General features: G+C 41.2%; 47 protein-coding genes and 1 tRNA gene (1 of these 48 only partly in view). 20 read left to right on the forward strand and 28 right to left on the reverse strand.

The annotated features are described in order from the left end of the window. Nucleotides 1–207: 207 nt before the first annotated feature. The 5 genes from trmH to gmk form a co-directional block, all read right to left on the reverse strand. Nucleotides 208–894 carry a tRNA (guanosine(18)-2'-O)-methyltransferase TrmH gene (trmH, locus tag KO530_RS14725; RefSeq protein ID WP_216049401.1) on the reverse strand — a complete coding sequence of 229 codons (687 nt, stop codon included), beginning with the start codon at nt 892–894 and terminating at the stop codon, nt 208–210. 47 nt (nt 895–941) lie between these two features. Further along, nucleotides 942–1,328: a RidA family protein gene (locus tag KO530_RS14730; protein ID WP_216049215.1), complete on the reverse strand. Its 387-nt coding sequence runs from the start codon at nt 1,326–1,328 to the stop codon at nt 942–944. An 11-nt stretch (nt 1,329–1,339) separates the two neighbouring features. Next, entirely contained in the window at nt 1,340–3,457 is a 2,118-nt protein-coding gene (gene spoT / locus KO530_RS14735) for a bifunctional GTP diphosphokinase/guanosine-3',5'-bis pyrophosphate 3'-pyrophosphohydrolase (protein WP_216049216.1), read from the reverse strand. 108 nt (nt 3,458–3,565) lie between these two features. After that, a complete protein-coding gene (gene rpoZ, locus KO530_RS14740) occupies nt 3,566–3,835 on the reverse strand; it encodes a DNA-directed RNA polymerase subunit omega (protein ID WP_216049217.1) in 270 nt (89 codons plus the stop codon). A gap of 106 nt (nt 3,836–3,941) precedes the next feature. After that, a complete protein-coding gene (gene gmk / locus KO530_RS14745) occupies nt 3,942–4,586 on the reverse strand; it encodes a guanylate kinase (protein ID WP_216049218.1) in 645 nt (214 codons plus the stop codon). An 80-nt stretch (nt 4,587–4,666) separates the two neighbouring features. Between gmk and cyaY the strand changes: the two genes are divergently transcribed. From cyaY to KO530_RS14795, 10 genes are all read left to right on the forward strand, one after another. Next, entirely contained in the window at nt 4,667–4,981 is a 315-nt protein-coding gene (cyaY, locus tag KO530_RS14750; RefSeq protein ID WP_216049219.1) for an iron donor protein CyaY, read from the forward strand. Nucleotides 4,982–5,004: 23 nt separating this feature from the next. Then, nucleotides 5,005–5,676, forward strand: a complete 672-nt coding sequence (locus tag KO530_RS14755) for an alpha/beta hydrolase (protein ID WP_216049220.1) — start codon at nt 5,005–5,007, stop codon at nt 5,674–5,676. Between the two features lie 425 nt (nt 5,677–6,101). Beyond that, nucleotides 6,102–7,583, forward strand: a complete 1,482-nt coding sequence (locus KO530_RS14760) for an SLC13 family permease (protein WP_216049221.1) — start codon at nt 6,102–6,104, stop codon at nt 7,581–7,583. Between the two features lie 329 nt (nt 7,584–7,912). Continuing rightward, on the forward strand, nt 7,913–8,359 hold the full coding sequence (locus tag KO530_RS14765) for a YHS domain-containing (seleno)protein (protein WP_216049222.1): 447 nt from the start codon (nt 7,913–7,915) through the stop codon (nt 8,357–8,359). A gap of 117 nt (nt 8,360–8,476) precedes the next feature. Beyond that, nucleotides 8,477–9,403: a hydroxymethylbilane synthase gene (hemC, locus tag KO530_RS14770; RefSeq protein WP_216049223.1), complete on the forward strand. Its 927-nt coding sequence runs from the start codon at nt 8,477–8,479 to the stop codon at nt 9,401–9,403. A gap of 5 nt (nt 9,404–9,408) precedes the next feature. Then, nucleotides 9,409–10,143, forward strand: coding sequence for a uroporphyrinogen-III synthase (locus KO530_RS14775; RefSeq protein ID WP_216049224.1), 735 nt, complete (start codon nt 9,409–9,411; stop codon nt 10,141–10,143). Further along, nucleotides 10,144–11,337 (forward strand): uroporphyrinogen-III C-methyltransferase, encoded by a 1,194-nt coding sequence (locus tag KO530_RS14780; protein ID WP_216049225.1) that lies wholly within the window; start codon nt 10,144–10,146, stop codon nt 11,335–11,337. After that, on the forward strand, nt 11,334–12,506 hold the full coding sequence (locus KO530_RS14785; RefSeq protein WP_216049226.1) for a heme biosynthesis protein HemY: 1,173 nt from the start codon (nt 11,334–11,336) through the stop codon (nt 12,504–12,506). The genes KO530_RS14780 and KO530_RS14785 overlap by 4 nt, the downstream gene beginning before the upstream one ends. 228 nt (nt 12,507–12,734) lie before the next feature. Beyond that, a complete protein-coding gene (locus tag KO530_RS14790) occupies nt 12,735–13,319 on the forward strand; it encodes a TetR/AcrR family transcriptional regulator (RefSeq protein WP_216049227.1) in 585 nt (194 codons plus the stop codon). A 260-nt stretch (nt 13,320–13,579) separates the two neighbouring features. Beyond that, a tRNA-Arg gene (locus KO530_RS14795) sits at nt 13,580–13,656 on the forward strand. Between the two features lie 600 nt (nt 13,657–14,256). Here KO530_RS14795 and KO530_RS14800 read toward each other — a convergent pair. The 4 genes from KO530_RS14800 to KO530_RS14815 form a co-directional block, all read right to left on the reverse strand. Continuing rightward, nucleotides 14,257–15,012: a nidogen-like domain-containing protein gene (locus KO530_RS14800; RefSeq protein WP_216049228.1), complete on the reverse strand. Its 756-nt coding sequence runs from the start codon at nt 15,010–15,012 to the stop codon at nt 14,257–14,259. Between the two features lie 303 nt (nt 15,013–15,315). Beyond that, complete coding sequence (gene catA, locus KO530_RS14805; protein ID WP_216049229.1) at nt 15,316–16,251, reverse strand: catechol 1,2-dioxygenase; 936 nt, start codon at nt 16,249–16,251, stop codon at nt 15,316–15,318. Between the two features lie 31 nt (nt 16,252–16,282). After that, nucleotides 16,283–16,561 carry a muconolactone Delta-isomerase gene (gene catC / locus KO530_RS14810; RefSeq protein ID WP_216049230.1) on the reverse strand — a complete coding sequence of 93 codons (279 nt, stop codon included), beginning with the start codon at nt 16,559–16,561 and terminating at the stop codon, nt 16,283–16,285. Nucleotides 16,562–16,576: 15 nt separating this feature from the next. Next, nucleotides 16,577–17,692, reverse strand: a complete 1,116-nt coding sequence (locus tag KO530_RS14815) for a muconate/chloromuconate family cycloisomerase (RefSeq protein WP_216049231.1) — start codon at nt 17,690–17,692, stop codon at nt 16,577–16,579. A gap of 99 nt (nt 17,693–17,791) precedes the next feature. On the opposite strand from KO530_RS14815, the gene KO530_RS14820 reads away from it, so the two are divergent. Then, on the forward strand, nt 17,792–18,694 hold the full coding sequence (locus tag KO530_RS14820; protein WP_252729292.1) for a LysR family transcriptional regulator: 903 nt from the start codon (nt 17,792–17,794) through the stop codon (nt 18,692–18,694). A gap of 40 nt (nt 18,695–18,734) precedes the next feature. Here KO530_RS14820 and KO530_RS14825 read toward each other — a convergent pair whose 3' ends face one another. Then, nucleotides 18,735–19,514 carry an IclR family transcriptional regulator domain-containing protein gene (locus KO530_RS14825; protein WP_216049232.1) on the reverse strand — a complete coding sequence of 260 codons (780 nt, stop codon included), beginning with the start codon at nt 19,512–19,514 and terminating at the stop codon, nt 18,735–18,737. Nucleotides 19,515–19,724: 210 nt separating this feature from the next. On the opposite strand from KO530_RS14825, the gene KO530_RS14830 reads away from it, so the two are divergent. Genes KO530_RS14830 through KO530_RS14845 form a run of 4 tightly spaced genes read left to right on the forward strand, consistent with a single transcriptional unit; the run spans nt 19,725 to nt 23,346 of the window. Beyond that, nucleotides 19,725–20,540, forward strand: coding sequence for a CoA transferase subunit A (locus KO530_RS14830; RefSeq protein ID WP_216049233.1), 816 nt, complete (start codon nt 19,725–19,727; stop codon nt 20,538–20,540). Between the two features lies 1 nt (nt 20,541). Beyond that, nucleotides 20,542–21,360: a CoA-transferase subunit beta gene (locus KO530_RS14835; protein WP_216049234.1), complete on the forward strand. Its 819-nt coding sequence runs from the start codon at nt 20,542–20,544 to the stop codon at nt 21,358–21,360. Next, nucleotides 21,357–22,562, forward strand: a complete 1,206-nt coding sequence (pcaF, locus tag KO530_RS14840) for a 3-oxoadipyl-CoA thiolase (RefSeq protein WP_216049403.1) — start codon at nt 21,357–21,359, stop codon at nt 22,560–22,562. The genes KO530_RS14835 and pcaF overlap by 4 nt, the downstream gene beginning before the upstream one ends. A 7-nt stretch (nt 22,563–22,569) precedes the next feature. Further along, nucleotides 22,570–23,346, forward strand: a complete 777-nt coding sequence (locus tag KO530_RS14845; protein ID WP_216049235.1) for an alpha/beta fold hydrolase — start codon at nt 22,570–22,572, stop codon at nt 23,344–23,346. 28 nt (nt 23,347–23,374) lie between these two features. On the opposite strand, the gene KO530_RS14850 is transcribed toward KO530_RS14845, so the two are convergent. Further along, a complete protein-coding gene (locus tag KO530_RS14850; RefSeq protein WP_216049236.1) occupies nt 23,375–24,928 on the reverse strand; it encodes an amidase in 1,554 nt (517 codons plus the stop codon). Nucleotides 24,929–25,165: 237 nt separating this feature from the next. Between KO530_RS14850 and KO530_RS22250 the strand changes: the two genes are divergently transcribed. Together KO530_RS22250 and KO530_RS14860 are read left to right on the forward strand one after the other, a co-directional pair. After that, entirely contained in the window at nt 25,166–25,315 is a 150-nt protein-coding gene (locus KO530_RS22250; protein ID WP_354667880.1) for a multiheme c-type cytochrome, read from the forward strand. Between the two features lie 147 nt (nt 25,316–25,462). Further along, entirely contained in the window at nt 25,463–25,834 is a 372-nt protein-coding gene (locus KO530_RS14860) for a hypothetical protein (RefSeq protein WP_216049238.1), read from the forward strand. A gap of 266 nt (nt 25,835–26,100) precedes the next feature. Here the strand turns inward: KO530_RS14860 and KO530_RS14865 are convergent, their stop codons facing one another. Together KO530_RS14865 and KO530_RS14870 are read right to left on the reverse strand one after the other, a co-directional pair. Beyond that, nucleotides 26,101–27,531 carry an aldehyde dehydrogenase family protein gene (locus KO530_RS14865; RefSeq protein ID WP_252729294.1) on the reverse strand — a complete coding sequence of 477 codons (1,431 nt, stop codon included), beginning with the start codon at nt 27,529–27,531 and terminating at the stop codon, nt 26,101–26,103. A 53-nt stretch (nt 27,532–27,584) separates the two neighbouring features. Continuing rightward, a complete protein-coding gene (locus KO530_RS14870; protein WP_216049239.1) occupies nt 27,585–29,033 on the reverse strand; it encodes a sulfatase in 1,449 nt (482 codons plus the stop codon). A 368-nt stretch (nt 29,034–29,401) separates the two neighbouring features. On the opposite strand from KO530_RS14870, the gene KO530_RS14875 reads away from it, so the two are divergent. Further along, entirely contained in the window at nt 29,402–30,376 is a 975-nt protein-coding gene (locus KO530_RS14875; RefSeq protein WP_216049240.1) for a family 16 glycosylhydrolase, read from the forward strand. Nucleotides 30,377–30,385: 9 nt separating this feature from the next. Here the strand turns inward: KO530_RS14875 and KO530_RS14880 are convergent, their stop codons facing one another. The 7 genes from KO530_RS14880 to KO530_RS14910 form a co-directional block, all read right to left on the reverse strand. Then, nucleotides 30,386–32,263, reverse strand: coding sequence for an FG-GAP repeat domain-containing protein (locus KO530_RS14880; RefSeq protein ID WP_216049241.1), 1,878 nt, complete (start codon nt 32,261–32,263; stop codon nt 30,386–30,388). Nucleotides 32,264–32,556: 293 nt separating this feature from the next. After that, entirely contained in the window at nt 32,557–34,320 is a 1,764-nt protein-coding gene (locus KO530_RS14885; protein ID WP_216049242.1) for an Ig-like domain-containing protein, read from the reverse strand. Between the two features lie 77 nt (nt 34,321–34,397). After that, nucleotides 34,398–38,096: a TonB-dependent receptor gene (locus KO530_RS14890; RefSeq protein WP_216049243.1), complete on the reverse strand. Its 3,699-nt coding sequence runs from the start codon at nt 38,094–38,096 to the stop codon at nt 34,398–34,400. 68 nt (nt 38,097–38,164) lie between these two features. Continuing rightward, the gene (locus tag KO530_RS14895) at nt 38,165–39,328 is read right to left on the reverse strand and encodes a mandelate racemase/muconate lactonizing enzyme family protein (protein WP_216049405.1); all 1,164 of its coding nucleotides are present in this window, start codon (nt 39,326–39,328) and stop codon (nt 38,165–38,167) included. Nucleotides 39,329–39,627: 299 nt separating this feature from the next. Next, on the reverse strand, nt 39,628–41,538 hold the full coding sequence (locus tag KO530_RS14900; RefSeq protein WP_216049244.1) for a CRTAC1 family protein: 1,911 nt from the start codon (nt 41,536–41,538) through the stop codon (nt 39,628–39,630). A gap of 110 nt (nt 41,539–41,648) precedes the next feature. Further along, entirely contained in the window at nt 41,649–43,097 is a 1,449-nt protein-coding gene (locus tag KO530_RS14905) for a sulfatase family protein (RefSeq protein WP_216049245.1), read from the reverse strand. A gap of 27 nt (nt 43,098–43,124) precedes the next feature. Further along, nucleotides 43,125–44,651, reverse strand: a complete 1,527-nt coding sequence (locus tag KO530_RS14910) for a sulfatase-like hydrolase/transferase (RefSeq protein WP_216049246.1) — start codon at nt 44,649–44,651, stop codon at nt 43,125–43,127. A 268-nt stretch (nt 44,652–44,919) separates the two neighbouring features. On the opposite strand from KO530_RS14910, the gene KO530_RS14915 reads away from it, so the two are divergent. Continuing rightward, nucleotides 44,920–47,343 carry a glycoside hydrolase family 42 gene (locus KO530_RS14915; RefSeq protein WP_216049247.1) on the forward strand — a complete coding sequence of 808 codons (2,424 nt, stop codon included), beginning with the start codon at nt 44,920–44,922 and terminating at the stop codon, nt 47,341–47,343. An 84-nt stretch (nt 47,344–47,427) separates the two neighbouring features. Here KO530_RS14915 and KO530_RS14920 read toward each other — a convergent pair whose 3' ends face one another. The 5 genes from KO530_RS14920 to KO530_RS14940 form a co-directional block, all read right to left on the reverse strand. After that, entirely contained in the window at nt 47,428–48,429 is a 1,002-nt protein-coding gene (locus KO530_RS14920) for a family 16 glycosylhydrolase (RefSeq protein WP_216049248.1), read from the reverse strand. 374 nt (nt 48,430–48,803) lie between these two features. Next, nucleotides 48,804–49,559: a FadR/GntR family transcriptional regulator gene (locus KO530_RS14925; RefSeq protein WP_216049249.1), complete on the reverse strand. Its 756-nt coding sequence runs from the start codon at nt 49,557–49,559 to the stop codon at nt 48,804–48,806. A gap of 111 nt (nt 49,560–49,670) precedes the next feature. After that, nucleotides 49,671–50,312, reverse strand: a complete 642-nt coding sequence (locus KO530_RS14930) for a 2-dehydro-3-deoxy-6-phosphogalactonate aldolase (RefSeq protein WP_216049250.1) — start codon at nt 50,310–50,312, stop codon at nt 49,671–49,673. A gap of 12 nt (nt 50,313–50,324) precedes the next feature. Beyond that, nucleotides 50,325–51,224: a 2-dehydro-3-deoxygalactonokinase gene (locus KO530_RS14935; RefSeq protein ID WP_216049251.1), complete on the reverse strand. Its 900-nt coding sequence runs from the start codon at nt 51,222–51,224 to the stop codon at nt 50,325–50,327. Nucleotides 51,225–51,234: 10 nt separating this feature from the next. Beyond that, on the reverse strand, nt 51,235–52,803 hold the full coding sequence (locus KO530_RS14940; protein ID WP_216049252.1) for an MFS transporter: 1,569 nt from the start codon (nt 52,801–52,803) through the stop codon (nt 51,235–51,237). A 151-nt stretch (nt 52,804–52,954) separates the two neighbouring features. On the opposite strand from KO530_RS14940, the gene KO530_RS14945 reads away from it, so the two are divergent. Continuing rightward, nucleotides 52,955–54,943 carry a glycoside hydrolase family 127 protein gene (locus tag KO530_RS14945; RefSeq protein WP_216049253.1) on the forward strand — a complete coding sequence of 663 codons (1,989 nt, stop codon included), beginning with the start codon at nt 52,955–52,957 and terminating at the stop codon, nt 54,941–54,943. 112 nt (nt 54,944–55,055) lie between these two features. Here KO530_RS14945 and galK read toward each other — a convergent pair whose 3' ends face one another. The 3 genes from galK to galE all read right to left on the reverse strand — a co-directional run. Further along, a complete protein-coding gene (gene galK / locus KO530_RS14950; RefSeq protein WP_216049254.1) occupies nt 55,056–56,216 on the reverse strand; it encodes a galactokinase in 1,161 nt (386 codons plus the stop codon). After that, complete coding sequence (locus KO530_RS14955; RefSeq protein WP_216049406.1) at nt 56,203–57,258, reverse strand: UDP-glucose--hexose-1-phosphate uridylyltransferase; 1,056 nt, start codon at nt 57,256–57,258, stop codon at nt 56,203–56,205. The genes galK and KO530_RS14955 overlap by 14 nt, the downstream gene beginning before the upstream one ends. 183 nt (nt 57,259–57,441) lie before the next feature. Further along, on the reverse strand, nt 57,442–57,671 hold the end of the coding sequence (galE, locus tag KO530_RS14960) for a UDP-glucose 4-epimerase GalE (protein WP_216049255.1). It continues 781 nt past the right edge of the window; only the last 230 of its 1,011 coding nucleotides appear in the window; its start codon lies beyond the right edge, outside the window; it ends in the stop codon at nt 57,442–57,444.

Here is a 57,671-nt window from a genome sequence, read left to right on the forward strand (position 1 = left end):
CCGCAGCATGGTCTTCAGGCTATGGAATATCATAGGATAGCGCGGGGTTAAAGCAACCGCCTACAACAGAAATCCCGTAGCATGGCCTTTAGGCCATGAAATATCATAGGATAGCGCGGGGCTAAAACAACCGCCTACAACAGAAACCCGTAGCATGGCCTTCAGGCCATGAAATATCATAGGATAGCGCGGGGCTAAAGCACCCGCCTACAGCTTTCGGAATTGCAATGCTTGCCACCAATCATCGTCGGCGACAATACTTCCTTGTTCATCAATATGTGGGTATGGCAGGTCTTTTTCGTCGCATAATTTACGAAAGTCAGGATAACCCCGTTCGAATAACATTTTTTGGCAGTCTGATTCATCAAGGTGCTGCGTATCATACATACCGGCAATTTGTCGTTGCCGCTGCGCCTCATATAAAACCAGTGCAGCTGCTACACTGACGTTGAGGGATTGCACCATTCCGACCATAGGAATGACAATCTCTTGATCGGCTAAATCGATAGCTTGTTGCGTAGCACCGTGCTTTTCTTGGCCTAAAATTATCGCTGTTGGCTTGGTATAATCGACATCGCGAAAATCTACGGCCTGATCAGACAAATGGGTAACCAACACCTGCATTTTTTGTTCTTGCAAATGAGAAACTGCATCACCAATGCTATTGTGGTTTTCCATGTACACCCAATTTTGGCTGCCCATTGCGGTGCCACCACGTAATTCTTTTGTTTCATCATCCCAAACGGCATGCACTTTATGAATGCCTACCGCATCACAACTTCTAATCACTGCGGAAACATTATGGGGCTTATGAACTTGCTCCAAACATACGGTTAAGCTAGTTTGTCGCTTGCTTAAGACATCACGAATTTTTTGATAACGTTCTGGTGACACTGACACTAAAAAACCTCTAACTGAAAGCCAAACTTTCTAAAGCAATATCACTCAGGCAATTCCATAATGCCGTCGATTTCAATTTGTGAACCTTTTGGTAGTTCTTTTACACCTATAGCGGCACGAGCAGGATATGGCTTTTTAAAATACTGGCTCATCACCTCATTTACGGTGGCAAAATTAGATAAATCGGTTAGAAATATATTCACTTTAACCAAATCATTAGTAGTACCACCAGCGGCTTCACACACTGCAGTTACATTTTCAAATACCTGAATAGCTTGTGTTTTAAAATCGTCAGAAACCATTTCCATGGTCTCTGGAACCAAAGGAATTTGGCCAGATAAATACACAGTTGTGCCAGACTTTACAGCTTGACTATAAGTCCCAATAGCTTGAGGGGCCCGGTCAGTATGAATTACGGACTTTGACATAATTATTTACCTTAGTTGTGTCGAATTTGACTATGACGTGAGACTTTTTGCACTTCCGGCATGGAGCGAATTTTGCGCATGACCTTAGCCAGATGTACACGATTTTTTGTGGTTAACTCAATATCAATGTAATAAACATTGCTTTCTTTTTCTTCTGTTTGTAAACCAATAATATTTGAATCACACGAAGCAACGGCATTGGTTAGCGTAGCCAATGTGCCTTGATGATTAATTAGTTCTATTCTTACCGACGCTTTGAATTCACCTTGAGCTTCGCTATCCCAATGCATTGGTAAAACACGTTGAGGCTCTTCTTTACTTAGCTTACGAATGTTACTGCAACCTACCTGATGGATAACCATGCCCCGACCAGGACTAAGAATCGCGATAATTTCATCATCGGGAATCGGGTAACAACATTTGGGGTAGGTCACTAACAAGCCTTCAGTGCCTTTAATCGCCACATTACGGCCTTTATCTGGCAGCTCTTCAGACTCGCCCAACAGTCGTCGAGCGACAATGGCACTGAGTTCATTACCTAAACCAATATCTGAAAGCAATTCGTCAAAAGAATCATGTTTGGTTTCAGCCACAACACGATCTCTATCTTCTTGCGGAATATCGTCTAATCTTCTCGCCCCTAAAGCATGTCTAAGTAAACGATTACCCATACTGATGGCTTCTTTGGACTGCTGGCGCTTAAGGTAGTGGCGTATATTAGAACGGGCTCTGGCACTGACCACGAAATTGAGCCAGTTGGCGTTAGGTTTTGCTCTTGGAGAGGTAATTATTTCCACCGATTGACCATTTTGCAGTGGCTTATTAAGTGAGTAGTTACGTCGTTCTACTCGCACACCCACACAAGAGTTACCTACATCAGTATGCACTGCGTAAGCAAAGTCGACGGGCGTGGCACCCATGGGTAATTCTATAATTCGGCCGTCTGGTGTAAACACGTATATTTCATCAGGAAACAAATCGGTTTTAACGTTTTCTATAAATTCAAATGATGAACTTGCACTTTGTTGCAGTTCTAATAAGGATTGCATCCACTTGCGTGCTCGAACTTGCGCCGTAGTGCCTTGCTGCGTTTCACCATCATCTTTGTAAATCCAATGTGCGGCGACGCCTTTGTCAGCCATCTGATCCATTTCAGCAGTTCGAATCTGAATTTCAACAGGAATACCATGAGGTCCAATCAAAGAAGTGTGTAATGACTGATAACCATTGGTGCGTGGAATGGCCACGTAATCTTTAAAACGACCTTCAATAGGCTTATACAAACCATGCATAGCCCCTAACCCGCGATAGCAATTATCGACAGAGGAGACTATCACCCGAAACGCATATATATCCATGACTTCGTTGAACAACAATTCTTTGTTCTTCATTTTCCGATAAATCGAATACAAATGTTTTTCGCGGCCAATGACTTGCGCATCAAGGCCATGGGCTTTTAAACGAGTTTCCACTTCATTGCGGGTATTTTCAATGATTTCTTTGCGGTTACCGCGAGCTTGTTTAACGGCCGCCGAAAGAGCTCGATGACGCATCGGGTACATGGCTTGAAAACCTAAGTCTTCTAGCTCATTTTTAATATCGTGGATACCGAGTCGGTGAGCAATAGGCGCATAAATTTCGAGGGTTTCTCTGGCAATTCTGCGACGCTTATCTGGTCTTAGCGAACCTAAAGTGCGCATATTGTGGGTTCGGTCTGCGAGTTTAATCAGAATGACCCGGATATCTTGCACCATCGCCATCATCATTTTACGGAAATTTTCGGCTTGGGCTTCTTGTTTGGTACTAAACTGGATTTTATCCAGCTTAGACACCCCTTCCACTAAATCGCCAACAGTTTCACCAAATGCTTCAACCAGATCTTCTTTGGAATAATGGGTGTCTTCTATCACATCGTGTAATAACGCAGACTTGATGGTTTCTTCATCAAGGTTCATGTCGGCAAGTATGCCTGCAACGGCAACTGGATGGGTAATGTAAGGATCACCGCTGGAACGCATTTGTCCATCATGTGCATCTTGGGCTAAAACGAAGGCAGCCTCAATCCCCTTGACCGCGTCTAGAGGTAGGTAATCACTTAATTTGTTTTTAAGGCCTTCGAATAAATACACTTAACACATGCTTTTAGTTGACTTAGGAGTTAAGAATACGGAGATTTTGTAAGCTTGTCAGCCTATAAGTTTGTCCTGAACTCATATGAGTTCAGGATTGGCTTATTTTTACTCAGACAGGATGTTAGCAACTGACGAGAATTCAGCTTGATCGTGCTCTTGTTGGTCACGAATTGCTTCAGCTGCAATTGTTGAAGCATCAACAAAACCTTCTTCAATTTCACGAAGAGCGATTACTGTGGGCTTATCATTTCCCATAGGAACATGAGCGTCTTTGCCTTCAATAGCAATCTGACGTGCGCGCTTAGCAGCAACTAATACTAAATCGAAACGATTGCCAATTTTGTCTACGGCATCTTCTACTGTTACACGAGCCATATATTTCTCCGAGGTGGTCGATATGTCTAAAGGTGTTCAAAAAAAGGTCGAGTAGTTTACGTTTTTATTGGTCTAAAGGAAAGATCTTTCACGATCATTAGACTGTTTATTTTCCGAGTAAATCAGCAAATAAGCCAGCATGCCGAATTACTTGCTTCTCTTTTCGTAGTCTGCGAGCACTTACTATCGCATCTAACTCATTTAAAGCTGATTCGAAATGATCGTTGACGACAATAAAATCAAATTCATGATAATGGGAAATTTCTGACTCCGCTTCTTGCATTCGCTGCTCGATCACCTCTTGAGAGTCTTGATTGCGTTGTGTAAGACGACGGAAAAGTTCTTCTCGAGACGGTGGCGCGACAAAAACCGTCGCAGTGTCAGGAATTTGCGCTTTGACCTGACGCGCTCCTTGCCAGTCAATATCTAAGAAAATATCGGTACCTTCTTTGAGGGTTTTTTCTATTACCACTCGCGACGTACCGTAATAATTTCCAAATACTTCAGCCCATTCGAAAAAAACCTGCTGTTTGATCAAATCCTCGAACTCCTCTCTTGAGACGAAGTGATAGTGTTGACCATCGACTTCTCCGGGTCTAGGAGCGCGGGTTGTATGCGAAACTGAAACCTGCAGTTTATTGCTATGCATATTCGACTCACTATGCCTTTCTATTAGCGCATTAATGAGACTAGATTTACCTGCTCCTGAAGGAGCGGCCAAAATAAATAAGTTACCGGGTGCTTTTGCCATAAAATTTAATAAAATAACTGTCGCGAATTTTTAGCAATGTTAACATATTCTGACTTATTACCTAACTAGCGAATCACAAAATGAATGACAGCCAGTATCACCAACTTGTAGATGACATGTTTATCCAACTGGAAGAAGCGTTAGATGCCTGCGAAGTGGATATCGACTACGAATCAGCAGAAGGAATTTTAACCCTAGAGTTTCAAAATAAAACCAAGATTATTTTGAACAAACAAGCACCTTTGCACCAACTTTGGGTGGCGACCAAATTCAATGGTCATCATTTCAATTATCAAGATGAAGTATGGATAGATGAGCGCACCGGTGTTGAATTTTGGTCATTTATTGATGAAGCTGCCAGTAAACAAGCAGAGCAAAGCGTAAAATTGTCATAATTTAAATCAAAGGAAGTAGCTAAATGACTGAGCAGATATTGCCCTACGTAGAAGTAAATCCCAAAAAGCCATACGATGCCGTTGTAATTTGGATGCATGGTCTAGGGGATTCTGGTAATGGATTCGCGCCAATCGTGCCCGAATTAAAGTTACCGGAAAGTATGGCGGTACGGTTTGTGTTCCCTCACGCGCCTGTAAGACCAGTAACCATCAATAATGGTATGCCGATGCGTGCTTGGTACGATATTAAAACCATGGATTTTAATAATCGCGCAGATGTGGACGGAGTGTTGGACTCAGCAGCTAAAGTCAGTGATTTAATTGAAGCCGAAAAAGCCAAAGGAATATCAGCTGATCGCATTGTGTTGGCCGGTTTTTCACAAGGCGGAGTTATCGCGCTTCACCTAGGCACTCGATACCCAGAAAAGCTAGCTGGCATTATGGCGCTTTCAACTTATATGTCTGAACCAGATAAGTTTGCCAGTGAAGTTCATCAAGCCAATAAAAACACACCTATTCTATGTGCCCATGGCCAGCAAGATGAAGTAGTACCAATGTTTTTAGGACATGCTGCGTTTAAAGTGCTCGAAGATATTGGTTACCCTGTGAAATGGAAAGAATATCCAATGCAACATAATGTTTGCCCCCAAGAAATTAAGGATGTTTCAGAGTGGTTGCAGGAGCGTTTAGGTTAACTAGCAAATACTTAACCTAAGCAACTCAGACTTGCCAACGTTACGCTAACGCGGTATATCTTATTAAAAGAGCGGTAATTTAAGCAAAGTAATAGCAATTTCAACCGTCATCATAAATCGCCATGTGGATGAATTTGATTTCGTTCACCTTGGGTGGTGACATGCTTTATAAAATACCAGCCTTAACCTCATTTATCTAAATACATAAAAATACCAATATGCAGACACTCGGCTGTGTCTTGGTATTCGTAATTTACTGCCCCACAAGTCTTATCAATGACTAGATTGGTTGGGTTCAATTGCAATGCAATACGCAGAATAATTACAAACGTGGCTTTTACACAGATTTTAGAACAATACTTTAAATTTGTCCTATAGCTGGAATTGTTTTCCAGTTTCGACCTTTTCGATGTTAAGGCAGTATTATGAGTGATAGTTTACCGGAAATAACTGATCCGCAACGTGGTCGATATCAAAATATTGGGTTATTTGCTGGGCCTGCCCTATTCGTTTTAATGATGCTTCTAGGAGCAAATCAAACAACAATGGATCCTACCGCTTGGCGCGTCGCGGCTGTAGGTATGTGGATGGCACTATGGTGGGCAACAGAATCCGCGCCCGTCCCTGTCACCGCATTTTTACCCATAGTTACCTTTCCCTTTCTAGAAATAACAACTCTAGCAGACGCCACATCCCATTATGCTAACCCAATTATTTATTTGTTTATGGGAGCCTTTATCCTAGCATTGGCGGTTGAACGCTGGAATTTACATAAACGAATAGCCCTAGTCATTTTGTCTTATACCGGCACCGATGGTCGAAATCTGGTTGGTAGTTTTATGGTAGTCGCGGCATTGCTTTCAATGTGGATGACAAATACTTCCACTACTATGATGTTAATGCCCATCGCCTTATCGGTTACGCATATAATTTCTGAGCAAAATGCGCACCTCAACAAACGGCAAATTAAGTCTTTTCAAGTAGCAATGTTACTGGGTTTATCCTACGCCGCTACAATCGGTGGATTAGCCACACTAGTTGGTACTCCGCCTAATGCATTGTTAGCTGCATTTTTAAATGAAAACTATGATATCAAACTCACTTTCGCTAGCTGGATGGCACTTGGCATACCTGTAATGTTGCTAATGTTGCCGCTGGCTTGGTGGTCTCTAACACGCTGGACTTTTAAGATCGATATTCCAGCAAATCCAGTAGTCCATGAGCACTTAACCGAGTTACGCCAAGCATTAGGGCCAATGAGTCGTGCCGAAAAGCGAGTAGCAATAGTATTTGCTCTAGTTGTCACATTTTGGATTGTTAGACGCCCTATCTCGTTACTTCTTGGTATCGACTTTTTAACTGATACAGGAATAGTAATGACCGCGGCGTTACTATTGTTCTTACTTCCAAGTGGTAACAAAGCTCAACCGCAAATAATGACTTGGGACGATGTAAGTCGGCTACCCTGGGGAGTGTTGATTTTATTTGGTGGCGGATTAAGTTTAGCCGCAGCAGTTTCTTCATCTGGGCTGGCAGCATGGTTGGGAAGTAGCTTAATGCCTTTAGGCACATTTGGTGTATTTGTGTTGGTGATCGCAGCTACCGCATTGGTTATTTTCCTAACAGAACTAACCAGTAATGTTGCAACAGCGGCAACCTTCTTACCAGTAGTAGCGGCCGTTGCATTAGAGCTTGGTGTATCTCCGTTAGTGTTGTGTATTCCTATTACCTTAGCTGCAAGCTGTGCCTTTATGTTACCTGTTGCAACACCTCCAAATGCGATAGTTTTCGCCTCAGGTTTGCTCAATATTCCACAGATGATAAAAGCGGGTTTTGTACTAAATATTGTGGGTTTAATTCTTATTAGTGCTGTTTCATTGTGGCTAGCGCCATTAATATTTTTATAAATAACAGCATGAACTTTTATAAGAGCCGCGTCTCAAGGCCATGATTATTTAGATAATGAGATTAAACAGCACAAGCGACGGTTTTAAATAAGGCGTCTATGGCACATTTTATAAACTCTTATTGAGTATTCTAAATTAGCTATCCGTAAAAAAGTAAGTGTTCACACTGCCTTTACCCTATATTAAATAGGTTTTAGTGAACATCCCATGTAAAATACGTAAGCGTTGCGATTCCCGTAATTCTACCGTGATAAAATTGTGATGAAATTTTAAGTCTGAATAGCCGGTTTTGTAAGTAACTATAATTTACTTACCAAATCGGATTCCTCATGAACGCTTTAAAAGTACTAATATTTGCCTTAACCAGTTTGTTTTTCACTGCGGCTCACGCTTCAGATCCCATTGAGACAGGCTTTTTTAATAATCACGCTATTTATGGTTACGATACAGTGGCCTACTTCACCGAAAACAAACCTGTAAAAGGTAACAAACAGATTAGTTATGATTGGCGTGGCGCGCAGTGGCATTTTTCATCGGAAGAACATAAAGCCATGTTTGTCGCAAATCCCGAGAAATATGCCCCCCAGTACGGTGGATATTGCGCTTACGCAATGGCTGATGGCAACTTAGTTGGTATAGATGAAGAGGCATTTACAATTGTAAATAACAAACTCTATCTAAATTATAGTATCGGCGTGATGGAAAAGTGGCTCGAAAACCGTGATGAATATATTCGAAAAGCTGACGAGCAATACCCATTAGTGGTTAACTTTTAAACTTTTTTCATTGCTATTGATGCAGATCAGCTTGGTTGTTAGGTTTTTTACAACTCTGCTGTACCAATCCGGTCAGCAAAACCTTAAAATGGTGTTAAAAGGTTAATCGGATTGTTTATGACTCGCTCAGTAATTAAAATTGCTACCCGTAAAAGTGCCCTTGCTCTTTGGCAGGCAGAATTTGTCAAAGCAGAATTAGAAAAGGCGCACCCTCACATTGCAATTGAACTAGTCCCTATGACTACAAAGGGCGATGTGATTTTAGATACACCACTTGCAAAGGTAGGTGGTAAAGGATTGTTCATCAAGGAATTGGAAGTGGCTATGCAAAAAGGCGAAGCCGATATTGCAGTGCATTCCATGAAAGATGTTCCTGTCGAATTCCCCGATGGTTTTGGTTTACACGCTATTTGCCAACGGGAAAATCCATTAGATGCGTTTGTATCCAACAAATACGAAGATATTGTTTCCCTACCCAAAGGCGCGATTGTTGGCACTTCAAGCTTACGTCGGCAAGTCCAGCTCAAAGCGTATCGCCCAGATGTGCAGATAAAAGATCTGCGCGGCAACGTGAATACCCGCTTAGCGAAGCTAGATGAAGGCCAATACGATGCAATTATTTTAGCATCAGCGGGGTTAATTCGTTTAAATATGGCTGACCGCATACGACAAGAAATTAGTAGCAGGGTCTCTTTACCAGCTGTTGGTCAAGGTGCTGTAGGGATTGAATGTCGTACTGAAGACGCAGAATTAGTGGCATTATTACAACCCTTGAATCACCCTGATACTGCGACCCGTGTGGTGGCAGAACGGGCGCTTAACGCTAAACTGCAAGGTGGCTGTCAGGTCCCCATCGGCAGTTTCTGCGAAATCATAGATAATCAACTACACTTGCGTGGTTTGGTAGGCTCTATTTCTGGAAAACAGATTATTATGGCTGAGCAGTACGGCGATATTGCAGAACCCGAACAACTTGGTAATGCAGTAGCTGAGAAATTGTTAGAGCTAGGCGCACAAGAATATTTAGCAGAAGCATACGTGTAACATAAATGTCTATTTTATTGCTGCGGCCAAAAGAAAAATTTGAAAAAAGTACCCGTTACTTGCAACAACAAGGTATTAGAACCGTTGGTGTAGGACTGATAGAAATAGACATCAATCAGGATAATCTACAGCAATTTGCGCAAACTATTTTAGCCATGGATGCACAGCAAATTAGCCGTAGTAAGTGCATATTTGTCAGCACGCACGCTGCCGAAATCGTTATTGAAGGTGTCAAAGGTTGGCCCTCTGAACTCGCTGTTTTTGCGGTAGGTCCAAGCACTGGTGAGCGTTTAACACAGTTAACCGAGCAAGTAATTGTGCCTGACATGGCCTGTTCAGAAGGCTTATTGTCGCTCCCACAATTGCAAAATTTATCGAGCCACAAAGTATTTCTGCTAAAAGGTGTTGGCGGCCGCAAAATGTTACCCTCAGAACTGCAACAACGAGGGGCTGAGGTGGAACATATCAACCTCTATAATCGTTTGCCATGTGTAAATTATTCGCAAACAGAAGCTTGGCAGCAGCAAGACATTCAATGTATTGTGGCTACAAGTGGCGAAATTATCCAAGCAGCATGGGACAAATTTGACCAAAATTGGTTAAAATCTACACCTTGGATTATGGTTAGTCAGCGTCTTGCCGATTATGCAACTAAACTAGGTATACAACAGGTATATCTCAGTGCTGGTGCAAGTGACGAGCAATTAAAAGACGCAATCAATCAATTTTTGGAGCGCTAAATGACGGAAAAAGACAAAATCACCGCCCTCGAAGAGGAAATGAAAGCCTTGGAAATCGAGAATGCGTCCTACGTCGAAGTAAAGGAACAGCCGAAGCCCAAAGCTAAAGTTGAAACAAAAAGCGAAAAACCGCCATTTACGCCCAAATCTAAGAACACTCCAGGCAAAGATGCGCCAGCTAAAGGTAAATCGAAAACTGGATTTTTATGGTTTGTCACATTAATTAATTTGCTTTGCCTCTTAGCTATTGCAGCTGCCGGTTATTGGTTTTGGCAACAATGGAATAGTACGGTAAATAATGAAAATGCAACTTTGACGGCGCAAAGTGAAACTATTTCAGAGCAAGGTCGAACAATTGACCAATTAGCTCGTCAGTTAGGTACTCAACAAACAGAGTTTGAAGAGTCCATCGCCAAGCAAAACGAATTAACTAACCAAGCATTGACCCAAGCGCAAGCCAATAGTAAAAATCTTGCAGACGTATCAGGTCGTCGTCCGGCCGATTGGTTATTAGCAGAAGCAGATTATTTGGTCCGCATGGCCGGTCGAAAACTTTGGTTGGAAAATGATGTCCGCACTGCCGTGGCTATGCTGCAAGCAGCAGATAGCCGATTACAAGATTTAGCGGATCCGTCTTTACTACCAGTAAGACAATTTATTGCCAGCGATATTCAAAACCTTCAACAGATCAATCAGGTTTCATTAACCTCTATCGCTTTGTCTTTATCAGGCATGGTGCAACAAGTTAATAACCTCCCCTTGTCGTTACCAGAAGTAGAAGTGAAGGGTTTTGAGCCAGAAGAACTCACGGGAATGGCAAGAGTTTGGGCCTATATTGAGAGCAACTTTAAATATCAAGCCAATGAAGGACCAGTTGAACCCTTATTATCACAACAACAACAGTGGCTAGCCAAAGAGCAGTTACGTTTTGCATTAATGCAAGCGCAAACGGCAATAATGAAAGAGCAAGACACTCTGTTTAAACAAAGTTTACAACGGGCGATAGGATTAATTGTTCAGCATTATGATCTTGAAACCACTGAAGTGGCAGGCATGTTAGACGCGTTACGTAATCTCGAAGAAACGGACGTCGCGCGTAAATATCCTCAGCAACTTGATGCCGCAAAACCATTGCAAGATATCCTAGAAAACCGAATGAGCAACGCATTCTCAAACGGGAAGTTTGAACTATGAAAAAAATCATTCTGCTGTTAATTATCATCGGCCTCATTATCGTAGGTTTGTACGCAGGCCCAGGTCTAATTAATTACCAAGGGTATTTTCTAATCGCCCTTGAAAGTGGTACTTATCAGGTTTCCATTTTCGGCTTTGTGGTTTTAGTTGTTAGCTTGTTTTTTGTGACTTGGTTATCCATCATTCTGATTAAAAAGCTCATCGATATCTTAGCAGGCTCACAAGACTGGTTGTTCGGATTTAGCAGCAGACGTAAACAAAAAGCTTTCACCAACGGCTTAATTTCACTTGCAGAAGGAAACTTTTTAGAAGCCAAAAAATCCCTAAACAAAATACGTAACGAAGATTTTGACGGCATTAACTTATTAGCTTTGGCCGAAGTGGAAGCGCAGCTTAATAACAAAGTTGATGCTCGAGAGTTATGGTATGAAGCAGCAGAAAAAGACAAAACTGCTTTAGCCGCAAATCTATGCCTTATCCGTGATTTGGTCTTAGAAAATCAGGGTGAGCAAGCACTTACACACATCAATGAAGCCTCAGAAAAGATCCAACGAGATCCAAATATCATTAAATTGTGGGCCAGAGCACTAGAGCAAACTGGGAAATTTACGGTGTTAAAAGAGCACGTTAAAAAGTGGAAAAAACCACTTGGAGAGGAATACGATTACTGGTTATTAAAAGCATCAAAAGGTGAATATGCAGAAATTGCCAGCAAAGAAGGTGCGTTAAAATTGAAGGAAAAATGGCAATCTTTACCTAGAGGCGTTCGCAAAGAATCCGGTCAGGTTGCAGCTTATTCTCAACAATTGATCGATCAAGAGATGTATGAAGAAGCACAAACAATTTTAGTGAATAGCCAGAAAAGTGGTCCAATACCGGTACTGTATAATCTCTATCGACAGCTCAAAAATACCCAAACAAATGGTGCAATTAAACAGCTAGAAGGGTGGCTTAAAAAGGACGATTCCAATGTTGATATACTCTCAACTCTAGGACAACTTGCGTATAATTCTGGCGATTATATGCTTGCCGAAAAGGCACTTTCAAAAGCAATTAAAATTGCACACGAACGTCGAGACGTGCTTCTTTTAGCGCAAATTAAGGAAGCTCAAAAAGATAACATTCATGCGTTAGAACTCTATAAACAAACTGTTTTTAACCCAGAATAACGCTGGTAGCTTTTCCTTCATAATGTTTATATATCGATCACTACAATAATTAACAATCCTCTTTGATTCAATTATTGTAGTGATTAATACATTATTTACTTTCCTGCAATTCATTTACTTCATGCAAGCCTAATTAAATTTAATTAAAATACACTTATGAGCCTTGTAAAATCGGTTTTTGTAGCGTTTAATACAATTATTAAAACTATCAATGGTCAGGATTTTGTAGTGAATGATACAAATAGCTCCACAGTACGAGGAAGACCAAGAAAACTAGACCGAAAAGAAGGCCTAAAAAAAGCGTTAGCATTATTCCAAGATCACGGTTTTGAGAATGTTTCAGTGGCTGAATTAGGTGCCACGCTGAATGCCACCGCCACATCAATTTATGCCACCTATGGAAATAAAGAAGATCTTTTTTTAGCAGCGCTAGGGTTTTATAAAGACCAATTTTGGGAACGACTAGAGAAGATGCTAGCCGACTCTCAAAATCCCAGCGAGATGTTTAGAAATAGCCTAGAGATGAGCCTCGAATTTTTCCTAAATGAGAATCGCAGAAGCGGTTGTTTAATTTTGCAAGGACACCTTTTTTGCCGCAACAAATCCATACTGAATGAGATATCTAAACTGCAAAAGGAATTGCAAACAAGCTTACAAAATCGTTTGCAAAAATTAGGGTCAGAAAATCCAGAGGAGTTGGCCGATGTTTTAATAACACTTATGGGCGGCATTGCCCTGTCGGTAAAATCTGAATCTGACGAAGACAAACTTTATACCACCCTAGAATTTTTCTGTACTGCTTTTGAGTGTTAAGAATCTCTAAATTGAAATACCCATTTCAGAAATGACAACGAGGCACACTGGCTAATTTCGTCTTGTTTTACCAACCTATTTAAGCAAGACGAAACAAATCCCCCTTCCACCTTTGTAAGTAAGTGTTCACTACAAAAAATTCAGACCAAAAAAACACCATATCGCACAAATCCAATGAAAAACATTCAGCATCCATCGGATAATTAAAAATAACAGTGGAAAATTCCTAGGTTTTCATTAAGATCATGCCTGCTTCCAGCGCACCCGTAGCTCAGCTGGATAGAGCGCTGCCCTCCGGAGGCAGAGGTCGTGAGTTCGAATCTCGCTGGGTGCGCCATTTCACACTGTTGTAGCGGTCAATTCAATCCCAATAAGCACCCGGCAGATTTGAACTCATTGTTCGACTAATTTGTCGGGAATAAAGTGCTAACTCTTCGAAACACAATACCGAACGTAGTGAGAACTGATTTTTGAGATAACGTTAGCCCAAGGTGAGTTTGGCTGACTGACAATCTAGGAACATCCATTTCACTATTTAACCAATAATGCCAAAGCAAATTGCTTTTATGACCAGTTTTAGTCCAGTGGTTGCTTTCCGAATCATCCTCATCAAACAATACGGCCTTATTTAGAAAATATTGATAACGGCAATTTTCCGAATAGTTAAATCAATCAATAGAACCTTCATGGTCAATTAGTTCTTTTGTTTCGTCAAAAATATCTGTCACAAGCTCCAATTTCTTGATGCATTGACTTACAGCTTTTTGAGGGTGTGATTAGGAAATTAAAGCGGTGTAATGGTCTAATTATTCAAAACACTTTGTTGGAGGGATAATATCAAAACCAACGAGCTAAAGATGAAGAAGTACCCAGCAAAATTACACACTTGTAGATGGAAAATAGGGCTTTGACATGTTGCCATCGCCCCTTTAAAAAGTTACTTTTTGTTGCTTCTCAATCTCGCTAAACCAAGCAGGCCAAGACTCAATACTATAAGTGTTGATGGTTCAGAAACTGCGACACGTTGATCCCAAGACCATTCACTTCTTGTGTAGTCGTTGCCATCCCATGTATAACCGATTGAAAACTCACTGCGAGGAAAATCCCAAGTATCCATTGTTTGATAGTCAAAATTACTACCTGAACCATCAGAGATACCCACAACACCTTCGTCTGGATGTTCATCTGGATCTACACCATCCAACGATAAAAAATTGAGTTGAATATCACCACTTTCGGTAATAATAGCTTGAAATGTGTTTAACAAGTCCTCGTCTTCATAATCTGGAATCTCAAACCAAGTGAAAATGTAGGCATTCTGACCATCAAAAACACTTGTGTTTTGAAAAATGCGAGCATCGTCATTTTCGCTTGGATCTAAATCACTCCAAAATGCCGCAATTGACACTCCATAATCATCCTCAAATTCATCACCAACATCATAGTCATCTGTGGTTTCAGTGAAATTTATAGAGCCGTTGGTATTAACGGAAACGCTGTTGTATGAGGCACCGTAGACACTCATTGTAGGACTCAAAGCTACCTCTTGATATAGATCATCTTCATCAGTTAAGTCAGTTAATTCTGTACCAAAGTCGTTATACCAATTTGGGATAAGACTGGCCTGTGCGTTTAAACTGAGTCCTAGAACTAGAGTGCTGAATAATGCTGTAAACGTTTTATTTGGTCGCATAATTTTTCCTTAAATGTGCTGTGGTTAAAGGCTTAAGCAACACATAGGCCAAATATTAACATCTTGTTTTTGCTTCAATTTTGATAAGCAGTAAATTTAATTGGTAAAAAATACTGACAACACAAGAGGTTAAAAATCACAAAATTGGGGAACCCTGAGAAGCCAATAGGAAAACGGACGAATCATGACTGGCAAAATATCACGTACAAAAAAAGAGCCTAATTTAGGCTCAACGTCGTTTACTTCCCGAGATTTTAATAATCTTCTTTTTGTAAACTGTAGGGAGGTTAGCAAAGAACAAGCTTACGCTTGTTCTAAAGATACTCTGGCACGGGGATGTGCTTGTTGGATGGTTTCTTCGTCGGTTTTGACTAAGGTTACGTCAAACTCAACATCCAAATATTCCCCTTTAAAACCATGCTCACTGATTAACTTGGCGTCGTTAACTGGGTTGGCATCTACAACCAGCTCCTCACGGGTGGCAAAGGCAAAGTCATCAAATGTGTATTCGTCACCGGCTAAATTAATTTGCGAGGTTAGGTGTTTAAAGTTGGGTTTTGAAACGAAGTAATGTATGTGGGCAGGTCGGTTGCCATGACGCCCCAAGTTTTCCAGGACTTTCATGGTTGAACCCCCTGGAGGACAGCCATAGCCGCTAGGCACTATTGAGCGAACTACGTATTGGCCGTTTTCGTCGGTACGAATTCTGCGACGTAAATTAAATTCACTTTGGCTTGGATCAAAATATGAATAAGCGCCCTTCGTATCTGCATGCCAGATATCGACGATTGCATCGGCGATTGGGTTTCCTTCTTCATCGGTAACACGACCATGTAGCAACATTTCTTGGCCTGGTGTTTTACCATCATCCATTTTTTCGCCTTGTTGGATAATAGGTGCACCTTCTACGTAAAGTGGCCCTTCGATTGTGCGAGGAGTACCACCAGCGATGCCTGCTAACTCATCTTTTGCATCTTCGCGAATATCTAAATAGTGGTCGAATCCAAGACCTGGCGCTAACAATACCGCTTCTTTGTTTGTACCTAACTCATTTAAGTAATTAGCGCCTTGCCAAAACTCTTCTGGAGTAATGTCCAAGTCTTCTATCATTTGATAAATGTCTGATAAAAACCTATGCATTATGGTTTTAAAACGCGGGTTTCCGCCTTCTTTATCTAGTCCAGCCGCTTTTTTTAGTAGGGTTTGTACTGCTTCTGTTTGCATTGTTTTAACGCTCATAAAAATCTCCAAGTACGCTAATTGATTATGATTAATGAATGGAAGAAGGGTGATCACACAAAGGAGTCACGGTCATTTCCATATAGGGATATAAAGGAAGCCCCATCAAAATCTCATGGAGATGCGCATTATCTTTTACTTCAAAAATACTCACATTGGCATATTGCCCTACAACGCGCCAAAGGTGCTTCCAAATACCTTGCTGCTGAAGCTGCTCGGCATATTTCTTTTCTGTTGCTTTTATTTCGTCAAATTGCTCTTTAGGCATATCTTTTGGTGGAATTACGGTCATATTTACTTGAAATAACATATTTTTATCCTCGCGTTACTTACGCATGTAGTGAGTAAATTTATCTTCATCAATCTCAAGTCCCAATCCTGGAAGCGTAGGAATTTCAACACCGAAATCACGATACTGAAGTGGTTTTTTGATAAAATCGTCTTTTAAAAGCAAAGGGCCAAACATTTCTGTGCCAAATTGCATATTAGGGATGGTCGACCATGCGTGTAAGGCGGCGGCTGTGCCTATTGAGCCTTCCAACAGGGTTCCACCGTAAACATCGATTCCAGCAGCGGTACACAAAGTAGCAACATCGAGTGCGCCTTTAAGCCCGCCTGCTTTTGCAATTTTGAGTGCCACTGAGCCAGCAAAGCCCTGCTTGGCAAGAATGTAGGCGTCTTGTTTGTCTGCAATAGATTCATCGGCCAGAATGGGAATATTAAATTTTTCGGATAATCGCACTAAAGTGGCAAAATCTTTAGCCGGTGTCGGTTGCTCAACTAAATCAATGCCTGCATCTTGTAGCGCTGCCATACCTTTTACCGCGGTCACTTCGTTCCACGCCTGATTCACGTCCACGCGAATACTGATGTTACTGCCAAGAGCTTTTTTCACGGCTATGACGTGCTCAATATCTGCTTCGAGTGCTCTAGCACCAATTTTCATCTTAAAGTGGCAATGTCTTTTTTGCGCAATCATTGCTTTGGCTTCTTCGATATCTTTTTCAGTATTTCCAGAGGCCAATACCCAAAGACAGTCCACTTTATCGTGACAAGCACCACCTAATAAATCAGAAACAGGAACACCTAACTGCTTGCCTTTCAAATCCAACAAAGCGGTCTCTACTGCTGATTTAGCAATGTAATTTCCGCGGATAGATTGATTCAGCATTTGCATCAGCACATTGATATTGCTTGCTGGCTGATTGATAATGAGTGGCGAAAAATATTTGTCGATATTCGTTTGAATACTTTCGGGGCTTTCAGGTCCATAAGCTAAACCACCAATAGTAGTACCTTCACCTATACCTTCTAAACCGTTATTATCACGGATGCGTACAATCACCATTGATTGTACTGACATCGAGGTCATCGACAGTTTGTGTGGTCTAATTGTCGGAATATCGACAATAAAAGTATTGATACTTGCAATCTTGCTCATGTTAATCGTCTGTTACCATGTAGTTAAAGTTTATTTAATTTAAATGCTATTTTGAGTGCTTACCAATATTGAATTGGTTGCGAGTAATACCTTGGAGGTATGATGGAACTAAGGCATCTACGCTATTTCTGTGCGGTAGCTGAGGAGTTAAACTTAACCAACGCGGCTAAAAAACTCTTCATCGCTCAGCCACCTTTAACTAGACAAATCAAGCAGTTAGAGGAAGAGATCGGTGTCACTCTGTTTAACCGCCATCCACGTGGATTAACTTTGACGCCGGCCGGCCAATACTTTTGGCAACATGCTAAACAAATCCTATCTAAGGTATCGGTAACCATAGAAGATACACGTCGAGTGGCCGAAAGTGGCAAAATTGTTTTTGGTATTGGATTTGTACCATCGGTTTTTTATGGTCAATTTCCGACCATGGTTAGAAGGTTAAGGCAGAACAACACAGCTGAAATTATATTGTACGAATTAAAAACCCGTGACCAATTAGACGCACTCAAAACCGGCAAAATTGATATCGGTTTAGGACGCATCTATATAAACGATCCAGAAATTGAACAGACAACCTTGTTACAAGAGCCGATGTTAGTGGCACTGCATAAAGAACACCCATTGGCATCAAAAACCATCACCATGGCTGAATTAGCAAAGTTACCTATGATCCTATATCCAGCTGGTCAAAGCCCGACATTTGCCGACATTTGTATTGATTTATTCTCTCGTAACGGATTAAACGTACGTATTGCACAACAGGTAAATGATATTCAAACGGCGTTGGCATTGGTGGCCTCAGAGATGGGCTTTGCGCTTGTGCCTGAACAAGTTAAACGCATGACGAGAGATGATGTAGTGCTGGTGCAACTAGAAGATAAATCCATAACTAGCCCTGTCATTTGCAGCCGACGAAAAGAGCCCTATAGCGAAATAATGCAAGCTGCAACACAAATACTGGATGAGTTAGTTGAGAATCAAAAAAACGGTCGGTATTCGTAAGCAGTATTAGATTTAGGCCATAATAAACAATTCAAACCAGCTATTTAGCATGCGCAGAAATCTGTTTAGCGGCATCTTTTAACACCAGTGAATATTCGTTAATAAGCTTTTCGATACTGACTCGCAGAGAATTGGTGCTTATATTGGCCGCCCCAAGTAGTTTTCCATGATAATCAAACACGGGAATGGCGAGGGATCGTAGACCTAATTCCAATTCTTGGTCAACCACACAAAACCCGTTCTGTTTGACCTCTTTCAGCATGTTCAAAAAGTCTTTTTTATCCACAATACTGGTTTCTGTATGCTGATAAAGTTCGGCCGTCTGCAGCCACGCTTTCTGTTGGGTTTCAGACAATTGAGCAAGCAACACTCTGCCCATCGACGTATAAGCTGCCGGTAATCTAGTACCTGGGGTTAAATTAATCGCCATTAATCGGTGGGCAGCCGACGACCTTACCAAATATATGATTTCTTGGTTGTCGAGTATCGACAAAGAACAAGACTCGCCCAGCTCAGTTGTGACTGATTGCAAGTAATGTTGCACGACATCGAGATGGTCATTGGTGGCATTAAATGCGTAACCAAGGCGCAATACTTTGGGTGTCAGCATAAACTGACGCCCATCTTTGGCGATGTATCCTAACGCATGTAGAGTTAATAGAAGCCTACGAGCTTTCGCCCTGTCCATACCTGTGATTTGAGCGACTTCAGACAAGGTCATTTTTTTATGCTGCACATCAAAGGCGCTTAACACTTCAAGTCCTGAGGCTAATGCGCCCACATAATCTCGGTTATCTACAGATATTTTTTCTTCATTCATTAGCGATGCTTCATTCGCGTTATACGCGCTTTAATTTATTTTTTAGAGCTTATTACATTCTATCTAATCCAAACCATTAAAACCCGTTTTATCATTATGACAACTTGTTTTTAATACCCAGATCCACAGGTAGAACTTGACGGTATAGTGAGCATACATTATATTGTTCGCATATTGAATTTTAATTCGTATTACGAACAAGAGGCAAAAGTGGCTATTTTCAATTCACTCCAACAAGCAATATCCGAATCGGTTAAAGATGGTGATACCCTTGCGTTAGAAGGCTTTACTCACCTTATTCCCTTTTCCGCAGGACATGAGATTATTCGCCAGAAAAAACGTGATTTAACCCTTATAAGAATGACGCCTGATTTGATCTATGACCAATTGGTGGGAGCGGGATGCGCCAAAAAACTGATTTTTTCGTGGGGTGGTAATCCAGGAGTAGGTTCTTTACACCGTGTTCGTGATGCATTTCAAAATAATTATCCCAATGCTTTAGAATCTGTTGAGCATAGCCACGCAGCGATGGCCAACGCCTATGAAGCCGGTGCCGCTGGATTGCCAATGGCGGTGTTTCGGGGTTACATAGGCAGTGAACTCACCGATGTGAATGACGCTATTTCCTCAGTTACCTGCCCTTTCACCGGCGAAAAACTAGCTTGTGTTCCCGCCATAAAACCTGACGTCGGTATTATTCATGCTCAAAAAGCAGATCGCCAAGGTAATGTACTAATAGAAGGTATTGTTGGTGTGCAAAAAGAAGTCGTATTGAGTTCAAAAATAAGCATTGTCACCGTTGAAGAAATAGTTGATGACCTTAATGCTGGACCAAACTCCTGTGTGTTGCCAGGCTGGACCGTTGACCAAATTGCAGTTGCTCCTAAAGGCGCTCACCCTTCCTATGCCCATGGTTACTATCAACGGGATAATCAATATTATCTAGACTGGGATGCGATCAGCAGAGACAGAGAGCGTTTCAATCAATGGTTAGAAGACGAAATTCTGCAAACGGGAGCAAACTAAGATGACAGCCAATTATACCCCAGCTGAAATGATGACAGTGACCGCAGCTCGCGCGCTGTCGAATAATATGACCTGTTTTGTGGGTATCGGTTTACCCAGCGAAGCGGCGAACGTAGCCCGCATGACCCACGCACCCGACATCACCCTAATTTATGAATCAGGTACAATTCAAACCAAACCTGAAATTTTACCTCTATCTATTGGTGATGGTGAATTATGCGAGTCAGCACTTACTACGGTTTCTGTACCCGAAATGTTTAGATACTGGTTACAAGGTGGGCACATTGATGTTGGTTTTCTAGGGACAGCGCAAATAGATAAATACGCAAACCTAAACACCACCGTTATTGCAGCAAAGGATGATTCGTCTGTAAAAGAAGGCAAAGCAAGTTACGCTAACCCTAAGGTTCGTTTACCCGGTGGCGGCGGCGCACCCGAGATTTCCACCAACGCCAAAGAAGTGTTTATCACAGTGAAACACTCTACGCGTACTTTTGTGGAGCAAGTTGATTTTGTGACCACCGTGGGCTTTGGCCGCGATGGTAAAGTTCGCGATCAACATCCGCAAATAGGTCGAGGCCCGACTGTTGTTATTACCGATTTATGTATTCTTAAACCTGATCCTGACAGCAAAGAATTGGTGGTTGTCAGCTTGCATCCTGGTGTCACCAAAGAACAAGTAATAGCGGCCACAGGTTGGCCTATCAAGTTTTCAGAATCCGTCACCACCACACCCACTCCCAATGCACAAGAGTTGGATGTTTTGCGTACATTAAAAGAAAAAACAGCGCGCGCTCATAGTGCTCAAGGAGCAGTATAATGTCGGCTTTTATCTGTTCTCCTAAACGCTCTGCCATCGGCCGTTACGGCGGTGCGCTGGCAAACGTCAGACCTGACGATATGCTAGCTCAAGTGATTAAAGCGGTTATCGCTGATACCCCTAAATTAGATACAACACGCATCGATGATGCTATTTTTGGTTGTGCAAACCAAGCCGGTGAAGACAACCGTAACGTTGCTCGTATGTCTACCCTACTGGCTGGTTTGCCCGTTGACGTGCCTGCTGCAACCATTAACCGCCTATGTGGTTCGGGTATGGATGCCATTGGCACCGCGTTCAGAGCAATTGCATGTTCTGAAGCAGACGTCTATCTTGCTGGCGGTGTTGAGTCCATGTCTCGTGCCCCATTTGTTATGGGAAAGGCGGGGAATGCATTCGATCGCGCCCAGAAGCTTGAAGATACCACCATGGGTTGGCGCTTTGTGAATCCTCAGCTTAACCGCTTATATGGCACTGAAACTATGCCACAGACAGCCGAAAATGTGGCTGAACGCTATAAAATTTCACGGGAAGATCAAGACATATTCGCCTATGAGTCACAACAAAAAGCTAACCGGGCACAGCTTGAAGGCCGTTTTGCCAAAGAAATCACGCCGATTATCTACCAACCTAGACGTGGTGACGCCGTTGAGATACTTAATGATGAACATTTACGCCCACAAACTACATTAGCCGATTTAGCAAAATTAAAAACGCCGTTTCGGGAAAATGGTAGCGTCACCGCGGGCAACGCTTCTGGTATAAATGACGGAGCTGCAGCAATGCTTGTTGCCAGTGAACATGCGGTTAACAGCTATGGCTTACAACCTATTGCTCGCGTAATCGGTATGGCAACCGCGGGTGTTGATCCGGCATTTATGGGAATGGGGCCGGTCAATGCGGTCAAGAAATTACTGGCTAAAACCAAAGTCAAACTTCAAGATATTGCGGTCATTGAATTAAATGAAGCCTTTGCGGCCCAAGGGTTAGCATGCATTCGCGAGCTCGGTTTACAAGATAACGATGAGCGTATTAACCCCAATGGAGGTGCTATTGCCCTAGGACATCCATTGGGCATGTCGGGAGCGCGCTTAGTGCAAACAGCAGCTATGCAACTACAACAAACTCAGCAACGATATGCTCTGTGCACAATGTGTATTGGTGTAGGCCAAGGCATTGCAATGTTAATTGAGAGAGCTTAGGTAAATTATGAATAATATCGAACCAATGACACACTTTGAAGTAGCAGGTGATCCCGCAAACCCAGCAATGGTTTTAGGCCACCCTCTGGGCATGAATTTATATGCGTGGGATGACGTTGCCCAAGCAATGGCGAAAGATTTTTATGTTCTCAGATGGGATTTACCCGGCCATGGAAAGAGTCAGCCTGTGGCTGAAAGTGCCGCTCACCTAGGCGAGCTCGACCTAGTTAATCAACTCCTTAAAGTCTGTGACGATCTCAATATTGATACCTTCCATTATGTAGGAACATCCATTGGCGGAACCATCGGTCAACAACTTGCGATACATCATCCAAGTCGTTTGCTCAGCCTCACGCTTACCAACACAGGCGCCAAAATTGGTAGCGCTGAAGGTTGGGCAGAGCGCAAAGATAATGTTGCAAACATTGGCTTAGAAAAGATGAGTGAAGACATAGTCGCGCGCTGGTTTAGTCCAAAGTCCACTGAACGTGATCCAAGCCTAAAAGTAAAATGGCAACAAAGTTTAGCTGCCACTGATGATCGCTCATATGGCCTATTGTGCGAATGGTTAGGCGAACGCGACCAAACTACTTTACTCCATTCTATTGATATACCGCTTACCTTCATCGCTGGTAAAGACGACGTTGCCACCCCCCCTGAATTGGTTCGAGAATTGGCTAAATTAATGGGCGAAAACGACATTATCGAACTTGAAAATGTCGGCCATGTACCATCAGTTGAAGCCTCGGAACAAACCAAAACCGTTTTGGGTAAACTGATTTAACTTACCTGCAGTTCCATACGAAGGCAGCCTAGCTTAAGCTAGGCCGTATAGATAAATAGTCAGTTTTAGCTTCGTATGCAGCAGCGAAATCAAGCAGTTTGGCGTCTTCTCCCATGGGCGCCATCACTTGTATTCCCATGGCTCGACCTTTGGCGTCAAACCCAACCGGGAGGTTTATCACTGGGCAGCCAGTTAGTGTTCCGCCCACTACAACCTCCATCCAATGGTGATAACTTTCCATTGATTTCTGGTTGATCTTCTTCGGCCAGTGCAAATCAGCATCAAAAGCGAACACTTGGGCCGATGGCAAGGCTAAAAAGTCATATTTGGAAAATAGTGTAGATAGTGAATTGTACCAATCTGTGCGAGCTATACCTGCTTTATAAACTTCCAAGCCAGTTATGTCTAAACCACCTTCAATCTCCCAGACGGCTTCGGGCTTCATTAAAGCTCGAAATTTAGGATTGTCATAGAGTCCTTTAGCACCGCCAGCAATAGTCCAATGACGCAATGTTAACCAAGTTTGCCATAGACGATTAAAATCATAATTAGGAATACAATCCTCAACCACCAGGCCTTCACCATTAAGGCCGGATAATGCCGATGTGCACATATCAAGAATACCAGGCTCCATCTCTAAATGCCCATTGTAATCGCCCATCCATCCAACCTTAAATTCAGACAAATTGGCAGGACGACTGGATGCTAATGAATCACGCAAACTAAGGGGAACGCGGGCATCATAACCAGCCATTGTTTCGAGTAATAACCTAGTATCTTCAACATTTCGACCCATTGACCCTTCATAGCCGAGCTGTTGGTAGAATCCATTCTTATCTTTATAGGGAACACGCCCCTGACTTGGCCTGAAGCCGATAACATTATTGTATGCAGCAGGATTTCTTAAAGACCCCATCATATCGCTGCCATCTGCAACGGGAAGTAACTGCAAAGCCAAAGCACTTGCTGCTCCGCCGCTGCTGCCACCCGCACACAGTGCTGGGTTATACGCATTACGCGTTACGCCAAATACACTGTTGTAGGATTGAGAGCCGAGGCCAAATTCAGGCACATTGGTTTTGCCAATGAAAATAGCGCCTTGTTTGCGTAACCTTTCAACAAAAATGGTGTCCGCTTTTGCCAGATTGCTTTTGAGGATCGGCGAGCCACTGGTAGTGACTATTCCACTTACATCAGAGAGATCTTTAACTGCATGCGGCATGCCATGCATCCAACCATGATATTCACCCTTTGCTAGTGCGGCGTCTGCAGTTTTAGCCTGAGCAAGAAGCTCATCGCTATTTCGTAGACTCACTATGGCGTTGTAAATCGGATTATACTTCTCGATTCTAGCCAAATAAGCCTGCATAACTTCAACGCAACTAACTTGTCGACTTTTAATAGCTTTCGAAAGGACACTGGCCGAGAGTTCGGTTATCGATGTGCTATGCTTTAACTTTGTCTTAGCGAATGCCCCCGCACCTAAACTTGTGGTAATAAGCGCTGCACCTAATTTACCTGACGTTGCCATAAACGCGCGGCGTGAGGAATTTATAGTCTTATTCGTTGTTAGTTCACTCATACTTTCCCACTTAAGTTTCCGGTTATACATCGCACTTTCAAACTCGTTGAAAGCACTGAATACTATGACTCAAATTATTAATCCTATTCCGACGCAATAATGACGGTAGATTCCGACTTGTTAGGTTTACCAATACGCAATTCCAAAATACTATAATTTAAAAAACAAATATATAAGCTATAAATCAGCTATTTATGCTCTCAAGGTGAATTCTTTAATTTAAAATAAGATGTGTAAATAACAGCTAAAGGCGATTGTGTCTCTTGCCATCAACAAGCAGTGTCAGATTGGAATCAATCAGACCATGCAAAGGCGATGGCCATCGCCAACAAACATAGTGTGTTGGGTGACTTTTCCGGCGTTGAGGCAGAGCATTATTCACATTGAATCCCTGACATTTTCAGTATTAATTGTTTTTTAACCCACGCATCATTTATATATCAGCACCATTTTGCAGTTAGTCCGGCGCAATTTTCTGCGTTACTCAGTGCAAAGGTTTTGCTAATAATAGTCACTAACATTAGTAACCGCCGTTTGTTAAATCATTTTCCCGCATTGCAAATTTTGCGTTGGGGCCTGACGTTACAAGGGGTAACCTTAGTCGTACTTCTCCTACTAACTAGTCTGCAGCCCCCACTTTGGATGTTTGCTACATCAATGATAGTAGCGATTGGCTCATTGGGAGTAATTTCCTCTAATATTCAAAGTTGTTATATGGATTATTTCAAACAAAACAGTGGGACTGCGGCGGCGTTGTTTGGTGCAACTCAATTTACCATCGCAGGGGTAGTGTCGGGGATTTCGACACTGTTACCTGAAAGCCTATTTTATATCGTACTTGTTCAGGCACTGTGTTCAGTTATATACCTAAGGGTAATTTGGCGTAAACAGAACATTGACAAATAATAGGAAAGTTAAAATAACGTTTAGATAAAATGCTAAACCGTCAAGAAAGTAAAGGTGTCCTTAACTAGGCGGTCTTAAAAAGGAAGTATTTAGGTGTATTTGATCATAGCGTAAACGTCGATACACCACGGCCAATTGATGCGAATTAAAGGCCAGCGCTGCGATTGTGGTTATTCCAATAGAAGTGTTGTCAACGTTAACACTGCTAGAGCTTCCTCGAGGAACAGCTCCAGCAGTGTCAAAAATTGAGAAAGAAAATATCAGCGTTAGTGTTTTAAAGCAGAGATGCGTTTAGTGGCAAAATAATCATCCAATGCCAATTCGGAGCAGTCTACCCCTACTCCAGATTGATTTAATCCACAATGCGGTAAATTTATAGCATAATTGACACTGTTAATGTGTACCTCACCGAATCTAAGTTGTCGTGCTATTTTATTAGCGACATCATAGTTTTCAGTGAAAATATACGAAGACAAACCGGCATCCGTATCATTCGCTTGGGTGATAACTTCAGACAATTCATCAAAAGCGATAATACTAGCAACAGGCCCAAAAATTTCATTTCTACAAATATCCATATTATTAGTGACTCCTGTTAATAGAGTTGGCGCATAAAATGATCCCTCTAAGAGTCCTTCGGGTCGTCCGCCGCCGGTTACGACTGTCGCTCCTTGATGGACTGCTTTTTTCACTAACCCATCGATTCTTGACCACGCACCTGTATCCATAACAGGCCCCATATCTATATCCTCTTCACGGTCAAAACCCACATTTTTCGCCTCAAATTTAGACTTCAGCGCTTCCACGAATTGGTCATGGACATCTTTATGAACAAAGATACGATTAGGGGCGACACAAATCTGGCCAGCGTTTTCTGTTTTTAACGTTGCAACAATATCTGCTGCCAGTTCAATATCAGCATCCTGCATAACGAGAACGGGTGCATTGCCCCCCAACTCCATTGAATATTTTTTAATAGATGTAGAGCCTTTGGCAATAACATGCTTTCCAACTTCGGTTGAACCAATTAGCGTGATTAACGCGGGTATCGTCGACGTTGAAATAGCATCACCAATTTCAATATCATCACCACATACAATACTTACTGCACCTGCAGGTAGGTTGATTGACGCACACAACTCACCAATCAAACAGGCTGACAGTGGCGTTTTGATTGAAGGTTTAATGACAATTGGACATCCCGCAGCCATTGCTGGACCCAATTTATAGGCTAAATTTAACAATGGAAAGTTCCACGCTAGAAAAGCCGCGACCACACCAATTGGCTCATCCATAATTGTATGTGTAGTTTTGCCATCTTTAGCCAGAATTTGCTTGTGCTTTCTATTACTAATCAGGTCTGCGTAGTAATCTAGACTATCGATTAGCATTTGATAGTCGCCTTGAGTGCTACTCCAACTTTTCCCCATTTCCAAATGCACACACATGCGTAATTCATGTTCATTGTTAATAATGGCTTGTTTTAGTTTCATCATCCACTCAACCCGCTCAGCAACAGCGGTACTAGACCAATTTACAAAGCATTTTTGAGCTTCGATTAGCGCATTATTGGCCTCGTTAGCTGTGGCGGCATGTATCACCCCCGTTTTCAACCCCGTCGCAGGGTTAATCACTTCATGTAAGACTGGACCTTTTACTATTTTGCCCGCGATATATTGAGATTTATCGAGCATCATTTATATTCACTCCGAAATTAATTTTAAGTCGCACGATTTAGGTAAATTCACATCTATTTTTTATCGATATCACCATGTTGCAGACGATATTTATCCATCCGGTCAATGTCGTATTTCTCGTACTCCCTTTTTAACATCCACAGGGGCCTTTCAAGCTCTAACTCCCACGCAAAAAGTTGTTTGAAAAGATGTTTGACCAACTTCGGCTTTTCAGCTGCAATATTGTTCAGTTCAGATATATCACTTTTTAAATCGTATAGTTCTGCAGGCCTATCAGGAAAACGAATTAGCTTATAATCATTATGACGAATAGCGGCTCTTGACTCTTTTTTCCAATACAATGTTTCGTGGGGTTTGCTTTCCTTCATCCCCATAAGAAATGGCATAAGATTGACCCCATCAACTGGTTTTTTATATTGCTCTCCACCCGCTACTTCATAAAATGTTGGTAGCAAGTCAAGGGTACTAATTGGTTTATCATACGTTTTACCTTGGGGTAACTTGCCAGGCCATTTCATTAAGAAAGGAACCCGAATTCCACCTTCAAGATGATTAGATTTTGTCCCGCTTAGAGGCCAATTTGAAGAAGCGTTTTTATCCGTGGGACCGCCATTATCGTTTGTGTAGACGATAATTGTATTGTCTGCCAAACCAAGTTCTTCAAGTTTATCTAATACCTTACCGCTAGCCCGATCTAGCGATAAAGTCATCGCCGCAACTTGTTTTCTGACGCCCGATAGCTGAGGAAATTTTTCTAAATCCTCTGGTAATGCTTCAATTGGCGTATGTACCGCATTGAATGAGAGAAACACAAAGAACGGCTTTTCTTTATTATCATTAATAAATTGATTGGCTTGTTCTGCAAGCACATCTGTTAGGTAACCATTGTGCTCTATAAAATTTCCCAGACCTTGCTCTAACTTTTTATCGAAGAATGTTTGTACCTGTTGACGTGCCGATGCATCAGGCGGATATGCAAAATAGCTTCTATCTCCGCCGCGAAATCCATAGAAAGTATCGAAGCCACGATTCATTGGATGCATCTGATCAGTTCCACCCAAATGCCATTTACCGAAAAATGCAGTAGCATAACCTTGAGATTTCATGTACTCGCCCATCGTAGTTTCTGATAGTGGCAAGCCCATATCTTCGCCATCGAGCGCTGAAACTTCGCTCATGTAACCGGGAACGTTATTTTCTTCATAGCCAAAACGTTGTTGATAGCGCCCGGTCATTAATCCAGCTCTTGAAGGACCGCAAGTGGAAGCAGAGACATATGCCTGGGTAAACTTCACACCTTGAGTCGCGAGTTTATCTAGATTTGGCGTAATCATGGTATCGCTACCTTGAAAACCAAAATCTGCAAAGCCGGCATCATCAGAGAACAAGAAAACAATATTTGGTTTTTTTACGTGCACAGGTTGCTCGCTGGCAATAGCACTGCTCAATAAAAAACCTGATATTGCGAAGATTAATGTAGTTTTTATTAACATTTTTTTCATAGTTTATAACCTTTTCCTGTTCCCAAAATATAATGCGCTATCAAACGTTCGTTTATTTTGGTCTGCTTAACTACTGTTGCTTGCAGATATAAAAGGGCTGGTCTGCACGCGCTATCTAGAGGCTATTCCCTTTACTCACAATCTCTACAAATGAAACTAAAAGGCCGAATAAATACCCACAAACCTTTAATATTATGTATTTAAACATATGATGTTTTGATTTACAATATGGCAACATAATAATAAATTTAAATCTACCTAAATTCAGCTAAGTGTAATAAACGCCGCATGTTACTAATTGGTAGTGAAAAACGAGAACAACCCTTACCAGCAGCAATCGATGTTGGTGTTAATTAATGGAGCCATTTATGGTCAACGTAATTTATAAAATACGAACTGGCATTTTCGTCGCATTATTACCCTGTGCTTTGTCTGCTAACTTGGCTAAAGCCGACGAATTTAGACCGTTGAATGCGACTGAAGATGAAAAGTGGATACTTGATGAACTGCGATCAGACGAGTTCAATAACAACAAACTAGACTACACAAAATGGATCGAAGATCCTAAGCATGTGCAAACATGGACCTGGAACAACTCTGAAAATGCCGAATTAAGCCAAGGCTCGTTAAAAATTAAAATGGTTTATGATAAACATAAAAGAACCATTAGTAATGCATGCTCGCAAGGTAAAAGCATAGCGAACAGTACTTTATATTTTAAATCTGCCATGCTGCAGTCAAAAGCATCTGGAATTTTAGGCTACTATGAAGCACGCATAAAAGGTGTATCAACATTTCCTGGGTTTTCGCCTGCATTTTGGATGTATAGTAATTTTGATGACTCTGTACTTGAAGCGGGTAGCGTGCGTTACAGTGAAATAGATGTTGTTGAAATGCAGCAACGCCAATCGTTCACTCCAGGTAATGAAAAAATTACCGATCACAATCTACATGCTGCAATAACTAAAGAGAACGCAAAAGCCAATCCTTCCGGTCGAGAATGGCGCCGTCCAGGTAAATATCATGAGCAAGAGAATGTGCATGTTTTGCAGCAAGATCCAGGGAAAACCTACCATGTATACGGCGCAAAAGTGACCACAGAGTTGATAATTTGGTACGTAGACAATATTGAAGTTGGTAGATCAAAAAACATGTTTTGGAAGCAACGTCCTATGCAAGTTGCATTATCGTTAGGGCTAAGAAAGCCCTTTACTGAATTCAAATGTAATGGATTTGTCCCCTTAGATCCGACTCAACATATTCAAGACTTCGACGGCGAGGAGTTTAACCAAGATCCACCTACTATGACCGTAGATTACGTTCGTACGTGGATCAAAGGCTAAATTAAGAAATCAATTGACAAAGTTCCCTACCTTATACAGTGATTCATCTCTTAGCTTGATTGATTGCTGTTCTCCATTACTCCAAAGCACCTTTACTGCGCCTTCATCGGCGCAGTCGCCCAGCCCAAATTGTATATTGGTGACGTAATTTAACGAATATGCAGCTCCTGTAGATCCGACTGTTTTCAATTGAGTTCCATTACATGAATTTAGTTGAATCCGAGCACCTAATGGACTGGCCTGATTAGCAGGCGATTTTCCAACTTGAATTGTGACAAAAGAGGTTTGCTTCGATTGATTTTCAAATAAATGCCATTTTCCTCTTTCATTTCCAATCAAAATATCTCGTTGACCATCACGATTATAATCAAAAATATCGACGGCCATTCCGATAGCACCTAACTCTGTGGTCACAACTCCATGGTCAGTTACTTCCTCGAAGCGCCCATCGCCCATATTGAAATACAATATGGCAGAATTTTGATTTACTAAGTCGCCTCGTTTAACAACCACTAAATCTTCATAGCCATCATTGTTTAAATCACCCACGGCTACTCCCATACTATGTTCGAGCAACATTAGGTTGGCGTTTTTAGTACCATCAGTGAAAGCTCCCTTATTATTAATCAGCAAAAGATTGGTTAATCCATTGTCAGGAGGAGCAATAGGTTGAGATTCAACACCGTGCACAATTCCTGTGAAGGGTGAGAAGATATCACCCGCAATGCGCCAATTTTGATTACCGACGTAACCAATGTATGTGCCTTTTTTATCGCGCGTTTGTGGAAATCCTAACGCGTCGCTATTCACTAACCGAATATCACGACCTGAATGTGTTTCTCCTGGAAACACATAATCGTAGCCAGATTCACCAATATAGATATTTTTGTTGGGCCATTGTGACTGGATATTTTCTAGTGAAAGAATATCGCCAACACCTTCAAGCAAAAAGTCAAACTTTCCTCTTTTGGTATAAAATCCGAAGGTTTTTGTGGGCTCATTATAAAACGTTTGACCAGCTTCAAATTCCTTGCCTCGAGTTAGGAATAAATCGAAATCTCCATCATTATCAAAGTCTATTTCTACTGCCCCAGTGACATCACGAATATTAGGGGGCAATATTTGTTCACTGGCAAACTCAAACATGAAATTGGGTCCGCCTCGATATAACTTTGCTGAACCCTGACCATACATAAAAATATCTACATAGCCGTCGTTGTTGGTATCGGTCAACAATAGTTTTTGGCCATTTTGAATAGAGGCTGGTAAGGTATTTTTTAAGAGAAGCGTTTTACCTTGATCATTTTCATACAGATAGTTTTCACTTGCACCTTGCTTTTCTTGTGATGGGAAAGCGAAGTTAATTAAATCAGAATCGCCATCTTTATCGAGATCAACAAACTTAACGGTTCTACCACGCATCATTGCCAATGGTTCATCAAAATCAGCAAGCTGGACAATGTTGCGCTGTTTGTCGATTTGAAAGATGACTGAATTACGCGCATTTGAACCTGACCCACCTCCTCTAGCCAAAATAACTTCTAATTTTCCGTCAGTATTAAAGTCAGCCACTGATATACCATGCATATCCCCCATAATTAAATCGAAAGGCTCGTCAAACTCTCCCTGATTATTCCAAATAATTTTGACACTAAATCCATGATCGTTTAGGAGCAAATCAGGATATCCGTCTTGATCTAAATCAGCAATGGTTGGTGCATCCCACTTTCTGAGGTTTTTCTGATTACTTAGAAAAGTGTCATCCTGAGCAAACAACTGGTGAGAATTGACCACCTCTTGTGATCTTTGCAACTCAGTTAAACTACATCCAACCAAGCCAAAGGTTATTACTGAAATAATTAACGATAGTAAAACAACTAATTTCATACTTAATCCATTTTGTTAACGGTATGAGGTTTCGCTAGTACACTTCCCCAAAACAAAAAATTTTTCTTTTTTCATATTGAATTGCGTAAACATTTACAACTTTTTGAAACCCTAATTCTCGCAGACTAAGGGAAACATCTTCTCGGAAGTTACTTGGCGACAAGTTCTTGATGAACGCTTGTAGATGATAGTGCATATATTTCCTTGCCTTAGTCACCTATACTTAGCAACTAAATTGAAGGAAAAGACCACTCACAATCAAGTGGTATTATTTGCACCCATAACAACAAATTTTAATTGACTTTAATCACTGAATATTCGTCAAGTAGAATAGTCTCACCAGCTGGTAATCCATAAACATCCCAAGTAACAAATACATCAGTAACAACATTCCATATAGCAGGCACAGTCCATTCTCTGTTGCCATTAGCATCAGTAAATTCTAATAGTTGCCACTCCGTTGTTGGCTTAAGTGTGGCCGACATAATGCCAGCACCAGGTCTTCTTAAATTATACCCGGGGCCTGACGGGCCGCCTTCATAGGTCCAAGGTAACAAAGTGTGGTCAACACGTATTTCAGTATCGGGAACAACCTGCAACTTCACCCAAACTGCAAATCTGTATGTGTTCCCAATGGATGTTGTTCCTAAACCATAAGTTGCGCTAGCCCAGTTACGCTGCTTATTGAAAACACCTTGCAAGATGCCAGTGAAATCTTCCGTTGACGATGTGATTTCAACAGAGTTTCCAGACAACGCGATATCGGACTGCGCAACCGCTCCCCCAGACGCGCCACCGCTAGCTACAACCCACTTAGCACCAGAGAAATCCAATAAGAAATCAGAGTTAAATCCAGCGGGATGGGCTGAGATACCCGGTTCACACATTTCATTTTTTACAATAGTAGCGGTTACTAATTTCGCTTCTACATTAGCCAAAGCCGTAGTACCAGTATCACCAGATGCTAAACCTACTGTTGCAGTGAAAGAGTCTCCAACGTTAGTTTCATCACCGGTAGAAAATCGACCTGAGCCCTTTTCACCATAACTAATATTTTCAATAAGAGGGAAATCATTGTTATTACTTGACTCCCAGGTATAGGCGTAGTTACCAGAGAGTGATTCACCGGCGGCTGGTGTTGGAGAAACATCGAAACCAGCAGAAACACAGGCAGGAATTTCTTTCATGTCGGTTTCTAGACCATTTTCATCAGTATCTTTGTTAGTGATCGCGACAATAAATTCTGAATAAACTTCCAAGTCAACCGTGATCGCTTTACTAGGATCATCCAAGCTTGTAACTGTAATTGTGGTTTGGCCGACATCTTTTGTGGTTACGTTACCTTGAGCATCAATAGTGGCAATATCGGTATCCGCAACTTCAAATCCAACTTCAGGCGCACAGGCTTTTTCAGGCAACACAGTTGCAAATAACTTAAACTCTTGACCAAGCAAAATTCTAGCGGGTTGCGCAGTTATGCCTTCAACCCCATCAAATACCGCATTCACGTCTAACGTTAATGTGCGTCTGGGTAGTGACTCGCCCGGTTGTAGTTTAAAACCATTATCAACTGCAAAATCAATAGTATATGTAACCACTGGAGGGGAATCTAAAAAGCCATCAGGTGTTGGTGAACCATCTACTCTAGGTCCACCTCGTCTATCTGTATCATCACAGGTACTTAAGAAATCAGAGAACATATCGGTATCGACGATTAATTTGCCATTTTTTTCTGTAAAAGGAGAAACTCGTTGATTGGCAACCCCTCCCGACGGGACATCAGGTGTGAGATAATTTTGATCTACGGAAAAGTTTAAATCGGAAATATTGATATTGCCGTTTAAAGGTTCACCGCCCGCCGTCGCTCCCTCTAACAAATCTATTTCTTGGATACCAGTTTCTTCAGTTAAACTAGCTGAGATTTCAGGCATAGAAATCACCACAGGATCTTGCGCTTTAAAACCCGAGTCATATCCTTCTTCGGTACCTCCACACCCTGTCAGAAATCCGGCAATAGAAACGGTAATGAGCGTATTTTTTAGTAAGTGTTCTTTCATCTTACTTCTCCAAAATTTTGTTGTTTTGGGCTGAAGCTTTGAGCTCAGCGCCCTAAAATAATTGTTCATCTAATTAACTAAAAAGTACCGCGCAAACCGAAGCGGAACTGCCGCCCTGTTTTAAATGCCGCCACTGTTCTGTCACGCGTAACATCGCTGTTATCAAGAACATTTCCTTCGTCCAATACGACTTCTTGAGAATTCGCGTTAGTCACATCGGTTGTGCCGCTTGCAGTAAAGAAATTGCGTATTGTGTCATCAGTTAAATTTAATGCGTTGAAGGTCAGAGAAAAGTTCTTATTAATTCTATAGCTAGCACTAAAATCGAGACGATTAGTTGCATCTTGCCATACTGCACCAAAACCACTTTGCGAGACTGCTTGGACACCATTGTAACGATGAGCTAAACGCATTTGCGTTCCGTCTTTTTCCCAAAATAAAGTAAAATTAGCTGAGTGTTTGGGCGTAAATGGCTGAGGGAGTGGACGCAAAGTTCGACCAGTTGTGCCGATTAATTCAACATCACGTTCTGAATCTTGATAGGTATAGTTTGCACTAACTCCTAATCCAGAAAGTAAACCAGGTAGCTCGTTGTAGTTCTGTGTGTAACCAATTTCAATACCTTTTATGGTGGCACCTTTACCATTCTTAACAAAATTAATATTGGCCACATCACATTCAATCGTCCATTGATTGAAAAAGCCAGCAGGTAAACGATGAGGGTGACATTTATCCGCATCTCCAGGTGTGCGATTAGCATCGAAATCTAACAACAAATTGGCATTTTCCAGCGGTATTTGATCTCGCACGTCCTTATAATGGAAAGGAGTCACAATATTCTCTTCAAAGTTACTCATATCTTTATAAAATAGAGCGGCTGATAACAAACCAGATTCGTCGAAATACCACTCATAGGAAAAGTCTACGTTTTTAGACGTTAAATTTTTCAAACCGGTATTTCCGGCTCTACCATTACTCGCGTTAAATTGACTTTCGCGAATAGTATTAGCTGGATTTAATGAATCAAAATTGGGACGTGTCATTGTTTTTGTTAACGCAAAACGGACAATCGTGTCTTCATTCAAAGCGTAATTTAGATTAAGACTAGGTAACCATTGTTTGTTTTTCGCTTTGTCAGATACCGCAGCCTCTCTTTGTTGCACTTCTTGTCCATCTCCATTAGGACCAGTAAACGCTGTGCTTCTGTCAAGGAATGGCCATATTAATCCGTTGGAATTAAAACGAGCCCAATCTGAAGCACTGGTTGGCACCAAATTACCACTGCGGTCGTATATCTGTGACGGCAATTCGTTACTCATAATAATATTGCCTGAGGCATCGACAAACAGCATTCGGTTTACATCCGGCCCTGGAATACCATCAGCTCCTGGAATAACAAATTCACCAGTGGATGATTCAAACGGAATCGTCGCTGCATTATTAAAGTTGTAAGCGTGGGTAATAGTGTATGACCAACAATTACGCAGTTGATCATCATTAGCAGGGGTATAACGAGTATCACTTCCTTCTGCAATAACTGCCTCTGGGCAGGCAGGATTATCCATGTTCGCCAAACCTCTATTTACAATCAAATCATAGGGGTCAAGCATTTGTGGGAAGCGAATATAATTTATACCACCTAACCCTGTTGCATCAGTATTATCCTCAACATAGCGAACACCGATATTACCTGTTAGTTTTCCGTCCATAAATTCAAAATTAGTTTTGAAATATGCGGCTACAGTCTCTGTCGCAATCTCTCGTGTACCGGCCCTAGAATGTCGAACCCCTAACTCACCGGCATCTTTACCACCCACCAGCTCTAAGGCTTTTTCTGCATCTAATTGCGCCCAACCACCAAAAAAGGCATTACTGCGATTGCCTTGAATATCTTCTGCGAAATTGTTGTATGGGAAAGCCTCTCCTGAAACAAAATCAGCAACACGAATTGTCCCTAATCCTCTGACCTCAAAATTTGCGGAAGGATCATCAACATCAATCAGTTCAGCTCCATTTGTTACATTAGTATTGTTTATGCTTACAGAGCGTGACCTATCCGCCCACTTCACACCAAATTCAACTTTAGTTACGTGTTCGAAATCCAAAACCCAATCGAAATCTAAAAAGACAGATTTATTCTCATCAACTAATTCATTCTTACGGAAATTAAGATTTCCAAGATGATTGTGTTCTAGGTCATAAGGGTTAAACCTGCTCGTAACATAGTTAGTTGAACCATCAAGAGCATCAAAGATAGCGTTTTGAGTTCCAGTAAAGTAATTACAATCTCTCGTGCTTCCCTGAGTACAGTCGTAACCCACAAGTTCTAAACGTTCGCTAGGTTGAGCTTCAACAATAGTTCTGCCCGCAGTACCCCATGTAGCAGTTCCAATTGATAACCATCTATCTGCCTCATTATCATCTGGGGTTTCGTCAGTAGTTTTTGAATAACCTACTAGAAAGCTCATTGATAAATCGTTGGTAAGTTCATGATTGATATCAAGGGTCGCTACTTTTGTATCTATTTCTCGTAACCCTGTTGTACGATTAAAGCCCCCCGAAATCGAGCGACTGGTAGAGCGTTGGAGCGTATTTGTATTTAAATCAACAACGTTCAACGCAACATTATCATCTCCTGGGTGTATTAAATTATCGGGTGAAATGTTCATAACCAAACTTTGATAATCTGTGTAGACCTGTTGCTTACTGTAGGTCAAGTCAAGCTGAATATCTGTTGTGTCTGTTGGACGGTACTGAAAACCGCTAGAGACTGAAAATCTCTCTCGCTTATTATTACTTAAACTAAAATTTACGCTGTCTCTGGCCAAAACGAATAAATCGCCTTCGACCAATTTTTGTGTCGCAGGATCATAATCTAATAAACTTTCAATAGGATTGAGTTGTCGTTGCCCCTGAGCATCGAGTAATAGTTCGCCATTTGCATCTCGCTGATAGCCCAAAACACGTATAGGCATTCCAGATTCCAAATCTGTCGCTTTGCGCAAATTAGTGGCATCGGCTAAATCGGCAATGGGGATTGCCCCCTGCTCATAACCAGTATTTATTCTGTCTTGACGAGTGTTCTGAGTGTCTTTTGAAGCCGTAATAATAAATCCAAACTTATCATCAAAATACTTGTCAGAAAAACTCGCATTGATCCGAAAGTCTTGATCATCTGCAAACTCGTTATGACGACCTTCAACAGTAAATGAACGACGTGGTTTGTTTAAATTCAAAGGGCGAACTGTTTTCAAGTTTACGTTAGCCCCTAAAGAGCCTTCGTCTTGATCTGCTGCGGCTGTTTTTACTACATCAACGGAAGAAAGGATATCCGCTGAGAAGGAGCTTAAATCTATACTGTTGTCGTTGCTACCATTGCCAGAGGGATCACTTATACCACCGGTGAGAGCTACTCCATTAATCGAAATTTGGTTCATAGAAGGACCAGCACCTCGCACTGAAATCCTTGTTCCTTCACCGGAATCCTCTTGAACGGTTACACCGGTAATTCTTGACAGAGCATCAGCAATATTTTGGTCTGTTGACTTTCCTACATCCTCTGCATGTATAGAGTCACTGACGTTTTCACTAAAGCGCTTGGCGTTCAACGCTTTTTGAATACTCCCCTTAAATCCAGTAACTTCTATGATTTCTATTTCATTTTCGAGTTCTTTTTTTTCTACTTCATCTTCTAGCTCTTGAGCTAACACCGGAAGATTAAAGCAAGTAGCTATAACAGCAGCTGATATTGCGTTGAGTTTAAAATTGTGTGTCATGTGGTCTCTCCACGTTTGTTTATCGTCGTGTTCAATATTCAAAATACTATTTAACGGTCTAGAGGTTTTTAGCCCTCAGCTAACACCGTTTCTGTTTGCTTAACAGTGAATTCTTTCAACCTTTTAGCATCAATCTCTACTCCAAGCCCCACCCCTTTTGGTACGATCGCGTGTCCATTCAGCACTTCCACATTGGTTGTGTATAGCTCATCTCTCAATGGGTTTTCTGTTCGGTCATATTCAAGGAATAGAGGCTTTTCCTCCGCTCGGCCAGGTTCACTGTAAGAAGTCGATAAAAAATGGGTAGCAGCAGCTAAATTTAATTGAGTACCCCAAACATGTGGGATCATGTTGAGTCCATTAGAAGAAGCAATAGCGCGAATTTTTAGTGCTTCACTAATACCACCGCAATATCCCAAATCAGCCTGAATCAGCTGCACGCCTCCGGCACTAATAAGTCGCTGGAAACCATAACGTGTTTGTTCACACTCACCGGTCGCAATAGCAATATTGGATTTTTCATGTAACTTCGTAAACAAATCTGGATGTTCTGGCGATAATGGTTCTTCAAACCACGCATAATCATTATCATCTAATATGCGAGCTATTTTTATTGCTTCTGGTAGGTCATAGGCGTGATTCGAATCAGCAGCTAAGATCGTCTTAGGTAACGCTTTACGCATAGCAACAATTAGCTTTTCATCAAAATTAGGGTTTTTACCTATTTTGATTTTCATTGCTTTGAAGCCTTGTTTTGCATAAGAAACGGCTTCGTCTACCAAAACTTCTAGCAGATTATCTTCAGGTAAATCTCGGAAATACATACCTGTCGCGTAACAAGGTACTTTATCTCTACTTGAGCCACCCATTAGTTGACCAACGCTTTGATTTAGAGCTTTCCCTTTTGCATCCCAAAGTGCCATGTCGATACCCGACATTGCAGCCATCATGATTCCTGAACGTGAAAAATCTAATGAAGCGCGCCACATGAAATGCCAAATTGCTTCGGTCGACAGAATATTCATACCTAGTATTTTTGACGCATAGAATTTTTCGATTGCCGCTTCAATAACAGCTGCGGGACCGTAGCACTCCCCCCAACCTGTCACGCCATTATCGGCGATGATTTCTACTATCAACACATTACGTTGGTCGTAATACCATTGGGAAAATCCAAAAGGGTTGTCCAAGTTGCATCTTACGTGGTGTGTTCTTATGCACTTTATATTCATTTTTAGTTTGGCCTGTCTTCTTAGTGGTAAGTACCCGGTAGATAAATCTACGTTTACTAAAGCATTTATTAACAAATGGATTCCATGCTATTAATATAAACATATGATGTTTATATTAGCAACAAATTGTTACTCAAAGGTTGCATATTTGTAATTTGAGTCTGATTTTTTGATATTGTGGACGTTTTTAGAACCCTAAAAACGTAATATGGTGTGGGAAAGCAACACTGAGCATGGTCATTGTTTCATAACCACGTGTAGCGCTGCCTCAATAATTGGTTAGACGGCTTTTGGGTTTATTAGCTACCCACTTTGTTTAAATGATTAACTGTTAAACTTGTTAAGTTAAGCAATTCGCCGTTGCTCCAAGTAATAGTCGCTTTATCAATAGTGCTGCAATTTCCAAGACCTATGTGCAAATTAGTGTCAAAGCTTTGGGAAAATGCCGCAGAACTTGCACCAACATAGCGTATGAACTTTTTCCCACAAGCCTCTAAACGTAAGACTGCATTTTGTGCAGAGCTGTTTTGACGCGGCGAATTCCCCACACGAATTTTTAGAAAATTGTTTTTCGACAGTGCGTTACTATTGTTAACGAATAAATGCCAACGGCCGCGTTGATTTCCAAAGAGAATGTCCATATCTCCGTCATCATCAAAATCAAACGTTTCAGCGCCTTGCCCTGTCGCTCCCAACTCAGCAGATATAACACCGTGGTTGTCAGTAAGTTCGAAATACTTACCATTAATATTCTTATAGAATATTTGTTGATTGGCTTGAGAAGAGTCACCATTGCGGATAATTAGAATATCTGACCATCCGTCGTTGTCAAAATCAGCAACGGCCGCACTGCTAGTTTGTTCAGCGACGTCGATACCAAATTGTTCAGTTACATCTAAAAAGACACCCTGTTTATTCTCTAATAATTTAACCGGTAGTTGTTCTTGCTGTGTAGATTTTGGCGTGGATTTCACATTAAGAATTACCGCGGACGTTGGCGATTTTGTCAGCCCACCTATGCGCCAATACCCATCGCCAATGTACCCAATATAAAGGCCCCTTTCAGTCGTATCTTCAGGAAAACCAGTGGCTTCTAGGGAAGTTAACTGAAAATCTTTTTGTCCATGTTTATCAGAGTCACCAAATGTTAGTTTTGATTTATTAGCACCAACGAAAACACTAAAATCAGGATAGGCCATTTGTAAATTTTCAATAATAAGATCACCCTCTATCAACAAATCTTCGTAATCCATTTTATTTCCGCGAGCAAAAAAAGCGAAGCGTCGCCGTTTATCATCGAAGTAGGTTTGCCCCTCAAATTGGTGTTTTGCACGGGTAAGCAACAGATCAAGATCATTATCATTATCAAAATCGAACGCAGAAATGCTGCTTGTATGAGAGATATTGGTTAGGTCACCAAAGAGCTCTTTTGTGGCATTTTGATATTCCAAACCATTAGCACCTAAGAGTGCAATCATATTTTTGCCACCGTAAAATACGAGGTCAGTATCATTGTCGTTATTCAGATCCGCGACTAAAAGTTTATATCCCAACCATTGGGCATGCGGAAGATAATTGATAAAGTCGAATTCGTTGCTATCATTTTTGCTGTATTGAAAATTTCCCCCTTGCTTCTGCGACTTAAGCGGAAAGGCTGAAGTGATTAGATCTAATTCTCCGTTATTATTAGTATCAACAAACTTCACGGCTCTTCCACGGCTGCGTTCAAAATGTGAATAAACCCCTAGTGATTCCAAGGTGCGGTCTGGATTGACTTGAAATCTAATCGGTAAACGTGGATTTGTGCCGCCACCACCACCTTGCGAAACAATGATATCTATGCGCCCATCGCCATCGTAATCAGCAACAGCTATACCGTGCGTATCCCCACTTATTAGCAGTTTTGATTCCGAATACCTGCCCCCGTCATTCCACAAAATTTTCGCAGCATGAGCATGCTCGGTAATTATTACATCTAAATATCCATCGTTATCAAGGTCAACTATTTGGGGGTTGTCCCACTTTCTACGTGAATTTTGTTCAAGTTGCATGATTGATTCTGATTCTGTAAAAAGCGAAGCGGAATCATTATTTAAAGGTTTTGTCTCTGACATATTTGATTCAATAGTTGTGTTTTCGCAACCTGTTATCATTAACACAGCAGAAATAACCATAGCCAAACTGTTTTTTACACCTAAGTTATTTACCATAATAGTTTCCCATTTGAAGTGACGTAATATCGTAATTACCGTAGCTCACACCAACTTATAGACGACTAAAGCCAGTTCAAACTAAACTCCATAACGATTATTTTTATTAATTAGTCGACCGTGAAAGTTTCACCAAATTTGGGCATATTGTCTTTACGCCATTGATCTCCTTCCCAATGCTGATGAAACCACTTAGGTGGGACGTTAGACCAACTCCAATGGGCGATATCATTGACTAAATCTTGTAATATTTCGGGGTGTTGTTTGGCTAAATCATTTTTTTCAGCAATATCTAACTCAATATTAAATAGCTGCCACTTTCCAGTTACTTTTGTTCGAACTGCTTTCCATTGGTCTCGTCTTACCGACACATCGTGGGCAGCCTTTCTATGCCTCAATACATATAAGCTCTCCCCCTTCCGCGCACTGGAACCCTGTTCGATATGTGACCAGATGTCTTTGCCATCAAGTGTTTTATCTTCCGGTATTTTAGCCCCAGCTAACGCCATGAAGGTTGGATAAAAATCTAATGAAGAAACCGGGTGAGGATAACGTTTTCCAGGTTTCAGTTTTGCCGGCCAGTGCATCATCATAGGTACTCGGTGTCCGCCTTCGCGCGCACTTCCTTTACCTTCTCTTAATGGTTTATTCACCCCGCCAAATTCAACTTTTCCACCGTTATCACTTAGAAAAACGATAAAGGTATTGTCATACTGACCGGTATCTTTCAAGGTTTTAACAATCTCCCTAATGCCTCTATCAACGGCATACACCATTGCAGCATAAGTACGACGCTTCTTATCTTTTATATGTTTAAACCTAGCTAAATCTTCTTCCTTTGCCTCCAAAGGAACATGAGGTGCATTGTACGCAAGATACAAAAAGAATGGCTGAGATTTATCATCAGCTGCTTTAGTAATAAAATTTACAGCTTCACGAGAGAAAGCATCGGTTAGATATTCGGTTTCACGTACCTCAACATCATTGTGTACAAGCGGTGTAATATAGTCATTTATAAATTTTACTCCCTGGCTTTTTACGTGTTCATATCTAGGTTGATAATCAGCCGGAAAAAACTTATGCCCGCCCCCTAAAAAACCGTAAAATTCATCGAATCCACGAACATTCGGGTGATATTGTGGCTGCTCACCTAGATGCCACTTACCTATTGCCCCAGTAAAGTAGCCCGCTTTTTGAAGAGATTTACTGATAAACTCTTCATTGGTATCTATACCCGTATCGGAACCGTTAACTGGAAGATTAAATTGAGAACCTATTTTATGCGGATATCGCCCAGTCATTAATGCCGCACGGCTTGGGCCACAAAAAGGATGTGCTACATAGGCGGAATCAAATGTGACGCCTGAGTTGGCTAGCGCATCTAAATTCGGTGTTTGAATATCCTTACTCGCGTATTGGCTAAACCCAACATCTGCATAACCTTGATCATCTGTTAATACCAATAGAATGTTAGGCCGTGGTGCTTGCTCAGCAGCCACAACAAAGCTAGTTAGGAGTATTGAGGCAGAGAAAAGGTATTTACTTAATTTAGTTTTCATACTTATCTTCTTTAAAATAGGTTTAACTTATAAATACGCTTTCGCGTGGTAATTTAATTTTTCTAATGAGGGATCGGCAACTCTTTCCAGTTCAGATATCAGCAGTTTGACCATGTCAGCCCGTTGCTTTTTGTACTTAGGATCTTTGATTAGATTGTGTACTTCCCCAGGATCATTCTTGAGATCATAAAATTCATCTCGACTATCCCCAGGATTCCAAACAAATTTGAAGTCAGGTGTACGTACTGCACGTATTCCAAACCAGTTGCCGTTGTACCATTCATAAGCATACAAAGATAAGTCAACTTCACCTTCTTCCGCTTTATCTCCTTGTTCCATTAGGGGAATCAACGTATGTCCGTCTTCGTCACCATCTGCCTCTAATGTCATCCAATCAGCAAGTGTGGCAGTAATATCCAAGACCGATACTTGACGTTTAACTATTCTGGGCTGTAATTCAGGGTCTTTAATTAACAGCGGCATACGCATAAGTTCATCGTATGCATACGGTCCTTTGTCATATAAAGTGTGTTCCCCCAACATACTGCCTTGGTCGCCCCAAAGAACGATGTGCAAATCGTCATAAACACCCTCATCTTTTGCAGCTTGCAGTAATTCCCCTACAATTCTGTCTACCATCGCCATGGCCCCATAATAAAAAGCACGAGCTTTGCGCCAGTCTGTTTCTGACATATGACCAACGTCATGCCAAGGCCACCAAATACCATCCTGCGCTAACGGCTTAAATACACGCTTTGATAAATGATTGGCAGGTAGTTCAACTAACGCGGGGTCGTAAATGCTTGCGTAAGGTTCAGGTACACGATAGGCTGGGTGAGGTTGATTAAAACTAATTACGCCAAAAAATGGTCTATCATCTTCTGCCATTTGTTTGAGCATTTTTTTTCCTGCAACTACTTTTTGATAGGCCGCAGTGTCCTCATATCCTCCGTCTAAGGTCATATAGTACTCGTGCTTTTCCCCGCGGCTATCCAATTTTCCTTGATAATATCCCTCTATTTTAGGCACTTTACTATATGGGGTATAAACTCGTGCAAAACGTTCTCGAGCCTCATGTCCGTGCGCTAAGTCTATTTCTGCACCACGTAACTCTGTTCCGCGCGCGCCCAAATGCCATTTCCCAACATGACCGACTAAGTAGCCAGCATCAGACGCGCGGCGCAATACCCCTCCCTCTTTGAGATCAAGCTCAGCTAAACGGGTTGAATACAATTCAACATTGTCATCTAATCCAGTTTTATGTCCCCAGCGCCCCGTGTAAAGTGCTGCTCGCGACGGAGAGCATAAACCTGTTGTTGTCATAGCATTGTCAAAGCGCGTTGATTCAGCAGCTAACGCATCTATATTTGGTGTATTAACAGGTCCTCCACGATAGGAAAAAGTATCAAAACGCATGTCATCAAACATCAATATCAAAACATTGGGTTTTTTCATGTTATTACTGTCTGATGTAGGCTCTGCGGCAACGATACTTGAAGACGTAGACGCCAGCACAAAAGAAATCAACAATAATTTTGTAATTTTACTAAACATTATCCACCGACCTTTTAAACTATTTTTATTCAGATAACTTCACTAATTCCATTGCAACCTAGTGGCACATATTCTTAACATTCACAGCGATATCAGTGTGCTTACTATAAAACTCACTAGGTACGTCGTTGTTACGCCACTTTTACAAAAATAAACAGATTAACAATAAATTTTATTAGTGAGACTTATTTAAACATGATATGTTTAAATAAGAAACATAAAATTAACATGAAAGAATAAATTGATATTTTTAATTTGGGGGAAAGTCATGACACGTCACCTTTTGGCAGCATCGATAGCTTCAGCATTATTACTAACTGCTGGCTGCACTAAGTCCATTGAATCAAAATCGAATACAGCACAAGTAGCAGAACAACAAATAAGTTCCTTAGAGCAGCAAGCACGAGTAAGACTAAAGCAACTTGAAACAATGATGAACGACGCTCGTGCTAAAGGAATAGATGTCACTAGAGAGGAAACCATCGTCTGGTTTTCTGAACAATTTTTGAAATTTGCTAACTGGGATGAAGCCAACCCAGAGACCTTAGAAAAGGCATTTGGTTACGAACGTTACTATGCAAAAGACAAGGTGAGGCTTGCTGCCGAGTTGCCAGATTTCGAACGTAAAAAGGTTATTCAAATTTTGGACAAGGGTATTGACATACTTGGTCAGGAGTTACGTGGTGAAATTAAACGTCGCCCGGTTAATAAGGTCGACTGGCAAGGTACTAAGTCCGGTGACAATATGTTTGTTAGTAATGGTAAACCAATATTTCCCTATGACTACTTTTCAAAAACAGTGGGGCAACCTCTCACCAATACTGATGTTTACAACGATCATTTAGGCGCACTTTATCATGGCGGTGAGAATTTATATCCGGTTGACCATGATCGCGCTATCAATTCGTTCTTACTCAAAGAAGATGGGACTTTTGATCAGGAGTTAATGCAGGAGCTAACAAATATACCGGATACCAATATTGGCTTTTTAGTCTATTGGATAATGGGTATTCCTGAGTGGGTTGAGGAAAAAGAACCTGAGGTACGAAAGGGTAGGTCACTATTTACCGGATTTGATATCGACAATCCACTTGCACGCAAATTATGGAGTAAAATTATTCGCCGCACTGGCGAGTTAACGAAAGGCAAGAAAGTAACAGAATTGGGATTTGTTTTGGCCAATGAACCTCACTGGTATGCTGAAAAAAACCATTGGACACATAACTTCCAAGAAATGACTTCTATTTCATCTTACACTTTAAATAAATTTCGTAGTTGGTTAGATAGAAAATACGCGAATGATATAGCCAAGCTTAACGGGAATTGGCAAAGTGAATTTAAGAACTTTGATGAAGTCGAGATTGAAATTCCCATTGATCCCGCTTTGCAGGGGAAGCCTATTTGGTATGACTGGACCCGTTATAATATGGACAGAAGTACTGACTGGTTTACATTTATGCAAAGTGAGCTTCATGCTGTTAACCCTGACGCCGATACCCATATTAAAATTATGCCGCGGATGTTCATGGATAATGCACGCTCAGGAGGTATAGATACCGAAGCTTTAGCGGAACTTACGACAATGGTTGGCCATGATGCCAAATCCTTTGGCAGCAAAAATATCCGTCCAGGCAAATCATCGGAATGGTTGGAAAAATACTCTTACCACTGGGGACTCGTCGCCATGTTCCATGACTTTATGGAATCAGTGGCTCCTGACAAAATAAACGTTAACTCTGAATCTCACTTTTTATCCTCTGGTCAATGGCGTGATTTAGATACGCGTACGAGCTATGTTAGAAGTGTGTATTGGTTAGCCACTTTACTTGGAATGGATGCAAATATGGGATGGTTTTGGGCTCGCGATCCCGATGGGTCGCCCGAGGACCGTTTAGAAGGAGAACTAAACTTTTTCGACCCAGGTCTTGGGGGAGCTTATGCAGGTTCAAACAATATGCAACCTCATGTTACTAACGAAGTTACGCAGGTTATGTATGACTTAAATAGTTTTTCAGAAGAGATTGTGGCTTTGCGCGAACAACGTCGCCCTTTACGTTTTTTCTATTCAGAAACGACTGCAATTAACATCGACGATTATATGTCACAAAGCTACAAACTGTATGAGTCCATGTTTTTCGAAGGCTTTCCTCTAGGTTTTGCCACCAAGAACATTATTCAAAAACAAGATAATAGTAGTTGGGACGTGATCGTTGTTTACAGAAATAATTTTGTTACCGATGCGGAATTTGAAACATTACAGTCATACCTAGATAGTGGTGGAACAATTATTCTTGATACTCAAAAAGCATTATCTTTAAACGAATATGGCCAGAAACGCACCAAACGTTTAGATTCGGGTAAAGGTAAACTGATTACTATAGGCACGACAGACATTGCAGAAATAAAACAAGCTGCACTTGCCGAAATTAAAGATAGCAGTAAGCCGGATGTAATTATTAAGGAAGACAATCAACTAGGTCACAAAACAACCATGTGGCGCACTATTTCTCAGCCGGATGGAAGTTACCTGGTTAATATACTCAATGTCGGTCACAATACCGCCAAACTAAAGCTGTCATTGCATAATAACCAACCGGTATCGGTTCAGAATATGATGACTGGCAATTCAATGGACGCTACTTTTGAATTACCTTCAGAGGGCGTGTTGTTATTGGAAGTAAAGGCGCAGTAATATTGAATGAAGTCTTTGGCAGCGGATATCATGTAGAAATACAATAGAATATCCGCTGCCAATTTTTTAAAAAAGGCTTTTGTACTATTTACCTAAATGAGATGGTTTTTGCCAGACACGAATATATTCAACGGCAAAATCAACAACCCCATCATCTTTTTCACCTTCAGGACTATTCAATTCTAAATCTTCTTTGCTATTCGGATAGCCATGCCAAGCAAATGTTTCCATGTCTAACCAAAGGTTTATTGGTTGAGTAGCCACATAACCATTATAGTTCTCGGGTAAGTCATCTCTGTTTTCTTTGGCCCATTGCGTGACTTGCTCTGCAGTTACACTTGATAGTAACTTTCCATCTACATAATATTTCATACCATTTTCATCCCATTCGATACCGTAGACATGAAAATCATCCGCCATTCTAAAACCAAGATCTTTTCTTTCTGTGTAACTTGGCTTGCCGCCAAGGGGTTTTTTCCAATCACGAATTGACCACCACAACTGACTATCTAGATGGTCTTTTTTAGGATCTTCTCGACTATCACCAAAAGACTCAAAAAAGTCGATTTCTAAGCCGGGTCCCATTGACCAAAAACCACTAGTAATTTCAGCATCCGCCGATTTACTTTTAATCTCAATATATCCATAGGTAAAAGCGCGTCGATTTATTAAGCACGGGACTGTAATATTTTCATGTTTCATTGGCTTACCGAATACTGGCTTTCTGACCTCTTCTGTAAACGGAAATTCCGGCTCCCAGCGCGCTTCCAATATTAACATCCCCTCTTCTAGGCGGTAATTTCGGCCGGAAAACTGTGAGGGTGCTCGGCCTTTCCATACCCATTTGTCAGGTTTATCTGGATGAATGTATTGCGGCTTGCCGTTTTTAAACTTTCCGACGATAAACCAGCGGTTTTCGTCTATTGTTTCATGGTCGAACTCATCACTTACATCGGTATTTAGTACCCATCCACCAGTATTGTTTTGATCTGATAACGGCAGTAACGCGCTTGCGTCAACCAGCATTGAAGTGAACGTTAGACCGCTGAAAATAAGTGTTCTTTTAAAATATTGTTTATTACTCATCGTTGACCTGCTTTTAGGTTTTAGTTCAGTTTCAGTGATTTGGCACTCGATTTATCAGCCGCCTACCAACCCATAATTAAATTCTAGGTATGCTAAACCTCTATTCTGCTATCTACTTGCGTAACCATCGTTACTCATATACTTGCTGGTAACTTACCGTCAAATAGGTTAATAACTATAAAGATCCACTATAACATCATACTATAGCATAGGTATGATGTTAAAAATAAAAACAATAACAGATAAAAGCAACTTTATTGAAGGTGCATTTACTTTTATGGGAGTTTAGAGCCCCTTTAGGCAGCACAAGGAAGATTTGACGTTATGTGCTAAACAGGGCTCAAATAAGTTTATTCAGTAGGATGAATGACGAATTAGAGTGATTCTTTAAACTGATCATTACCAAAAGCTTCTTTAAGTCGACGAATCGCGTCTCTTAATAGTTTTTCTGTCAGCTTTTCAGCTTTATCCCCATCACCTCTAGCAATGGCATCACAAACTTCACGATGAAATGCAACTGAATCACTGTTCTTACGTGGATCCTTATTTGTAATACGAACACTGACCAATAAAGCAGAATAAATCACACCTTCCATAGCAGTTAAAAACTCGTTGTGAGCGGCGTGCAATACTGCTTTATGAAAAAGTGCATCGGCAACAACAAACTTCTCTAATGAGCCTGATTCTTCTTCCATTCGCTCACAGGCCTTTTCAATTTCTGCGATATCTTCTTTGGTAGCACGTTCAGCAGCCCAGCGAGAAGATTTGGGTTCAAAAGCTAAACGGATGTCCATCAGTTGACTTATAAAATCTAATCTTGGCGTGGCAGTAATGTGCCATGCTAAAACATCATCGTCTAATAAGGTCCACTCATTGCGTGGGCGTACTTTAGTGCCAATACCTCGGCGGACGTCCAACAACCCTTTGCCGACCAATATTTTAACCGCATCACGCACCACCACTCGACTCACCTGAAAACGTTCCGCCAAGGCATTTTCGTCTTCGATTAAACTACCAGTTTCAAAAGTACCAGCGACAATTCTTCTGCCAAGCTCTCGAGCTACTTGAATTGACAAGCTGGGTGTCATTTTAGCGGTACGTTTTAAGTCGTAATAAACTAGTTCACTCATATTTTGTACTTTTTTATTTTAAAATAATAAACATATTATGTTTGTGTAGCCGCTAACTTTCCAGTAATAAATAATTCTATATTACAAAATATCCTTATTTTTGGTGACATTTCAGTGATTATTTACACATTCTCGAAAGTTATGCACAAAACTTCTCGCGCTTTTGCGAATTTCATCCAAAGACATGCTTGATTTAAATAGGGCTGAGCCTAACCCGAATCCAGCGGCTCCAGCTTTTATATAAGGTTGCATACTTTCAATACTAGGGTTAATGCCTCCAACCGGATAAAGCTTGATATCGTTAGGTAGTACAGATTTTAACGCTTTCATCCCTTCAATTCCAAACATAGAAACTGGAAACAATTTTAAATCAGTGGCACCGGCTGAGATTGCTGTAAACGCTTCGGTTGGTGTCGCTACACCTGGAAAAGTAGCACATCCAGCATTCACACACATGCTGATCACTTTAGGATCACAGTTAGGTGTGACAACAAGGTTAGCCCCAGTATCAATAACTTTAGCGGCTAACTCTGGCGTAGTAACCGTTCCTGCACCAATTAAATACTCAGAGCCAAATTCCTTTACCAAAGCGCGAATACTGGTGAGAGGATCGGGGCTATTAAGAGGGACTTCTATCATTGTAAAGCCTTCTTCAATAAGTATTCCTGCCACGTCAATGACGTTGTCAGGTGTAACACCGCGGATTATTGCAATTAACGGTAATTGCTCTGTTAAATCAACTTGTTTGGTCATAAGTAAACTCGTTTAGTTTTTAATTAGCTCAATTAGATTGATCATTCCAGCGAGGAAACATTCGTTGCCAGAGATAACTTCGTTGTTAATATTCAATTTATTGCAAACCAATTGATAACGGTCACATAAATTGCCGCCCCCAATTAAATAAATCGGTTGTTTAGTGGATAAGGCTTCAAGTTCATGTGCTATTAGTAGTCCTGATAGGTAATCGGGAACCTGTTGGTCACTTAAGTGACCAAAAAGACGATGGGTCCAGGCCAAAAACACGCGATTAACCAACGTGGCATCCTTGGCGTCTGCAACCCCTTCATAAAAAGCGCGCTCATCGAAAGCTGGACTTTGTGAGAGGCCTTTGCCTAATAAACTGTGCTTTAACAGCAAGGCATAAAACTCACCAGTTAGATAACTAGAAAAATGGCTCAATTTACCCTGTTCTACCACTGCATGTTTACTGTGAGTACCAGGTAGAACCGAAGTAAAACTGCCCTTTTTTAGGAGTTTTGCCAAACCGAGTAACTGCACTTCTTCCCCACGCATCACATCAAATTTTTCTTTTTCATATTGATGGCAAACTCCCGGAAAGATAACGGCTTCGGGGCCCCAAGGTAAATGAAAACAATGAGCCTTAGTTGCGATTTCATTTGAACCTGCCGCAGTGTGAGCGTAATCAACGTTAACCCATCCCTTTGCTGAACCCACCATGCCTGCCATGTAAATCGGTAGCGATTGATACTCAGGTAGCCATTGTGACAACATTAGCTTTAAGGTTTCAGCAAATTTACCTTGTTCTACTTGTAATAGCCCAAGGTTCAACTCTTTGGTTTCGACAAGTTGATAATTGGCTGACATAGCAAATGCGCGAAAGTTTGTGGTTCCCCAATCTATAATTAAACAGTCAATTTTTTGCACGTTCTTTCCTTTAGACTTTTGCTAATTCGCGTTCAATTTCTTCGATCGTTTTGCCCTTCGTTTCTGGCAGAAAGAAATACATTATTATCAATCCAATAAAGCCAATGACCGCATATAACATGAAGATGTTTGCGACTCCCATGTTGTTTAGCTGCCAAGGGAAGAATTGTTGAATAGACCAAGATGAAATAGTTTGCACTAATGCGGCGAAAGGTAGCGCGACACTGCGTACCGCATTGGGAAAAACTTCAGAAAATATGACCCACATTATGGGACCGATTGACAAATTGAATGCAGCTAAAAAGGCAAAAATACCAAACAAAACAAGAGGTGCGTTTACGCCTTTTATGGTGGCTTTGATGATAATTCCACTCACCATAGGGAGGTCTTTATTATTGAACAGTTCAGCTAGTTTGCTTTTTAGCGCTACGTCGTTGGCAAAAGTTTCACCATGAAGTTGTTCAATTTTGTCTGTTTCGATTCCTTGCTGTTGTAATTGACTAGTTATGCTACCCACTGCTGTCTCATCAAAAACATAGTTAGCCTGACTAAAACCGAACCAAGTGGAACCATGCGCGACAACAACTAAAAGCAAGCCAGCTACAGTCAAAATACGTCGACCAAGCTTTTCTACAAAGCCAATAGCAATAAGTGTTGCTACCAAACCAACAACACCTATAGTAATGGTTTGCATAAATGTATCTTCAACACTCATCCCTATTTGCTCAAATACCATAGGCGCAAAAAATAACACCGCATTCATACCAGTTGCTCCTTGCACGATGGCATAACAAACTGCGATCAAGAGTACAAATCGTAGTCGAGGACTGAACAATAGCTTTAGCTGGCCTTGGGTATTCAGTTTTACATCTTCCTTGAGACTGTGTTTAATTTCGTTGATCAATTGTTCAATTTTTTCAGGCAAAGCAATTTTGCTAAAAACTGTTCTAGCTTCAGTATCCCGGCCTTGTTTAATAAGCCAGCGTGGCGATTCAGGTACACGAAACAATAAAGTCACCCAAACCGCATTAGCAATTAGCTCGGCTCCTAACATTACCCGCCAAACATTGTCTTTGTTAATCCAACTAATATCATCCATAGCGCTTAGCAAGAAATAATTAACTACAAAGGCTACTAGCAACCCTAAACCAATCATAAATTGATTAACGGAAACAAACTTTCCACGCTTTTTAGCAGGTGCGATTTCACCGATATACATTGCTGAAACGGTTATTGAAGCAAATGCAACGCCTCCAATAAAGCGGCCAACAACCAGCATTTCATAGTTCACCGCAGTAGCTGATATAAGGGACGATAAAGAATAGGTAAAACCAATTCCCAGTAATACGCGGTAGCGTCCATACTTGTCGCATAGGGTGCCAGTAAATAGCAGTGCTACAATCACACCCAGCAATGCGCACCCCACTACGGTACCTTGTTGAATGCTATCTAGTTCGAACAACGAGCTAACAAAGCGGATCGCTCCTGAGATATTGGCAGCATCCAAACCGAATATAAATCCGCCAAATGCAGCAATCAATGAATACTGGGTTACTAAGCTATCTGGATTTTTTTGCATAAATTTTCACTACACACTATACATAAGACTAATTTAAACATAGTATGTTTAAAAGATGTAAAATACAATGTTTAATTAGTGATCGAAAGTGTGAATAAATTGAACACTATTCAAAATTAAAGTTAAGACCAAAAGACAAAGAGGTAAAATCATGAGCGCGATTAATTCACAAAATAAAGCGATTATCGCCAATTCAAATAGTCCACACGTTAAGCTTAAAGCCACTAATTTTGCTGACTGTCAATGGACTACTGGATTTTGGGCAGACAAAACCCAAAAAGCAATTGATGTAATGCTCCCATACATGGGCGATGTGTTATGCGGAGACATAGGTCACGCACTCAATAACTTTAAAATTGCTGCTGGAATGAAAGAAGGTAAACATCAGGGCATGTATTGGCATGATGGTGATTTCTATAAATTCGTGGAAGCAAAAACTTACGCTTATGCGTTATCAAAAAACACTGCATTATTAAACGAAATAGATGAATACATTGAGATTTTTGCAAAAGCGCAAGAACCGGACGGTTACTTGCAAACTCAAATTCAATTAAACCCAGATGCAGATAGATACGAGAACCGCAAATATCATGAAATGTACAATACGGGTCATTTGTTCATAAGCGCCTGTGCTCATTTTCGTTTAACTGAGAAACGCAACTTTCTCGATATTGCGATTAAACACGCTGAATTGTTGTACACCATTTTTTTCCCCGACACGAAACATTACCAACGCTTTGGTTTTAACCAAACTCAAATTATGGGTTTGGTTGAGTTATATCGCACGGTAGGTGACAAAAAATATTTGGACCTTGCGAAAAAATTTATCGACCGCCGCGGTACATACGACATCGTGCATGATTCAACCACAGTAGGCTACCCAATCGGAGACATGGTGCAAGAGCGCACTCCGCTGCGCGAAGAGACTGATCCTGTAGGTCACGCTGTGTTAGCGTTATATTATTACGCAGGTGCTGCAGATGTGTACGCTGAGACTGGTGAAAAAGCCCTACTAACTGCACTGGATCGTTTATGGGAAAGTGTTACTCAAAAGAAAATGTACGCAACAGGCGCGGTTGGTCAAACTCATTATGGAGCTTCTGCTAACCGGGACATGATAGAAGAAGGTTTTATTGATGACTATATGATGCCTAACCTTACCGCATATAACGAAACCTGCGCGAACTTGTGTAATGCTATGTTTAGCTTCAGAATGCTGGGTATCCATGGCCAAGCAAAATATGCGGATATTATCGAGCTGGTGATGCACAACAGTGGATTATCGGGGATTAGTATCGAAGGTAAAGATTACTTCTATGCTAATCCACTTAGAATGCTGCATAACGCTCGCGACTATCATTCCCATGCTGATGTTACTGAAACACCCAACCGTGAAGGCTACCTTGCATGTTTTTGTTGCCCTCCCAACCTTGTTCGTACTATTGCAAACTTATCAGGCTGGGCTTACAGCTTGTCCGAAAACGGAATCTATGTAAATTTATACGGTGGTAACAAGCTAGCAACGAATATGCGAGATGGAACTGCGATTAAGATTGTTCAGGAAACGAATTATCCATGGCAAGGCGTTATCAACCTGACTATTGAAGAGTGTAAATCAGACTCTTTCGAAATTGCGCTTCGCATCCCAGGTTGGACTAAAAGTGCAGATATAAAAGTGAATGGACACAGCGCAGAGGTAACCGCCAAGCCCGGAACCTATGCCATAATTATGCGGAACTGGAAGAAAGGCGACACCATTACAATAGACCTACCTATGGAAGCGACTTTTATAGAAGGTCACCCGCGAATAGAAGAAGTGCGCAATCAAGTGGCAGTTAAACGTGGGCCTATCGTTTATTGTGTTGAATCACCTGACTTACCCGAAAATGCAACAATTTTAGATGCGTACATTGATGGCGAAACCGATTTTAAAATCGAGCACAAGACTGATTTTCTAGGCGGTATTACAACAATTGAAGCGACTATGTTGATGCGCAAACAACCGTCAGAAAATATGTATCATTCAATATCAACAAAACCTACATTTCTTCGACATAAAGTACAATTAGTACCGTACTTTTCGTGGAGCAATCGAGGCACGGCTGAAATGACGGTGTTTATGCCTATAGTGTGGAGATAAACTATCAAGTATGTGGCAATAGTGCTTGTACTGTTGCCACTTTGACATAAAAAATCTGATTAACTATATTGAAATTTGAGGAGCTGATAGAGTTAGTTTTTTTATCACAATTTTAGCTTGACGCACTTTCTTGATAGAAAGCACCTTGTTCAGCAGTGCACACATAAACACTTTCTTTTATACCTGTTTGAACTTGGTAATTGGCATCAATTATGTCAACTATTTCGTCTAATTTATCATTTGGTACGAGTGCCACTACACAACCGCCAAAACCACCACCGGTCATTCTTACACCACCCAGCTCACCTAGATTTTGATCAACTAAAGATACCAAATAGTCTATTTCACTTGTGGTAATTTCAAAATCGTCACGCATAGAATTATGGCTGTTACGCATTAGCTTATTGATAGTCTTATAGTCATTTTGTTGTAATGCTGTAAACATATCTAAGGTGCGTTGATTGTCAGTAATAATGTGCTTTGCACGTCTGTAATTCACATCACCCAGTTCGACTTTGTTGGCTTCGAGCAAAGCAACGTTTGCTTCTCGCAAAGAGGCTACACCCATGATGTGTGCAGCAGCTTCGCATTGCTCTCGTCGCAGATTATATTCGCTATCAACTAGTCCTCGTTTTACGTTGGAATTAATGATCAACAGTTTAAAGTCATCTGATACGTGAGTATGGCGAAATGATAATGACTGACAATCAAGCAACATTGCTTTGCCTTTAGCTCCCATCGCTGAAATAAGCTGATCCATAATTCCGCAGGCACAACCCACAAACTCGTTCTCTGCTTTTTGCCCAATCAGCGCTGCATTTACACCATCAATATCTAAGTTATATAACTCACTAAATATCTTTACCACTGCCACTTCAAACGAAGCAGAAGAGCTCAACCCCGCTCCTTGCGGTACGTTGCCTTTTACCAGCAAGCTTGCACCTTTAATTTGCGGATATTTAGCTTTAAGGATCCTCACTACACCGCGAACATAATTGCTCCACGTAGCCGTTTCAACGTGCTGAATATCATCCAAAGCAAACTGTGATTTTTCGGAATCGTAGTCCAGCGCAACGATTTCAACAATATTATCATCACGTTTAGCACCTTGAATTTGTGTGCCAAAGTTTATCGCCACTGGGAATACGAAGCCTTGATTATAATCTGTATGCTCACCAATTAAATTTACGCGTCCAGGAGCCACTATATCGGCCTCTAAAGAGCCATTAAAATGTTCTGAAAATAGGTTTTCTGAGATATTATTTATCGTCATGTTGAGACTCCTTATAATGTATTGCACTAACATCGCGCAATCGCTGTGCGGCTTGCTCTGGGGTAAGGTCCCGTTGTGATTCAGCCATCATTTCATATCCCACCATGAATTTTTTCACTGTAGCAGAGCGCAATAAGGGCGGGAAAAAGTGCGCATGCAACGTCCACTCCGGATGTGTCTCTTGGTCAAATGGAGCACCATGCCAACCCATAGAGTATGGAAAGGAGGTACTAAACAAATTATCGTATCGGATAGTTATTTGGCGAATAATATCTGCCAAGCTTTTGCTAGTTACCTCGTTCAATTCAGTTAAACTCGAGATTGAGAACTTCGGTAATAGCAAAGTTTCAAAAGGCCATGCAGCCCAATAAGGAACTACAACTAACCAGTCATCATTTTCACAAACTATACGCTCTTTAAGCGTTAGTTCTTTTTGTACATAATCATTTAACAGTGAGTTACCATACTTTTCAAAATAAGTCGTAAAATTATCGCGCTTGCGCATTGCAAGAGTCGGTAGATGAGATTGAGCCCACACTTGACCATGGGGATGAGGATTAGAACACCCCATTATCGCCCCTTTGTTTTCAAACACCTGGACCCACTGATACTCGCGGCCCAACTCTAGTGCTTGTTGTTGCCAAGTCGCAACGACTGCTACAAGTTCGTTTAATGAAAGCTCTGGTAGAGTTTTGCTGTGATCTTCAGAAAAACAAATAACACGACTGCGGCCCTTCTCTACTTGCATAGTAAAAAGTGGATCTTCAGTTGCAAAAGTAGGGACGTCTTCTTTTAATGCAGCAAAATCATTCTCAAATACAAAGGTATTTTTATAATCAGGGTTGACTTCACCGTTTATTCGCGTGTTAGAAGCACACAAGTAACAATCTGCGTCATAACTTGGATTTTGTTTGTTATCGACGGCTTCAGACTGCCCCTGCCAAGGACGTTTCGCTCTGTGAGGTGAAACAAGCACCCAATCTCCAGTCATCGGATTCAAACGACGATGTGGATGTTCAGTAGGATCGAATTCGGTATCCATCATATTTTTCTACCTTGATAGTTAGTGTAAATTTTATCAACCCATGGAGGGTAAACGATTACCCTACAGATCGCAACATGTCGCTATAGATTATTTTTTAAGCAAATGAAATACGACAAAATTAACGTTGAAAATATATAAATACATCTACATTTATTAGCAAATAGGAGTAGACCTAGTTATCTATTCATACCCATCTGGATTAGCAGACTGCCATCGCCATACATCTTCCATCATGGTGTTGATATCTCTTGTTGCTTGCCAGTCAAGTTCCTGCTGTGCCTTGTTTGCTAAGGCAAAGCATTGAGCGATATCTCCTGCTCGTCTGTCACAAATAGTATATTTGATCTGTTGACCACTGGCTTGCTCGAATGCATTAATCACTTGTAGGACACTGTTGCCATTGCCTGTAC

Source organism: Aliiglaciecola lipolytica (assembly GCF_018860635.1).
Taxonomy (GTDB): Bacteria; Pseudomonadota; Gammaproteobacteria; order Enterobacterales; family Alteromonadaceae; genus Aliiglaciecola; species Aliiglaciecola lipolytica_A.

Excerpts from the sequence above, each read along its gene's own strand:
- KO530_RS14730 (WP_216049215.1), bottom strand. The coding sequence starts at position 1,328 with ATGTCAAAGTCCGTAATTCATACTGACCGGGCCCCTCAAGCTATTGGG.
- rpoZ (WP_216049217.1), bottom strand. The coding sequence starts at position 3,835 with ATGGCTCGTGTAACAGTAGAAGATGCCGTAGACAAAATTGGCAATCGT.
- gmk (WP_216049218.1), bottom strand. The coding sequence starts at position 4,586 with ATGGCAAAAGCACCCGGTAACTTATTTATTTTGGCCGCTCCTTCAGGA.
- cyaY (WP_216049219.1), top strand. The coding sequence starts at position 4,667 with ATGAATGACAGCCAGTATCACCAACTTGTAGATGACATGTTTATCCAA.
- KO530_RS14755 (WP_216049220.1), top strand. The coding sequence starts at position 5,005 with ATGACTGAGCAGATATTGCCCTACGTAGAAGTAAATCCCAAAAAGCCA.
- KO530_RS14760 (WP_216049221.1), top strand. The coding sequence starts at position 6,102 with ATGAGTGATAGTTTACCGGAAATAACTGATCCGCAACGTGGTCGATAT.
- KO530_RS14765 (WP_216049222.1), top strand. The coding sequence starts at position 7,913 with ATGAACGCTTTAAAAGTACTAATATTTGCCTTAACCAGTTTGTTTTTC.
- hemC (WP_216049223.1), top strand. The coding sequence starts at position 8,477 with ATGACTCGCTCAGTAATTAAAATTGCTACCCGTAAAAGTGCCCTTGCT.
- KO530_RS14775 (WP_216049224.1), top strand. The coding sequence starts at position 9,409 with ATGTCTATTTTATTGCTGCGGCCAAAAGAAAAATTTGAAAAAAGTACC.
- KO530_RS14780 (WP_216049225.1), top strand. The coding sequence starts at position 10,144 with ATGACGGAAAAAGACAAAATCACCGCCCTCGAAGAGGAAATGAAAGCC.
- KO530_RS14785 (WP_216049226.1), top strand. The coding sequence starts at position 11,334 with ATGAAAAAAATCATTCTGCTGTTAATTATCATCGGCCTCATTATCGTA.
- KO530_RS14800 (WP_216049228.1), bottom strand. The coding sequence starts at position 15,012 with ATGCGACCAAATAAAACGTTTACAGCATTATTCAGCACTCTAGTTCTA.
- catA (WP_216049229.1), bottom strand. The coding sequence starts at position 16,251 with ATGAGCGTTAAAACAATGCAAACAGAAGCAGTACAAACCCTACTAAAA.
- catC (WP_216049230.1), bottom strand. The coding sequence starts at position 16,561 with ATGTTATTTCAAGTAAATATGACCGTAATTCCACCAAAAGATATGCCT.
- KO530_RS14815 (WP_216049231.1), bottom strand. The coding sequence starts at position 17,692 with ATGAGCAAGATTGCAAGTATCAATACTTTTATTGTCGATATTCCGACA.
- KO530_RS14820 (WP_252729292.1), top strand. The coding sequence starts at position 17,792 with ATGATGGAACTAAGGCATCTACGCTATTTCTGTGCGGTAGCTGAGGAG.
- KO530_RS14825 (WP_216049232.1), bottom strand. The coding sequence starts at position 19,514 with ATGAATGAAGAAAAAATATCTGTAGATAACCGAGATTATGTGGGCGCA.
- KO530_RS14835 (WP_216049234.1), top strand. The coding sequence starts at position 20,542 with ATGACAGCCAATTATACCCCAGCTGAAATGATGACAGTGACCGCAGCT.
- KO530_RS14845 (WP_216049235.1), top strand. The coding sequence starts at position 22,570 with ATGAATAATATCGAACCAATGACACACTTTGAAGTAGCAGGTGATCCC.
- KO530_RS14850 (WP_216049236.1), bottom strand. The coding sequence starts at position 24,928 with ATGAGTGAACTAACAACGAATAAGACTATAAATTCCTCACGCCGCGCG.
- KO530_RS14865 (WP_252729294.1), bottom strand. The coding sequence starts at position 27,531 with ATGATGCTCGATAAATCTCAATATATCGCGGGCAAAATAGTAAAAGGT.
- KO530_RS14870 (WP_216049239.1), bottom strand. The coding sequence starts at position 29,033 with ATGAAAAAAATGTTAATAAAAACTACATTAATCTTCGCAATATCAGGT.
- KO530_RS14875 (WP_216049240.1), top strand. The coding sequence starts at position 29,402 with ATGGTCAACGTAATTTATAAAATACGAACTGGCATTTTCGTCGCATTA.
- KO530_RS14880 (WP_216049241.1), bottom strand. The coding sequence starts at position 32,263 with ATGAAATTAGTTGTTTTACTATCGTTAATTATTTCAGTAATAACCTTT.
- KO530_RS14885 (WP_216049242.1), bottom strand. The coding sequence starts at position 34,320 with ATGAAAGAACACTTACTAAAAAATACGCTCATTACCGTTTCTATTGCC.
- KO530_RS14890 (WP_216049243.1), bottom strand. The coding sequence starts at position 38,096 with ATGACACACAATTTTAAACTCAACGCAATATCAGCTGCTGTTATAGCT.
- KO530_RS14895 (WP_216049405.1), bottom strand. The coding sequence starts at position 39,328 with ATGAATATAAAGTGCATAAGAACACACCACGTAAGATGCAACTTGGAC.
- KO530_RS14900 (WP_216049244.1), bottom strand. The coding sequence starts at position 41,538 with ATGGTAAATAACTTAGGTGTAAAAAACAGTTTGGCTATGGTTATTTCT.
- KO530_RS14905 (WP_216049245.1), bottom strand. The coding sequence starts at position 43,097 with ATGAAAACTAAATTAAGTAAATACCTTTTCTCTGCCTCAATACTCCTA.
- KO530_RS14910 (WP_216049246.1), bottom strand. The coding sequence starts at position 44,651 with ATGTTTAGTAAAATTACAAAATTATTGTTGATTTCTTTTGTGCTGGCG.
- KO530_RS14915 (WP_216049247.1), top strand. The coding sequence starts at position 44,920 with ATGACACGTCACCTTTTGGCAGCATCGATAGCTTCAGCATTATTACTA.
- KO530_RS14920 (WP_216049248.1), bottom strand. The coding sequence starts at position 48,429 with ATGAGTAATAAACAATATTTTAAAAGAACACTTATTTTCAGCGGTCTA.
- KO530_RS14925 (WP_216049249.1), bottom strand. The coding sequence starts at position 49,559 with ATGAGTGAACTAGTTTATTACGACTTAAAACGTACCGCTAAAATGACA.
- KO530_RS14930 (WP_216049250.1), bottom strand. The coding sequence starts at position 50,312 with ATGACCAAACAAGTTGATTTAACAGAGCAATTACCGTTAATTGCAATA.
- KO530_RS14940 (WP_216049252.1), bottom strand. The coding sequence starts at position 52,803 with ATGCAAAAAAATCCAGATAGCTTAGTAACCCAGTATTCATTGATTGCT.
- KO530_RS14945 (WP_216049253.1), top strand. The coding sequence starts at position 52,955 with ATGAGCGCGATTAATTCACAAAATAAAGCGATTATCGCCAATTCAAAT.
- galK (WP_216049254.1), bottom strand. The coding sequence starts at position 56,216 with ATGACGATAAATAATATCTCAGAAAACCTATTTTCAGAACATTTTAAT.
- KO530_RS14955 (WP_216049406.1), bottom strand. The coding sequence starts at position 57,258 with ATGGATACCGAATTCGATCCTACTGAACATCCACATCGTCGTTTGAAT.